Source organism: Myxococcales bacterium (assembly GCA_016720545.1).
In the GTDB taxonomy this organism is placed as follows: domain Bacteria; phylum Myxococcota_A; class Polyangia; order Polyangiales; family Polyangiaceae; genus JAAFHV01.
The window spans coordinates 114,454-169,527 of sequence record JADKKK010000011.1 but is presented as its reverse complement, the minus strand read 5'-3'; the positions used below and the strand labels follow the sequence as shown (position 1 = coordinate 169,527).

The 55,074-nt window shown below is 70.6% G+C and carries 54 protein-coding genes and 1 pseudogene (2 of these 55 cut by a window edge); 34 read left to right on the top strand and 21 right to left on the bottom strand.

What is annotated here, in order from left to right:
- The 3 genes from IPQ09_20255 to IPQ09_20245 form a co-directional block, all read right to left on the bottom strand.
- On the bottom strand, window positions 1-1,345 hold the 5' portion of the coding sequence (locus tag IPQ09_20255) for a hypothetical protein (protein ID MBL0196514.1). Its footprint begins 872 nt before the window's first position; only the first 1,345 of its 2,217 coding nucleotides appear in the window; its start codon is at window positions 1,343-1,345; the stop codon falls past the left edge of the window.
- 109 nt (window positions 1,346-1,454) lie between these two features.
- Complete coding sequence (locus IPQ09_20250; GenBank protein MBL0196513.1) at window positions 1,455-2,525, bottom strand: NAD-binding protein; 1,071 nt, start codon at window positions 2,523-2,525, stop codon at window positions 1,455-1,457.
- Between the two features lie 35 nt (window positions 2,526-2,560).
- A complete protein-coding gene (locus tag IPQ09_20245) occupies window positions 2,561-4,084 on the bottom strand; it encodes an acyl-CoA carboxylase subunit beta (protein MBL0196512.1) in 1,524 nt (507 codons plus the stop codon).
- A 735-nt stretch (window positions 4,085-4,819) separates the two neighbouring features.
- On the opposite strand from IPQ09_20245, the gene rplV reads away from it, so the two are divergent.
- From rplV to rpsK, 21 genes are all read left to right on the top strand, one after another.
- Window positions 4,820-5,164 (top strand): 50S ribosomal protein L22, encoded by a 345-nt coding sequence (gene rplV, locus IPQ09_20240; GenBank protein ID MBL0196511.1) that lies wholly within the window; start codon window positions 4,820-4,822, stop codon window positions 5,162-5,164.
- 55 nt (window positions 5,165-5,219) lie between these two features.
- Entirely contained in the window at window positions 5,220-5,918 is a 699-nt protein-coding gene (gene rpsC / locus IPQ09_20235) for a 30S ribosomal protein S3 (protein ID MBL0196510.1), read from the top strand.
- Between the two features lie 32 nt (window positions 5,919-5,950).
- On the top strand, window positions 5,951-6,367 hold the full coding sequence (gene rplP / locus IPQ09_20230; protein ID MBL0196509.1) for a 50S ribosomal protein L16: 417 nt from the start codon (window positions 5,951-5,953) through the stop codon (window positions 6,365-6,367).
- Window positions 6,364-6,570 (top strand): 50S ribosomal protein L29, encoded by a 207-nt coding sequence (rpmC, locus tag IPQ09_20225; GenBank protein MBL0196508.1) that lies wholly within the window; start codon window positions 6,364-6,366, stop codon window positions 6,568-6,570. The genes rplP and rpmC overlap by 4 nt, the downstream gene beginning before the upstream one ends.
- A gap of 2 nt (window positions 6,571-6,572) precedes the next feature.
- On the top strand, window positions 6,573-6,872 hold the full coding sequence (rpsQ, locus tag IPQ09_20220; protein ID MBL0196507.1) for a 30S ribosomal protein S17: 300 nt from the start codon (window positions 6,573-6,575) through the stop codon (window positions 6,870-6,872).
- A gap of 40 nt (window positions 6,873-6,912) precedes the next feature.
- Window positions 6,913-7,281 carry a 50S ribosomal protein L14 gene (rplN, locus tag IPQ09_20215; protein MBL0196506.1) on the top strand — a complete coding sequence of 123 codons (369 nt, stop codon included), beginning with the start codon at window positions 6,913-6,915 and terminating at the stop codon, window positions 7,279-7,281.
- Window positions 7,281-7,625: a 50S ribosomal protein L24 gene (gene rplX / locus IPQ09_20210; protein MBL0196505.1), complete on the top strand. Its 345-nt coding sequence runs from the start codon at window positions 7,281-7,283 to the stop codon at window positions 7,623-7,625. The genes rplN and rplX overlap by 1 nt, the downstream gene beginning before the upstream one ends.
- Before the next feature lie 3 nt (window positions 7,626-7,628).
- Window positions 7,629-8,267 carry a 50S ribosomal protein L5 gene (gene rplE, locus IPQ09_20205; GenBank protein MBL0196504.1) on the top strand — a complete coding sequence of 213 codons (639 nt, stop codon included), beginning with the start codon at window positions 7,629-7,631 and terminating at the stop codon, window positions 8,265-8,267.
- 91 nt (window positions 8,268-8,358) lie between these two features.
- The gene (locus IPQ09_20200) at window positions 8,359-8,544 is read left to right on the top strand and encodes a type Z 30S ribosomal protein S14 (GenBank protein ID MBL0196503.1); all 186 of its coding nucleotides are present in this window, start codon (window positions 8,359-8,361) and stop codon (window positions 8,542-8,544) included.
- Window positions 8,545-8,548: 4 nt separating this feature from the next.
- The gene (gene rpsH, locus IPQ09_20195; GenBank protein MBL0196502.1) at window positions 8,549-8,944 is read left to right on the top strand and encodes a 30S ribosomal protein S8; all 396 of its coding nucleotides are present in this window, start codon (window positions 8,549-8,551) and stop codon (window positions 8,942-8,944) included.
- A gap of 4 nt (window positions 8,945-8,948) precedes the next feature.
- Window positions 8,949-9,542: a 50S ribosomal protein L6 gene (gene rplF, locus IPQ09_20190; GenBank protein ID MBL0196501.1), complete on the top strand. Its 594-nt coding sequence runs from the start codon at window positions 8,949-8,951 to the stop codon at window positions 9,540-9,542.
- Window positions 9,543-9,630: 88 nt separating this feature from the next.
- Window positions 9,631-9,990: a 50S ribosomal protein L18 gene (locus IPQ09_20185; protein MBL0196500.1), complete on the top strand. Its 360-nt coding sequence runs from the start codon at window positions 9,631-9,633 to the stop codon at window positions 9,988-9,990.
- Between the two features lie 60 nt (window positions 9,991-10,050).
- Complete coding sequence (gene rpsE / locus IPQ09_20180) at window positions 10,051-10,599, top strand: 30S ribosomal protein S5 (GenBank protein MBL0196499.1); 549 nt, start codon at window positions 10,051-10,053, stop codon at window positions 10,597-10,599.
- A complete protein-coding gene (gene rpmD / locus IPQ09_20175; protein ID MBL0196498.1) occupies window positions 10,596-10,784 on the top strand; it encodes a 50S ribosomal protein L30 in 189 nt (62 codons plus the stop codon). The genes rpsE and rpmD overlap by 4 nt, the downstream gene beginning before the upstream one ends.
- The gene (rplO, locus tag IPQ09_20170; protein ID MBL0196497.1) at window positions 10,777-11,241 is read left to right on the top strand and encodes a 50S ribosomal protein L15; all 465 of its coding nucleotides are present in this window, start codon (window positions 10,777-10,779) and stop codon (window positions 11,239-11,241) included. Before rpmD ends, rplO begins: the two co-directional genes overlap by 8 nt.
- On the top strand, window positions 11,241-12,572 hold the full coding sequence (secY, locus tag IPQ09_20165) for a preprotein translocase subunit SecY (GenBank protein MBL0196496.1): 1,332 nt from the start codon (window positions 11,241-11,243) through the stop codon (window positions 12,570-12,572). The genes rplO and secY overlap by 1 nt, the downstream gene beginning before the upstream one ends.
- Window positions 12,572-13,195 carry an adenylate kinase gene (locus tag IPQ09_20160; protein ID MBL0196495.1) on the top strand — a complete coding sequence of 208 codons (624 nt, stop codon included), beginning with the start codon at window positions 12,572-12,574 and terminating at the stop codon, window positions 13,193-13,195. The genes secY and IPQ09_20160 overlap by 1 nt, the downstream gene beginning before the upstream one ends.
- Before the next feature lie 16 nt (window positions 13,196-13,211).
- Window positions 13,212-13,460, top strand: a complete 249-nt coding sequence (gene infA / locus IPQ09_20155) for a translation initiation factor IF-1 (GenBank protein ID MBL0196494.1) — start codon at window positions 13,212-13,214, stop codon at window positions 13,458-13,460.
- Between the two features lie 54 nt (window positions 13,461-13,514).
- Entirely contained in the window at window positions 13,515-13,628 is a 114-nt protein-coding gene (gene rpmJ, locus IPQ09_20150; GenBank protein MBL0196493.1) for a 50S ribosomal protein L36, read from the top strand.
- A 114-nt stretch (window positions 13,629-13,742) separates the two neighbouring features.
- Window positions 13,743-14,123 (top strand): 30S ribosomal protein S13, encoded by a 381-nt coding sequence (gene rpsM, locus IPQ09_20145; protein MBL0196492.1) that lies wholly within the window; start codon window positions 13,743-13,745, stop codon window positions 14,121-14,123.
- Window positions 14,124-14,224: 101 nt separating this feature from the next.
- Window positions 14,225-14,632, top strand: a complete 408-nt coding sequence (gene rpsK / locus IPQ09_20140; GenBank protein MBL0196491.1) for a 30S ribosomal protein S11 — start codon at window positions 14,225-14,227, stop codon at window positions 14,630-14,632.
- 87 nt (window positions 14,633-14,719) lie between these two features.
- Here rpsK and IPQ09_20135 read toward each other — a convergent pair whose 3' ends face one another.
- Window positions 14,720-15,019 carry a hypothetical protein gene (locus IPQ09_20135; GenBank protein ID MBL0196490.1) on the bottom strand — a complete coding sequence of 100 codons (300 nt, stop codon included), beginning with the start codon at window positions 15,017-15,019 and terminating at the stop codon, window positions 14,720-14,722.
- 1 nt (window position 15,020) lies between these two features.
- Here IPQ09_20135 and IPQ09_20130 point away from each other — a divergent pair, with 1 nt between their 5' ends.
- A complete protein-coding gene (locus IPQ09_20130; protein ID MBL0196489.1) occupies window positions 15,021-15,194 on the top strand; it encodes a hypothetical protein in 174 nt (57 codons plus the stop codon).
- 140 nt (window positions 15,195-15,334) lie between these two features.
- Here IPQ09_20130 and IPQ09_20125 read toward each other — a convergent pair whose 3' ends face one another.
- The 6 genes from IPQ09_20125 to acnA form a co-directional block, all read right to left on the bottom strand.
- Entirely contained in the window at window positions 15,335-16,297 is a 963-nt protein-coding gene (locus IPQ09_20125; GenBank protein MBL0196488.1) for a hypothetical protein, read from the bottom strand.
- Window positions 16,298-16,306: 9 nt separating this feature from the next.
- On the bottom strand, window positions 16,307-17,257 hold the full coding sequence (locus IPQ09_20120; protein ID MBL0196487.1) for a hypothetical protein: 951 nt from the start codon (window positions 17,255-17,257) through the stop codon (window positions 16,307-16,309).
- Between the two features lie 76 nt (window positions 17,258-17,333).
- On the bottom strand, window positions 17,334-19,154 hold the full coding sequence (locus IPQ09_20115) for a serine/threonine protein kinase (protein MBL0196486.1): 1,821 nt from the start codon (window positions 19,152-19,154) through the stop codon (window positions 17,334-17,336).
- A 218-nt stretch (window positions 19,155-19,372) separates the two neighbouring features.
- Window positions 19,373-20,437: a DUF3829 domain-containing protein gene (locus IPQ09_20110; protein ID MBL0196485.1), complete on the bottom strand. Its 1,065-nt coding sequence runs from the start codon at window positions 20,435-20,437 to the stop codon at window positions 19,373-19,375.
- Between the two features lie 136 nt (window positions 20,438-20,573).
- Window positions 20,574-20,900: an FKBP-type peptidyl-prolyl cis-trans isomerase gene (locus tag IPQ09_20105; GenBank protein ID MBL0196484.1), complete on the bottom strand. Its 327-nt coding sequence runs from the start codon at window positions 20,898-20,900 to the stop codon at window positions 20,574-20,576.
- 104 nt (window positions 20,901-21,004) lie between these two features.
- Window positions 21,005-23,698 carry an aconitate hydratase AcnA gene (gene acnA, locus IPQ09_20100; GenBank protein ID MBL0196483.1) on the bottom strand — a complete coding sequence of 898 codons (2,694 nt, stop codon included), beginning with the start codon at window positions 23,696-23,698 and terminating at the stop codon, window positions 21,005-21,007.
- Window positions 23,699-24,113: 415 nt separating this feature from the next.
- Here acnA and IPQ09_20095 point away from each other — a divergent pair, with 415 nt between their 5' ends.
- On the top strand, window positions 24,114-24,515 hold the full coding sequence (locus IPQ09_20095) for a c-type cytochrome (GenBank protein ID MBL0196482.1): 402 nt from the start codon (window positions 24,114-24,116) through the stop codon (window positions 24,513-24,515).
- 69 nt (window positions 24,516-24,584) lie between these two features.
- On the opposite strand, the gene IPQ09_20090 is transcribed toward IPQ09_20095, so the two are convergent.
- From IPQ09_20090 to IPQ09_20080, 3 genes are all read right to left on the bottom strand, one after another.
- Complete coding sequence (locus tag IPQ09_20090) at window positions 24,585-25,628, bottom strand: D-alanine--D-alanine ligase (protein MBL0196481.1); 1,044 nt, start codon at window positions 25,626-25,628, stop codon at window positions 24,585-24,587.
- Entirely contained in the window at window positions 25,625-26,068 is a 444-nt protein-coding gene (locus IPQ09_20085; GenBank protein ID MBL0196480.1) for a dCMP deaminase family protein, read from the bottom strand. Before IPQ09_20085 ends, IPQ09_20090 begins: the two co-directional genes overlap by 4 nt.
- A 123-nt stretch (window positions 26,069-26,191) precedes the next feature.
- On the bottom strand, window positions 26,192-28,249 hold the full coding sequence (locus IPQ09_20080) for a sel1 repeat family protein (protein MBL0196479.1): 2,058 nt from the start codon (window positions 28,247-28,249) through the stop codon (window positions 26,192-26,194).
- Between the two features lie 105 nt (window positions 28,250-28,354).
- On the opposite strand from IPQ09_20080, the gene IPQ09_20075 reads away from it, so the two are divergent.
- Together IPQ09_20075 and IPQ09_20070 are read left to right on the top strand one after the other, a co-directional pair.
- Window positions 28,355-28,693, top strand: coding sequence for a hypothetical protein (locus tag IPQ09_20075; protein ID MBL0196478.1), 339 nt, complete (start codon window positions 28,355-28,357; stop codon window positions 28,691-28,693).
- On the top strand, window positions 28,690-29,118 hold the full coding sequence (locus IPQ09_20070; protein MBL0196477.1) for a DUF2809 domain-containing protein: 429 nt from the start codon (window positions 28,690-28,692) through the stop codon (window positions 29,116-29,118). The genes IPQ09_20075 and IPQ09_20070 overlap by 4 nt, the downstream gene beginning before the upstream one ends.
- A gap of 8 nt (window positions 29,119-29,126) precedes the next feature.
- On the opposite strand, the gene IPQ09_20065 is transcribed toward IPQ09_20070, so the two are convergent.
- Complete coding sequence (locus IPQ09_20065) at window positions 29,127-29,606, bottom strand: hypothetical protein (protein ID MBL0196476.1); 480 nt, start codon at window positions 29,604-29,606, stop codon at window positions 29,127-29,129.
- 83 nt (window positions 29,607-29,689) lie between these two features.
- Here IPQ09_20065 and tal point away from each other — a divergent pair, with 83 nt between their 5' ends.
- Window positions 29,690-30,661: a transaldolase gene (gene tal / locus IPQ09_20060; protein ID MBL0196475.1), complete on the top strand. Its 972-nt coding sequence runs from the start codon at window positions 29,690-29,692 to the stop codon at window positions 30,659-30,661.
- Between the two features lie 427 nt (window positions 30,662-31,088).
- Here tal and uraH read toward each other — a convergent pair whose 3' ends face one another.
- The 3 genes from uraH to allB all read right to left on the bottom strand — a co-directional run bounded on the left by uraH (window position 31,089) and on the right by allB (window position 33,414).
- Complete coding sequence (uraH, locus tag IPQ09_20055; protein MBL0196474.1) at window positions 31,089-31,427, bottom strand: hydroxyisourate hydrolase; 339 nt, start codon at window positions 31,425-31,427, stop codon at window positions 31,089-31,091.
- Between the two features lie 66 nt (window positions 31,428-31,493).
- The gene (gene uraD / locus IPQ09_20050; GenBank protein ID MBL0196473.1) at window positions 31,494-32,033 is read right to left on the bottom strand and encodes a 2-oxo-4-hydroxy-4-carboxy-5-ureidoimidazoline decarboxylase; all 540 of its coding nucleotides are present in this window, start codon (window positions 32,031-32,033) and stop codon (window positions 31,494-31,496) included.
- Between the two features lie 4 nt (window positions 32,034-32,037).
- Window positions 32,038-33,414: an allantoinase AllB gene (gene allB / locus IPQ09_20045; GenBank protein MBL0196472.1), complete on the bottom strand. Its 1,377-nt coding sequence runs from the start codon at window positions 33,412-33,414 to the stop codon at window positions 32,038-32,040.
- A 203-nt stretch (window positions 33,415-33,617) separates the two neighbouring features.
- Here allB and IPQ09_20040 point away from each other — a divergent pair, with 203 nt between their 5' ends.
- Complete coding sequence (locus tag IPQ09_20040; GenBank protein ID MBL0196471.1) at window positions 33,618-34,112, top strand: DUF4442 domain-containing protein; 495 nt, start codon at window positions 33,618-33,620, stop codon at window positions 34,110-34,112.
- Between the two features lie 21 nt (window positions 34,113-34,133).
- Here IPQ09_20040 and IPQ09_20035 read toward each other — a convergent pair whose 3' ends face one another.
- Both IPQ09_20035 and xdhB read right to left on the bottom strand, forming a co-directional pair.
- Window positions 34,134-34,433, bottom strand: coding sequence for a hypothetical protein (locus IPQ09_20035; GenBank protein MBL0196470.1), 300 nt, complete (start codon window positions 34,431-34,433; stop codon window positions 34,134-34,136).
- A gap of 177 nt (window positions 34,434-34,610) precedes the next feature.
- A complete protein-coding gene (gene xdhB, locus IPQ09_20030) occupies window positions 34,611-38,501 on the bottom strand; it encodes a xanthine dehydrogenase molybdopterin binding subunit (protein MBL0196469.1) in 3,891 nt (1,296 codons plus the stop codon).
- A 103-nt stretch (window positions 38,502-38,604) separates the two neighbouring features.
- On the opposite strand from xdhB, the gene IPQ09_20025 reads away from it, so the two are divergent.
- Entirely contained in the window at window positions 38,605-39,489 is an 885-nt protein-coding gene (locus IPQ09_20025; protein ID MBL0196468.1) for an extensin family protein, read from the top strand.
- Window positions 39,490-39,514: 25 nt separating this feature from the next.
- On the opposite strand, the gene IPQ09_20020 is transcribed toward IPQ09_20025, so the two are convergent.
- Complete coding sequence (locus IPQ09_20020) at window positions 39,515-40,345, bottom strand: XdhC family protein (protein ID MBL0196467.1); 831 nt, start codon at window positions 40,343-40,345, stop codon at window positions 39,515-39,517.
- Window positions 40,346-40,483: 138 nt separating this feature from the next.
- Here IPQ09_20020 and glgC point away from each other — a divergent pair.
- Together glgC and IPQ09_20010 are read left to right on the top strand one after the other, a co-directional pair.
- Window positions 40,484-41,729, top strand: a pseudogene (gene glgC / locus IPQ09_20015) (glucose-1-phosphate adenylyltransferase).
- A gap of 8 nt (window positions 41,730-41,737) precedes the next feature.
- Window positions 41,738-42,574, top strand: coding sequence for a serine/threonine protein phosphatase (locus IPQ09_20010; protein ID MBL0196466.1), 837 nt, complete (start codon window positions 41,738-41,740; stop codon window positions 42,572-42,574).
- A 495-nt stretch (window positions 42,575-43,069) separates the two neighbouring features.
- On the opposite strand, the gene IPQ09_20005 is transcribed toward IPQ09_20010, so the two are convergent.
- Complete coding sequence (locus IPQ09_20005) at window positions 43,070-44,590, bottom strand: putative DNA binding domain-containing protein (protein ID MBL0196465.1); 1,521 nt, start codon at window positions 44,588-44,590, stop codon at window positions 43,070-43,072.
- Between the two features lie 117 nt (window positions 44,591-44,707).
- Between IPQ09_20005 and IPQ09_20000 the strand changes: the two genes are divergently transcribed.
- The 4 genes from IPQ09_20000 to IPQ09_19985 all read left to right on the top strand — a co-directional run.
- Window positions 44,708-46,483 (top strand): M18 family aminopeptidase, encoded by a 1,776-nt coding sequence (locus tag IPQ09_20000; GenBank protein ID MBL0196464.1) that lies wholly within the window; start codon window positions 44,708-44,710, stop codon window positions 46,481-46,483.
- On the top strand, window positions 46,455-47,243 hold the full coding sequence (locus tag IPQ09_19995) for a hypothetical protein (GenBank protein ID MBL0196463.1): 789 nt from the start codon (window positions 46,455-46,457) through the stop codon (window positions 47,241-47,243). Before IPQ09_20000 ends, IPQ09_19995 begins: the two co-directional genes overlap by 29 nt.
- A gap of 3 nt (window positions 47,244-47,246) precedes the next feature.
- Entirely contained in the window at window positions 47,247-49,760 is a 2,514-nt protein-coding gene (gene pbpC, locus IPQ09_19990; GenBank protein MBL0196462.1) for a penicillin-binding protein 1C, read from the top strand.
- Between the two features lie 181 nt (window positions 49,761-49,941).
- Window positions 49,942-55,074 carry the 5' portion of a hypothetical protein gene (locus IPQ09_19985; protein ID MBL0196461.1) on the top strand. The gene runs 1,047 nt beyond the window's last position, so 5,133 of the gene's 6,180 nt are visible here — the first part of the coding sequence; it begins with the start codon at window positions 49,942-49,944; its stop codon lies off the right edge, out of view.

Here is a 55,074-nt window from a genome sequence, read left to right as displayed (position 1 = left end):
CGGTGAAGAGCTCCTCGGCCTCCTTCAGGTGCCCGTCGCGGACCTCCAGCTCGCCCATCATCGCGCGGGCGCGCGCGGCGTTCGGGCTCGCCTGCCGCGCGAGCTTCGGGTCGTCGGCGATCGCCAGCAAGGGGACCGCGGCCTGGAACGTGTGGCGCGCGAGCGTGAGGTCTTCCAGCTCGGCCGCGCGCAGCATCGCGAGCAGCGTGATGGAGATGGCGCCGCTCAGGATCGAGGGCTCGGGGTGGGCACGCACGGCCGCCGTGAGCGCGGCCGGGGCCGCGTCGGGCATGCCAAGCTCGACGAGCCCCTCGGCCACGACACCCGCGACCTCGGGGACCGACGGATCGAGGCGGTACGCCTCGCGGGCGACGCAGAAGGTCACCGTGCGCAGGAGATCGGCGTCCTGCGGGGCGTCTTCGGCGTCGCGCGGCGGGGCTCGCAGGGCGCGAAGGAGCCCGAGCCAGGCGGCGGGCTCGGCGCGCTCGGCGACGCGCTCCAGCGAGCCGAGGAGGTCCTGCCGCGCGATGCCCCGCGCCTCCGCCTTGTCGATCGCGCCGAGCGCGCCGACCGCGTCCCCGTCGCGGAGGTGGATCGCCGCGAGCACGGTGGGGCCCGTGCCGAGCGCGCGGAGCGCCTCGATCGCCTCCTCGCGCTCCGGCTGCACGCGCCTCTCGCGGAACACCCGACGCACCTCGTACGACTGCGCGAGCCACGCGGTCGCGTAGGACGTGGCCTCGCTCCGCGCCTGCGCCGTGGGCTCCAACATGCGCCGCGCGACGGCGGCGCTCTCGAGCGAGCCCGCGGCCTGCATCGGTCCCCCCGAGGTCGTGCCCTGGAGCCAAGCTTTCAGCGCGTCGAGGTGCCCGCGCGTGTCGCCGCGCTGGGCCTCTGGGAGCACCTGGTGGAGCAGCTCGTACACGGCGCGCGCGCGGCCCTCGTCGCCTCGTCGCGAGTACTCGAGCGCGGCGCCCGTGAGCGCCTTCGCCGCGTCGGGCCCGAGCGCCTCGGCGGTGAGCTCGCCGGTCTGGGCGAGCGTGAGGCCCCCGCGCACGGCGGCCGTGCCCGCCTCGGGGCGGCGCTGGTCGAACCGTGAGGCCGCGCGCGCGAGCTGCCGGCTGAGCACGCCGCCGAGCCGCGCCTTGCGCTCCGGTGTGTTCGGCGGAGACATCAGCAGATCGTTGACCGCCGTCGCGAAGCGCGCATCGGTCACGGGCTCGGAGGCGAGCGCCAGCCGGTCGACCGGCGTGGGCACCTTCGTGGGCGGCGTGCCGCACGCGGCGACCGCGAGGGCGAAGGCCGCGGCGAGCGCCGTGGTGACGCCGGAGAGACGGGAGACTCGCATGGCGAGGAAGAGTACACCCCGCGCCGCCGAAACCACGACGGCCATTTCCTCGCTCGCGTGCCGCGGCGAGCGTTCTTCGGGATATGCGTGCCCCGGCGCGAGGCCGCCTCTACACGGCGCGGGAGAGCTCGTCCGCGTCAGCGTCCACCACCACGCGGTCGCCCGCCCGAAGCACGTGGTCTTGGCGCGCGGCCTCGTAGGCGCCCCCGCGCGCGAGCCGCACGACGCGGAGATCGGTCGTGCCCTCGAGCGCGGCCACCGTCTTCCCCGTCCACGCCCGCGGCACGTCGAGCTCGCACACGACGCGCGCCCCATCTCCCAGGCGGTAGGCGCTCTTTACGCCCTCGAGGCGCGCGGAGAGCGCGATCACGAGGGCCGAGAGCGCGCTCGTGGAGAAGCTCTGGTCGAGCTCGAGCGCCCCGCCCACCTTCGCCGCGAGGCGCTGATCGAACATGCGCATGACGACCCGGATCGCGGGGTTCATCCGCTTCGCGTCGAGCGCGATCTCGAGGTTGGCGAGGTCGTCGTTCGTGGCGCAGACCACCGCCTTCGCCCGCGCGATGCCGGTGTGGAGCAACAGATCGTCTCTCCTCGCGTCGCCCACGTGCACCGGGACGCCCGCGTCGCGGAGGACGGCGACGAACTCCGAGCCCTCGCGCTCGATGCCGACCACGTCGTGGCCGAGCGCCCGCAGCTCCTCGACCACGCGAAACCCCACATGGCCCAGCCCGCACACGACCACGTGGTCCTTGAATGTCTCGGTCATGATCCTCACCCACAGCGCGCGCCTGCGGTCCTCCTCGAGCACCTCGCTCCCCACCTTCACGATGCCCTCCGCCACGAGGAGGGCCCCCAGCGCCGGGGTCACCCAGAAGACCGCCCGCGCGAGCGCCGTTGACGGGAGGGGATCGGTGGGCTCGAAGAACAGCTGTGTGTAGATCGCATACATCGTCGCGCCCCAGTCGGGGAGGGCGGCGCCGTGGCGGGCGCCGTCCCATCGCACGAGGGCGGCCGCGAGCGCCGTGTACGCGGCCATCGCGACGACCGCGGGGCCGAGGCGGCGCCCGAGGTAGAGCGCCACCCGAGCGCGCACGAGCGCCGCGCGGCGCAGTCGCCCCGCGCGCCGCGCACGAGGCGGCGCACCGCGGAGGGGCGCCGAAGGGCCCTCCTCAGCGGTCACGGGCGACCCTGCGGAGCGCTACGAAGGGCACCGGGCTAGACCGGCGGGACCATGTGCTTCTTCGGGAGCCGAAGCTCGTCTTTCGCCTCCGCCCGCTCGAAGCGCCGCGCGATCTCCGCGCGGAGCCGCTCGCCCGGGACGATCGCGTCGACGATGAGGTCGCTCGCGAGCTTCATGAGGTCGATGTCCGCGCGGTACTCGGCCTGCTTCTCGGCCACGAAGGCCTCCCGCTCCGACCCCGCCGGGATCTCTTGGATTTTATTGTAATATACAGCGTTTACGGCCGGCGCGGGGCCCATCACCGCGATCGAGGCGCCGGGCAGCGCGATGGTCGCCTCCGGGTCGAACGCGGGACCGCACATCGCGTAGAGGCCCGCGCCGTACGCCTTGCGCACCACGACGCAGAGCTTCGGGACCGTCGCCTCGCTCACGGCGGCGATCATCTTCGCGCCTGCGCGGATGATGCCCTGGCGCTCGACCTTCGTGCCGATCATGAAGCCGGGCACGTCGGCCAGGTAGAGGAGCGGGATGTTGAAGGCGTCGCACAGCCAGATGAAGCGCGCGGCCTTGTCCGCCGAGTCGACGAGCAGCATGCCGCCCAGCCACTTCGGCTGGTTCGCGACGATGCCCACCACGCGCCCCTCGATGCGCGCGAAGCCCGTCAGCACCTCACGCGCGAAGAGCTTCTTCAGCTCGAGGAACGAGCCCTCGTCGACGAGCGCCTCGATGACGTGGCGCATGTCGAACGACTTGCCCTCGTCGGCGGGCACGATCTCGTGGATCGCCTTGCCCTCCTTGGCGGGCTTGGGGAGGCTCTCCTCGGGATCGCTGTCGCAGTTCTGGGGCAGGTAGCTCAGATACTGCTGGCAGAAGGCGATCGCCTCCTCCTCGGTCTTGCAGAGCACGTCGCCGCAGCCGGACACGGAGCAGTGCATCTTGGCGCCGCCGAGCTCCTCGAGGGTGACCTTCTCGCCGATGACCATCTCGGCCATCCGCGGGCTGCCGAGGTACATGCTCGCGTTGCCCTCGACCATGACGACGACATCGCAGAACGCCGGGATGTACGCGCCGCCGGCCGCGCTCGGCCCAAAGAGCAGACACACCTGCGGGACCGCTCCGCTCAGGTTCACCTGGTTGAAGAAGATGCGCCCCGCGCCGCGTCGGCCCGGGAACATTTCGAGCTGGTCGGTGATGCGCGCGCCCGCGGAGTCCACCAGATAGAGCATCGGCACGCGGAGCTTGGTGGCCATCTCCTGGATGCGGAGGATCTTCTCGACCGTGCGCTTGCCCCAGGAGCCGGCCTTCACCGTCGAGTCGTTGGCCATCAGCGCGACGGGCCGCCCGTTCACGGTGGCGGTGCCGGTGATCACGCCGTCCGCGGGGAGCTCGTGATCGGAGACGTTCGCGAGGGCGCCGTCCTCCTGGAACGAGTCGGGATCGCAGAGCCGGGCGATGCGGTCGCGCGCGAAGAGCTTGCCCGCCTCCGTGTTCTTCGCGTGGTACTTGTGGGCGCCGCCCTTCTGGATGCGCGCGAGGGTCTCGTCGAGCTTTCGGGACATGGCCCGCTTCTAACGCCGAACGCGGGCTCCAGCCACGCGTTTCGCGCCGCGCAGCCCGCTCCGGCCGCCCTCGGCCGGCCCTCGGGGCGGTCGCGCCCGAAACAAAAAGAAAAACCCCGCACGGAGGAGGGGAGGTTCCGTGCGGGGCGGCCCTCGCTTTCGCGAGAGAGTAGGCGGCAGACGCCGAACAGTTGGGGGGGGATTGACCGCCCAGCGCGTGCCTGACTCCCACCTTCGCAAGCCTCGTGCCAAGGCCGCTCCCCGAGACGTCGTGTACTTACGGGATCCCGCAGGGCGAGGCGCTTCCGAAATCGCAATCGACCGTGCGGACATGAACGATCGGCGCTGCGCAAACGTCAAGTAGGCGCCCGCCGCCGCCCTGCTGAGCGTGCTCCGCGCTCCCCTCGGCCTCCTCTCCCGCGGACCCCTTGCCTTCCGAACCGAGGCCGGCGTCACGTCGATTGCGCGCCGCGGAGCTTTTCTTTCCTCAGCGCAGCGACTACTGACTCCCGGGCCTCGCCGACGCGCTCACACGCCAACCGACGCACCAAGAAAAGCACCCCACAGACGTTTCTAGCTTGCCAAGCTCGGCGTTCTGCGTAAAGTGCGCGCTCCCGTCCCCCGGAAGGGTGACTGGGGCGTCTCTCCTCTAAAGCTATGGGCAGCCGTAACGGCTCGCGCGATCGATACCCACCGGGTTCGAGCGCGGGAACGACGGGGCCAGAAGGTTCCGAAATGGTCAGCAAGGCGATTGCCCGCTTCGCGCGGATCAGCCCGCGAAAGGCCCGGGTCGTGGTGGATCTCGTTCGCGGTCGTCAGGCCGGAGAAGCCCTTCAGCTCCTCGAGTTCACTGCGAAGTCGGGCGCTCCGGTGCTCAAGAAGGTCATCGAGAGCGCGGTCGCCAACGCCCGCACTCAGAGCCCGGACGTCGACCTCGACGCCCTCTTCGTTCAGACCGCCTTCGTCGACAAGGCGCCGAACAACCACATGCGCCGCTGGCGGCCGCGGGCCATGGGCCGCGCGACCCGCATCCAGAAGGGCATGAGCCACATCACCGTGGAGCTCGGCGTCCGCGACTGAGCCGCAAGGCAGCCCGGCTAAGAGCTTAGAAGCAAGCGAGCAAGCGAGAAACACCATGGGTCAAAAAGTTCATCCGTACGGATTTCGCCTCGGCGTCATCAAGACCTGGAACTCGAAGTGGTTCGAGGACAAGGCCTACGCCAAGTGGCTGCACGAGGACATCCGCATCCGGAGGGCCGTGAAGGACTACCTGATGAACGCGAACATCGCGTCCATCGAGGTCGAGCGCGCCGCCAACAAGGCGAAGGTCATCGTCTACACGGCGCGCCCCGGCATGGTGATCGGCAAGGGCGGCAAGGGCATCGAGATCCTCAAGTCCGGCAACGTCGGCACCGCGGCGAAGGGCGAGACCGTCTTCCCGGGCGTCCAGTCGTTCACCGACAACGAGGTGTTCATCGACGTCCAGGAAATCCGCAAGGCCGAGACCGCCGCGCAGCTCGTGGCCGAGAACATCGCCACCCAGCTCGAGCGCCGCGTCGCCTTCCGCCGCGCCATGAAGAAGGCCCTGTCCACGGCCATGAAGTTCGGCGCCAAGGGCATCCGCGTTCGCTGCTCGGGTCGCCTCGGCGGCAGCGAGATGAGCCGCGTCGAGACCTACCGCGAGGGGCGCGTTCCGCTGCACACGCTCCGCGCCGACATCGAGTTCGGCACCGCCGAGGCGAAGACCAAGTACGGCATCATCGGTGTCAAGTGCTGGATCTTCAAGGGCGAAGTCCTCCCCCGCCGCGTCCGCCGGCCCATCACGGGCGCCTGAGCGCGCGCCCCAAGAAAGACTAGGAGAAACCCATGCTCTCCCCCAAGCGCACCAAGTTCCGCAAGATGCAGAAGGGCTCGAACCGCGGCCTCGCCCAGCGCGGCAGCGACGTCTCCTTCGGCGACTTCGGCATGCAGGCCGTCGACCCCGGTCGCATCACCGCTCGCCAGATCGAGGCGGCTCGTATGGCGATCACCCGCCACGTCAAGCGCAGCGGCAAGCTCTGGATCCGGGTGTTCCCGCACCGCCCCGTCACCGCCAAGCCCCTCGAGGTCCGCATGGGCGGAGGCAAGGGCGGCGTCGAGGAGTGGGCGGCCGACATCCTCCCCGGTCGCGTCATGTACGAGATCTCGGGGATCGACGAGAAGACGGCGCGTGAAGCGTTCCGCCTCGCCGGTCACAAGCTGCCCATCGGCTACAAGTTCCTCGTTCGCGGAGTGATTCAATGAAGGCCAAGGATTTGCTCGAGCGCACCCCGGAGGAGCTCGTGGAGCTCGAGAAGAGCCTCACCCGTGAGCGCTTCGAGAACCGCTTCAAGAACTTCACGAACAGGCTCGACAACACCGCGGCCCTGAAGAAGGCCCGCCGCGACATCGCCCGCGTGAAGACGGTGCTCACCCAGCAGGCCACGAAGAACAGCGAGGCGAAGTAGTCATGTCCTCAGAAGCTCAGTCGCAGACGCCGGCGGCGAACGAAGCCCACGGCTTCCGCCGGAAGATCGTCGGCAAGGTCGTCAAAGACAAGATGAACAAGACCGTGGTCGTCGAGTGCATCTCGGCCCGCCGCGACCCGCTCTACGGAAAGTACGTCCGCACTCGCGAGCGCTACAAGGCGCACGACGAGAACAACACGTACAAGGTCGGCGATCACGTCGAGATCCAAGAGCACCGTCCCATCTCCAAGGACAAGCGCTTCGTCGTCGTCCGCCTCGTCAAGAAGTTCGTCGAGGAATGAGGGCTTCGGCCACTCATCTCCTGTCTGAAAGGACCCTGTCATGATCCAGATGCGCACCAACCTCGACGTCGCGGACAACTCCGGCGCGAAGCGCGTTCAATGCATCAAGGTGCTCGGCGGCTCCCGCCGGCGCTACGCGAGCGTCGGCGACGTGATCGTCGTCGCCGTCCAAGAGGCCGCTGCCAACGCCAAGGTGAAGAAGGGTGACACCGCGAAGGCCGTCATCGTCCGCACCCGCCGCGAGCAGTCCCGCCCCGACGGCAGCTACATCAAGTTCGACGCGAACAGCGCCGTCCTCATCAACGCGCAGCTCGAGCCCATCGGGACGCGCATCTTCGGGCCGGTCGCGCGCGAGCTCCGCGGCAAGAAGTTCATGAAGATCATTTCGCTCGCGCCCGAGGTGCTGTGATGGCTGCGCGTCTTCGTACCGGCGACCAGGTCGTCGTGATCAGCGGAAAAGACAAGGGCAAGCAGGGCAAGGTCGTGAAGCTCATCGCCGACACCGACAAGGTCGTCGTCGAGGGCGTCAACATGATCAAGCGCCACACCCGCCCGAACCCCAAGAACCAGCAGGGCGGGATCATCGAGCGCGAGGCGCCGATCTTCGCGTGCAAGGTGCAGCCGCTGGACCCGACCTCGGGGAAGGCGACCCGCGTCCGCTTCAAGACGGACGAAAAAGGCAACAAGGTGCGCGTCTCTGCCCGTAGCGGCGAGACGATCCCCAACGCGCAAGTCGCAGCGAAGGCGGAGTAGGTCATGGCTGACGAGAAGAAGCAGAAGAAGGGCAAGCCCGGCGCTGGCGACGGCGACAAGGGCACCACGGCGAAGGTCGTCTCCACGGCCACCGCGGTCGAGCCTCGCTTCATCAAGAAGTACGCCGAAGAGGTCATCCCCGCCCTCAAGAAGGAGTTCGGCTACACGAACCCCAACCAGGTCCCCAAGCTCGAGAAGATCGTGCTGAACATGGGCCTCGGCGCGGCCGTGACGAACCCCAAGATCATCGACACCGCCGTCGAAGAGCTCCGCGCCATCACGGGCCAGAAGCCCGTCGTCACGCGGTCGCGCAAGGCGATCGCGAGCTTCAAGCTCCGCGCGAACCTCCCGATCGGCGCGATGGTCACGCTGCGCAAGGCGCGCATGTGGGAGTTCCTCGATCGCCTCATCACGCTCGCGCTCCCGCGCACCCGTGACTTCCGTGGCGTCTCGCGGCGCGCCTTCGACGGCAAGGGCAACTACACCCTCGGCCTCAAAGAGCAGATCATCTTTCCGGAAATCAACTACGACCGGATCGACGTCATCAAGGGGCTCAACATCAGCTTCGTGACCTCGGCCAAGACGGACGACGAGGGGCGAGCGCTGCTCAAGAACCTCGGAATGCCCTTCCGCGCGCCCTAAGCGACGATCTGCGCGACAGACCAGGCGCGCGGCGTGAGCCGCCGCGAACAACCAAGATTCATCGATTCGAGTAGCGAGACAGAGGAACCCGATGGCGCGTGCATCTCAGTTTGCGAAGCTTAACCGCCCCCCGAAGTTCGAGGTACGGCACCGAAACCGCTGCAAGGTCTGCGGCCGGGCACGCAGCTACTACCGCAAGTTCGAACTCTGCAGAATCTGTCTGCGCTTGTTCTCCCTCCGCGGCGAAATCCCCGGCGTAATCAAGGCGAGCTGGTGAAGCCATGATGACCGATCCCATTTCCGACATGCTCACGCGCATCCGCAACGCCGGTCTGGCCCGCCACGACCGCACCGAGATGCCCCACTCGAACCTCAAGGAGCACGTGGCCCACGTGCTGAAGCGCGAGGGCTTCATCGACGACGTCCGCGTCGCCGAGTCCGAGGGCCCGAAGAAGCTCGTCCTGGTCCTCCGCTACGGCAAGGCCCGCGAGAGCGCCATCGACGGCATTCGTCGCGTCTCGACCCCCGGTCGTCGCGTGTACGTTCGCTATGACCGCATTCCGCGCGTTCGCTCGGGGATGGGAATTTCCATCCTCTCGACGAGCCGCGGCGTGATGACCGACAAAGATGCACGGACTCAGCGCGTTGGCGGTGAGCTCCTTTGCGAGGTTTGGTGAGATCATGACCGCTCCCGCTGCAACGCAGGAACCGCAACGCCTCTCTCGCGTGGGCAAGCGCCCCGTCGTCCTCCCGAAGGGCGTCACGCTCACCCTCACGCCCGAGACCATCTCGGTGAAGGGCCCCAAAGGCGAGCTCTCGCGCGCCACGACCCCGAACGTGGACCTGAAGCTCGACAACGGCAGCCTCACCGTGACCCCCACGGTGCCCGGCCGCGACGGCGCGCGCTTCCAGGGCCTCGCCCGGGCGCTCATCCAGAGCATGGTCACCGGCGCCGCCGAGGGCTACACCACCACCCTCGAGCTTCACGGAACGGGTTACCGCGCCGAGCTCAAGGGGGCGGTGCTCAACCTGAGCCTCGGCCTCTCCCACCCGGTGAATTTCCCCATCCCCAAGGGCCTCACGATCGTCATCCCCGGCGACTCCAAGGGCACCGTCGTGATCCTGAGCGGCGCCGACAAGTCGGCTATTGGTCAAGCGGCGGCGACCATCCGCGGCTACCGACCCCCGAGCCCCTACGGCGGCAAGGGCGTCCGCTACCGTGGCGAAAAGATCCGCGAGAAGGCGGGCAAAGCCGGTGGCAAGGGCGGCAAGTAAGGGTTAAAGGGTTTCGACCCTCGAACGCGAGTCCTCGGGAGAGCGCTGGGCGCGCCCGTGAAACGCTAAAGAAGAAGAAGGATCTGTCATGGCGATGCAGCTGGTTGGTCGGGAGCGCCGCAAGCTCCGTATCCGTAGGAAGCTCAGCGGAACCGCGGCCCGCCCGCGGGTCACCGTGTTCCGCAGCCTCAAGCACATCTACGCGCAGGCGATCGACGACGTCGGCGGGGTCACCCTCGCCCACACGTCGACCGTGGCCGCCGACGTGCGCGGCGATCTGGCCGAGGCCGACAAGACCGCCGCAGCGAAGAAGGTGGGCGTCGCGCTCGCCAAGGCGCTCCTCGCGAAGGGCGTCACCGAGGTCGTGTTCGATCGCAACGGCTACCTCTACCACGGTCGCGTCGCCGCTCTCGCGGACGGCGCGCGCGAGGGTGGCCTCAAGTTCTGAGTTTGACTTTCGGGCGCCGCACAGTCGCGGGCCCATCTACGTAAGAAGCGAGATTTGGACATGGCATTCGAGCAGGTCGACGACGAGAAGCTCAAGGAGCGCATCATCCACATCAACCGCGTCGCCAAGGTGGTGAAGGGCGGTCGTCGGTTCTCGTTCGCGGCGCTGATCGTCGTCGGCGACGAGGCCGGTCACGTGGGTGTCGGCCTCGGCAAGGCCAACGAGGTCCCCGAGGCCATCCGCAAGGGCAACGACCAGGCGCGCAAGAACCTGTTCAAGGTGCCGCTCGCCGGCGCCACCGTCCCGCACGAGGCCCTCGGGCACTTCGGCGCTGGGCGAGTGTTCCTTCGCCCGGCCTCGGCGGGTACCGGCGTCATCGCCGGCGGCGCGGTCCGCGCCGTCGTCGAGTGCTGCGGTATCCACGACATCCTCACGAAGTGCATCGGCAGCGCGAACCCGCACAACGTCGTGCGCGCCACGGTCGACGCGCTCCGCCAGATGCGCAGCATCGACATGATCGCGCAGAAGCGGGGCAAGCAGGTCCAAGACGTCGCGCCGAGCGACGGCAAGAAGAGGGCCTCGAAGAAGGCCGCGGAGGCGACGCCGTGAAGAAGCTGATTGTTGTCCAGGAGAAGAGCGTCATCGGGCGCCAGTTCGCGCAGCGCGAGGTCGTGAAGGGCCTCGGGCTCCGCGGCCCCGGCACCAAGGTCGAGGTCGAGAACACGCCCTCGTTCCGCGGCGCCATCAAGAAGGTTTTGCACCTCGTTTCGGTCGAGGAGGTGGATCGTGGCTGATACCCTTTCGAATCTCGTCAAGCCGATCGGCGCCACGCGCACCAAGCTCCGCAAGGGGCGCGGTCCCGGCTCGGGCCTCGGCAAGACCGCGGGTCGTGGCCAGAAGGGCCAGTACGCGCGCACCGGCGGCTTCAAGCCGTACTTTGAGGGCGGCCAGACCCCCTTGCAGCGTCGTCTGCCGAAGCGCGGCTTCAACAACGCGTTCGCCGCGAAGATCGTCGCGCTGAACGTGGGCGACCTCGAGGTCTTCGAGGCGGGCGCCAACGTCGACGAGAAGGCGCTCCGCGAGCGCCGCATCGTCAAGGGGGCCTTCGACGGCATCAAGATCCTCGGCGACGGCGAGCTCACGAAGGCCATCGTCGTGACGGCGACCTCCTTCTCGAAGAGCGCTCAGGAGAAGATCCAGAAGGCGGGCGGCAAGACGCTCCTCGCGGGCGCGGCCAAGGCCGGCGAGTAATGTCTCTCCTCCCGGGCCTCGCGAACGTCGGAAAGGTACCGGAGCTCCGGAAGCGTGTGCTTTACACGCTGATGATGCTCGCGGTGTACCGCGTCGGCGTCTTCGTGACCATCCCCGGGGTGGACCGGAACGCCATGCGTGCTCTCGTGAGCAAGCAGGGCGGCCTCCTCGGCTTCGTGAACATGTTCAGCGGAGGAGCGCTCGGGAACCTGAGCGTCTTCGCCCTCGGCATCATGCCGTATGTCAGCGCGAGCATCGTCTTTCAGCTCCTGACGATGGTGTACAAGCCGCTCGACGAGATGCGCAAAGAGGGCGAGCAGGGCACGCGGAAGATCAACCAGTACACGCGGTACGCCACGCTCGGGCTCGCGCTGGTCCAGTCGTTCAGCATCGCGATGACCCTCGAGGGCGCGAGCAACAACGACCTCGACAGCTCCGGGGGCGTCGTCGCCCACGCGGGCTGGGGCTTCCGGCTCATGACCATGCTCACGCTCACCACCGGCACCCTCTTCATCATGTGGGTCGGCGAGCAGATCACCGAGCGCGGCATCGGCAACGGCACGTCACTCATCATCTTCGCGGGCATCGTCACCGACATCCCGAGCGGCGTGGTCGGCTACTTCGAGACCCACAAGGGCTCGATCCAGCCGCTGAACCTCGCGGCGGTGTTCACCATCGTGCTCGCGACCGTCGCCACGATCGTCTTCTTCGAGCGCGGACAGCGCCGCATCCCCATCTACTACGCGCGCCGCAGCGTCGGCCGCCGCGTGTACGGCGGGCAGACCGCGCACTTGCCGCTCCGCGTGAACACAGCGGGCACCATCCCGCCGATCTTCGCGTCGTCCCTCTTGATGTTCCCGGCCACGCTGGCGAACTTCAAGATCCCGGGCATGGCGGCCCTGCAGGGCTCGCTCGACCGCGGCGACTGGGTCTTCAACTTCGTCTACGTCGCGCTGATCATCTTCTTCACCTTCTTCTACACTGCGGTCACCTTCCAGGCGGTCGACGTAGCGGACAACCTGAAGAAGCAGCAAGCGTTCATTCCCAGCATTCGTCAGGGCCGGCAGACCGCCGAGTACATCGACAAGGTGCTTACCCGCATCACGCTCGGCGGCGCGCTCTACATGGCGGTCGTGTGCGTCGTGCCGACCCTCATCAGCGAGGCCTTCAAGGTGCCGTTCCGCTGGGGAGGCACCTCGATGATGATCGTGGTGGGCGTCGCGCTCGACACGGTGGCGCAGATCGAGGCGCACCTCATCACGCGCAACTACGAGGGGCTGTCGGGCGGTGGCGGTCGAGCCACGCGCATCCGCGGTCGGAGGGACGTCTGATGCGGCTCGTGTTCGTCGGCCCGCCTGGCGCGGGGAAGGGCACCCAGGCCAAGGTCATCTGCGAGCGCTGGAAGATCCCACAGATCTCCACCGGCGACATGCTGCGCGCCGCGAAGGCCGAGGGGCGCCTGCCCGCGGACCTCGTCGCCAAGATGGGCGCCGGCGGCCTCGTCCCCGACGAGGTGGTGATCGACCTCATCGCGAAGCGCACCCTCGCCGACGACGCGCAGGCGGGCTTTCTCCTCGACGGCTTCCCGCGCACCGTGCCGCAGGCCGAGGCGCTCGAGGCGCTGCTCGCCCGCCGGGACCAGGCCCTCGACCACGTCGTCGCCCTCACCGTGCCCCAGGAGCTCCTCTTGGAACGTGCCGTCCTCCGCCGCACCGACAAACGGACTGGACAGATTTACCATTTGAAGTATAAGCCACCCCCCCCCGACGCGGAGCTCGAGCACCGCGCCGACGACCACGAAGAGGTCGTCAAGAATCGCCTCGTCACCTACGACGCGATGACCAGCGAGCTCCTCCCGCACTACGCCGCGAAGGGGCTCCTGCGGACGGTGGAGGGGGTCGGAGAGGTCACGGAAGTCACCGCGAGGGTCCTCGGAGTCCTCGGTACGAAGTGAGGAGAGAACGAGGAACATGGCGGTGAGTGAACGTCGAGAGCGGAAAGAGCCCAAGGGTGACAAACTTGAGTTCGACGGGGTCGTCCAAGAGGCGCTCCCGAACGCCATGTTTCGGGTCAAGTGCGACAACGGCCTCGTCGTGCTCGCGACCATCAGCGGCCGCATGCGGCAGTACTACATCCGCATCCTCCCGGGCGACCGGGTCACCGTCGAGGTGAGCCCCTACGACCCCAGCCGGGGCCGCATCACTTACCGCCACAAGTAAGCTTTCGGTTCGGCGGTCGATCGCCGATCACCGCGTCATCATCTGGAGCGAGTCATGAAGGTCCGTCCGTCCGTCAAGAAGATCTGCGACAAGTGCAAGGTCGTCCGCCGCCGCGGCGTCGTGCGCATCATCTGCGACAACCAGCGCCACAAGCAGCGCCAAGGCTGAGCGCCGCGCGCACCTCCAAAGGGTGTGCCCGGACTCGCCGTCCCGAAATGAAGTTGCGGGGGATCCCTCCGCGACGATTGATTCCCTGAACCAACCGAGTAGAGAGCATCTGTCATGGCTCGTATCGCAGGCGTCGACCTCCCCCGTCACAAGCAAATCGCGTACTCGCTCCCGTACCTCTACGGTATCGGTCGCACGCTCGCTCGGCAGATTTGCCAGCGCGCGGGCATTCCGGAGACCAAGAAGACCGAGGAGCTCACGGACAGCGACGTCCGCAAGATCCGCGAGCTGCTCGAGTCGGACTACACCGTCGAGGGCGACCTCCGCCGCGAGGTGCAGATGAACATCAAGCGCCTCATGGACCTCGGCTGCTACCGCGGGCTTCGCCACCGCCGCGGCCTGCCCGTCAACGGGCAGCGCACGCACACGAACTCCCGCACCCGCAAGGGCCCGCGCAAGGGCATCGTGTCGCGCCAGGGCTCCGGCAAGAAGTGAGTTGACCTCCGCGAGGCGGCCCCGCCTCGCCCAGTTTGCGCCACGCGAAAGCGCCGTGGCGGATGACCTCCTACCAGCATGCGTGTTTTGGAGTAGAGACCATGGCCACGGCGAAGACAGCGGCGAAGGCGAAGCAGCAGACGAAGAAGAAGGCGAAGAAGAACGTCGCGACGGGGATCGCGCACATTCAGTCGACCTTCAACAACACCGTCGTGACCATCACCGACATCAACGGCAACGCCGTGTCGTGGTCGAGCGCAGGCTCGCGCGGCTTCAAGGGCTCGCGCAAGAGCACGCCGTTCGCGGCGCAGCTCGCGGCGGAAGAGGCGGCGCGCAAGGCGATGGACCACGGCATGCGCTCGATCGCGGTGTTCGTGAAGGGGCCCGGCGCCGGCCGCGAGAGCGCGCTCCGCGCTCTGCAGACCGCGGGCTTCAAGGTCACGCTGATCCGCGACGTGACGCCAGTGCCGCACAACGGTTGCCGGCCGCCGAAGCGCCGCCGCGTGTAACGGGCGAGCGTGAACGCCTCGCGCGCCGGGCCAAGGGCTCGGCGCGCGATCCCATTTTGTGCCTCGAGCGCGCGACGGGCGGGTCGATCAGCGCGACGGGAACTTGATCGGAAAGGTCAGACTTTTCCCCACGCAGCGCTTGCCCCCAGGGAAGGGGGTCGTCGCGATGACGTGGGTCATGCAGGTGGCGACGGCCTTGGGTAGCGTGATGTCCTCGGTCTTCACGGTGCGCTTGCCGCGCGCGTCGAACGTGAGGAGGATCTTGATCGTACCCTCGAGGTTGGGGTCCTCCTTCTTGCCCTCGCGGTAGCACGCGCGCAGCTTCGGGTGCGTCTCGTGCTCGAAGGCGGTGGCCTCGGGGGTGCAGCCGCTGGGATCGTCCATCACGATGGCGCCGCCCGCAGGCGCGCTCGGGGGCGGCGTGGACGTCGTCGGGGCCGCCGTGGGTTCGCTGCTCGACGGGCTCGCGCTGGCGAGCGGCGCCGCCGAGGCGGCGGAGGGCGCGGGCCGCGGGGTGTCCGCGGAGCTGGCGGACGGGGCGGGCGTGGTCACGGGGGCCTGAGGGCTTCCGCAAGCCGTCGAAGTGAGGCAAGCGAGCAGGCATGCGAGCAGAGGGGACAGGCGCGACGGCGTCATGAGCCGACCATCGCACACGGAGCGCGCGGCGAAAACCCCGTCGCCGTCCCTGGCGCCAGCCTCGCTCTACAGCGGGGGCGTCTCAGGGGCGACCGTCGTGGAGCCTGCCCCGTAGAACACCTCCGCCGCGTCCGGACCGGCGTCGACCCGCTTCACGAGCGTGGTCGCCGCGTTGGTGGGGCTCACCTTCAGGATTTCGCCCGGCGTGGTGAACGCGAAGATGCTCCCGCCCCAGTAGCCGAGCCCGTAGAGCTGTTGGTAGCCGCCGGTCGTGCCCACGATCGCGAGGCGCCGGCCGGTCTTTGGATCGAAGCGAATGAACGTGTCGCCCGCGTCGGGGGCGCCCGCGAAGTCGGGTGTTGCCGTGAGGAACATCCCGTTCTTGCCCGCGAAGACGAGATCGCCGCTCGCGTAGTACGGGTTCGCCACGCCCGGCGGGTTCAGCTCGCCGATGGTGGTGACGGCTCCTGTTCGAAGGTCGAGGCGCAGATAGAGATTATCGTCGAACCCCACGAGCGCGTCGTTCGCGGGATCGAGCGAGCCGCGCGGCACGAACGCGATGAGCACGGGGTACTCGTAGCCGGTGCCCTTGCGGATGACGCTGCACGCGCCGGAGAGGGGATCCACCTTCAGGAAGCGGTCCTTTCGGGTGACGCCGTACACGTTGTTGTCGCGGTCGACGGCGATGTCGATCACGAAGTCGTCGTCAGGCAGGCAGGTATATTTGCCAATGTTCTTGAGGGTTTTAGAGTACGGCTCGTACACCTGCAGCGAGACGCCCGTCTGCACGTAGATGGTGCCCGTGGGGCCGCCGCTGTCCGGCGGGGGAGGCAGCGCCGTGTCGGGCGGATCCGGCAGCTTGACGTCGCGCTTGGCGGCGTCCTCGTCGGTGAGCACGAGGGGCGGCGGCCCGTTCGGCTTCGTGTCGCTCGAGCAAGCCGCGAACGCTGCGAGCGCGGCCAGCGGCGCGGCGAACGCGGAGACGGCGACCCCGAACACCTGCACACGAGACCTCGCGCTCGCCCTCATGCGGCTCCTTCACCGGACCGGCGCGACGGTCGTCGAGCCGGCCCCGTAGAACACACCCTGGTTGGATCGGGCGCCGCCCGCGTCGACGGGGACGACCGTCGTGACGCCGGTGGCGGGATCGATCGCCAAGGCCTCGCCGGCCGCCGTGAACCCGTAGGCGGTGCCGGCCCAGTACCCCATGCCGTAAATGGCGCTCTTCCGGGTGCTCGACGCGGCCACGGCCAGTCGAGCGCCGGTCTTCGGGTCGAAGCGCACGAGCACGTCGCCGCCGTCTTGGACGACGCCGTTGCGGAGCGTCTTGGCGCTGAGGTAGGTGCGGTCCTGCGCGACCGAGACGATGTCACCCGACGACTCGTACACGGTCGAGGCGTCTGGGGGGTTCAGCTTGCCGATCACCGTGATTTTGCCGGTGCTCACGTCGATCCGCACGTACTCGTCGTCGAAGTATCCGACGAGCGCGTCGTTCGCGGGGTCTAGGGTGCCGCGCGGCACGAACGAGAGCGAGTTCGGGTAGCCCGAGACGTCGGAGGACGTCGCGATCTGGGTGCAGCTCGCGGTGAGGGGGTCGATCTTGATGAAGCGATCGTCGAGCGTCGTGCCGTAGATTTCGCCGTCGCGGTTCACCGCGATGTCGCCGACCTCGTCGTAGAACGCGTCGGTCGTCAGGCAGCTGAAGTTGCCGATCGTTTTGAACGACCTGCCCACCGGGTCGAACAGGAACAGGGTGCGCCCGGTGTGCACGTAGATCGTGCCTCGCGCGGGGCCCGCGTCGGTGATGAGGGGCGGCGCGGCGTCGAGCTCCACGGGGGGCGGTGCGCTGTCGCGGCGCGCGGCGTCCTCCTCGGAGAGCACAAGCGGTGGGGGCTTCGTCGTCGTGTCCCCCGTGGAGCAAGCGACGAAGGCCGCCGGCGCGGCAGCCGCGACCAGCGAAGACCACAAGAATGCGAAGCGAAATCGCATGGCGTTACATTACCCTAGGGCCACCCGTCGCGCACGCGAGCGCTTCCGGCGGGGCCGCGACGACGCGCGACGCAAGTCATTGAGGCACGAGCGTGAGCTGCACGTCGGCGGTCGAGGTGGAGTCCACGCGCCCGATGTTGCGGTTCGCGAGGGCCCCCTGGAAGCAGCCCGGGAGTCCGGTAAGCGCCCGCGTGGCCGGCGTCGGCACCGCCGCGGCGTAGAGGATGTTGCCCTTCTCGTCGATCGACAGCGCGACGGTGAGCGGTCCGCCGGTCGCCTTGTTCGCCGCCTTCAGCGCGTTCCGGTAGCACCCCGACAGGCTCGGCAGAGCGCGCGTCATGAACGCGACCACGAGCGGTTGAACGGTCGCGCCCGCCGACACGCTCCCGAGTCGCACGAACGCGTGGTCGGTGTTGATGGGTGCCTCAGGCACCTCGGGGGGGGGCGCGGAGGCGCTCGCGCGCGGGGCCCCGCTGGGGGCCGAGGCGGGCGGCGCGGGCGGCGCCGAAGGGAGGGAGGCCACGTGGCTGGGCGTCGGCCTCGTAGGGCCGGTCGTCGGCCCCGGTCCGGTCGTCGGCCCGGGCCCCGAGGGCGCGGTGGACCCGGTGGGCGCGGTGGCCGCGTGCGGGGTCGTGGGCGCGCTCGGCGGCGTGGCGACGGAGGTGAGCGGCGCCGACACCGTACCGGGCGTCGAGGTCGACCCTGCCGTGACAGGCGTCGGGCCCTGACCAAGCAGCTTGGGCACCACGAACAACGCGCTGCCCAGCAGCAGGCCCCCGAAGAGCACGAGCAAGAGCACCAGCGCGCTGCTCCGCGACCTGCGCTTGGGGAGAGGCGCTTCGGTCGGGGGGACGACGTGGCCCGCGTGGACCGTCGCGCGTGTGCCCAGGTCGGAGTCGGCGGTGTGCGCGGCGGGGAGGGCGCCGGACGCGGCGGGGAGCGCGCCGGACGAGAGCGCACGGGACGAGTCGGTGGCCGCGCGGACGAGCGGCAGCGACTGCGAGGGATCGACGATGCCGAGCAGCGCGGCGCGCATCTCCGCCGCCGACTGGAAGCGGTCTTCGGGCCGCTTCTCGAGCGCTCGCAGACAGATCTGCTCGAGGCGCGGGTCGACCTCCGGGCGGAGGGACGAGGGCTTCGGGGGCGCATCGGTGACCTGCTTGACGACGATCCCGAGCGGCGAGTCGCCAGTGAAGGGGACGCGGCCGGTGAGCATCTGGAAGAGCACGATGCCCATCGAGTAGAGGTCGCTGCGCGCGTCGAGCGGCTCACCTCGCGACTGCTCCGGCGACATGTACTCCGGCGTGCCCATGAGCGTGCCCGTGCCGGTGAGCGCGCGGCCGGGCTCGGTCTGCGCGCCCTCGCGCTCGGTGATCTTGGCGATGCCAAAATCGCAGACCTTGACCACCTCGCGGAGCTCGGCGCCGTCGTCGTCGTGGGTCTCCACGACCATGATGTTCTCGGGTTTGATGTCGCGGTGGATGATCCCGAGCCGATGCGCCGCCTTCATGGCCGAGAGCGCCTGCCCGAGGAGCGACACGATCCGCTCGTCGGGGAGGGGGTGCTCCGCCTTGATGAGCTGGAACAGGTCCATCCCGTCGAGGAACTCCATCGCGATGTACGCGAGGCCCGACGCCTCCGTCCCGAAGTCGAGCACGCGCACCGTGTTCGGGTGATCGAGCAGGCTCGCGGCCTTGGCTTCGCGCTGAAACCGCATCGCGAAGGTCGCGTCGGAGAGATCGCTCCGCATCACCTTGAGCGCGACGGTTCGCCCCAAATCGACGTGGGTGGCCCGGTACACCTCGCCCATCGCGCCGCCGCCAACGTAGGCGTCGACCAGGAACTTGCCCCCGATCGTCTGCCCGACGAGCGAGCCGGAGTCGAGCGCGGCGGTCATCGCCCGCCCACCGGACGAGGTGCCTTGTCTTTGCGAAGCACGAGGCTCCTAGCTGACGTAGAGGCGGGGCTCATGACGGCGTTCCGAGGGCGCGTACGAACAGCGCTCGGCCATGTTCCCAGGCGTCGCGCCATGTGTCCACTCGCCGCCAGCGACGGGGACCAGGAGACGCGAGGGGGTCGGGCAGGGTCACGAGCGTCGACGCGTCCGAGGCGACCTCAGAAGGGGAACGAGTTGCTGTTCGAGGTGACGATGAACGCGTCGTATTTGTCGCCGAAGTCGCGGCGGCCGCTGTCCTTGCAGCGCGGCAGCTTGTCGAGGTCGACCTTGCCGTCCTTGGTCTTGGCGAAGGCCGGCGCGTCACGGAGGCAGCGCCCGTAGTCGCGCGCGCGCCTCACGTATTCCTCGCAGGCGCGCACGAAGTTATCGTACGCCGTGGTGGCGCCGATCTTCGCCTTTTTGGTGTTCATGAGGTCCGACCGGCGGAGGACCCCGTAGTCTTTCAGCGCGGTGAGCGCCTTGTCGAGGTCCTGGAACGAGGCGTCGTAGATGGCGTACGACACCTCGTCGTCCTCGCCGTTCGGATCACCGATCTCCACGAGGTCGCGCGCGATGTTGAGCACGTTGCGGCGGTGGAAGCGAAACTTCTTGCCCTCCTCGCGCTCGATGCGCGCGAGCTGCCGCTGCGAGAGCGGCTTCGTGACCGCCCCGACCGCCTGGTGGATCTCGTGGTCGGCCTTGATGAACTCGTCGAACGCCGCCGTGAGCTGGGCGTGGAGCGCCTTGCCCTGGGCGAACTTGTCGTCGCGGTAGTTCTTCTGATCGTAGTACGTGTACGCGCTGTTCATGATGGGCTCGAGCACCATCACCGACTTCGCGTAGCGCTGGCCTGCCGTCTCGATCCCGGGCTCGGAGGGCAGCATGCCCTTCGCCTTGGTGGCCGCCGCGTTGCATTTCGCCGCGCCGCTCATCTGGTAGAGCCCGTAGACGCGGGTCTCGCGCCCGGTGGGACCGGTCTTCGGCACCCACGACATGTAGCGGCGTCGCGACTGGTACACGCGCGAGGAGATCGCGTTCATGCAGTTGCGGATGTACTCGCCCACCTTGTTGCCGAGGGCCTCGTCTTCCCTGTCCTGCGGCTCCTCGGTGTTCTCCGGGGCGTCCACGATGGCGACCCCCGCGTCGATCGGCGTCTTCTTTTTGAAGAGCTTCTTGCAGCCGGTAACCCCGGGGAGGAGCAGAAGGAGGGCGAGGAGCAGGCCGTGGCGGAGGAAGCGGTTCATGCGAAGGATGAGGCTAACCGTCCGCGCTGAGCCGAGGCAAAGAAAAGAAAGGAGAGGGGCACGGCCGGCCCCTCTCCTTGTTTTCGGCACGTCGGCGCCGTGAGCGCGCCGCTGCGGCCCTCCGAACGCGCCCGCTTCAGCGGACGCCGAGCAGCTCGACCTCGAATACGAGCGTGGCGTTCGCCGGTATGACCGGTGGGAACCCGCGCTCGCCGTACGCCATGCTCGAGGGGATCGTGAGCTTGCGGAGCTCACCGACCTTCATGCCGGCGACGCCCTGGTCCCACCCCTTGATGACCTGCCCGGCGCCGAGCTTGAACACGAAGCCCTCGTTGCGATCGCGCGAGCTGTCGAACTTCTTGCCGTCGGTGAGCGTGCCGACGTAGTGCACCGTCACGGTGTGCCCGGCCTTCGCCTCTGCGCCCGCACCCGGTTTCAGAATCTCTGACTGGAATTCGGTCATGGTCCTTGCTTCGCTTCCACGCGGACGGCGCCGTGAGGGCCGTCCATGTACTCGAGACTATTGATGTAACGCGCTTGTGGCCGCGCCCTTTCCTTTTGGGAGGCTCAGCTGCAGAGCTGCCGCAGCACGAACTGGAGGATCCCGCCGTGCTGGTAGTACTGGATCTCGCCCTCGGTATCGATACGCACGGTCGCCTTGAAGCTCCGCGCGGCGCCGTCCGGGGCGGTGGCCTCCACCTCGATCTCGCGGCCTGCCGCGAAGTTCGACGCGAGGAGCGGGGCGAGGCCCTTCACCGCGAAGACCTCCTCGCCCGTGAGGCCGAGGGACGCGGCGCTCTCGCCCGCGCGGAACTGGAGCGGGAGGATGCCCATGCCGATGAGGTTCGACCGGTGGATGCGCTCGTAGCTCTCCGCCACGACGAAGCGAATGCCGAGGAGCTTCGGGCCCTTGGCGGCCCAGTCGCGCGACGAGCCGGAGCCGTACTCCTTGCCGGCGAGCACGCAGAGCGGCACGCCCTCGGAGGCGTAGCGGACCGAAGCGTCGAAAATGCTCATCCCGTCACCGCTCGGCAGGTGGCGCGTGACGCCGCCCTCCGTGCCGGGGGCGAGCTGGTTGCGCAGGCGCACGTTGGCGAACGTGCCGCGCACCATGACCTCGTGGTTGCCGCGGCGTGAGCCGAGCGAGTTGAAGTCCTTGGGGTCGACGCCGTGCTCGATGAGGTACTTGCCCGCGGGGCTGTCCTTCTTGATCGATCCCGCCGGCGAGATGTGGTCGGTGGTGATGCTGTCACCCAGGACCGCGAGCGCGCGCGCGCCGGTGATGTCGCTCACGGGCGCGGGCGTGCGGGTCATGCCCTCGAAGTAGGGTGGGTGCTTCACGTAGGTGGAGCCCGGCTCCCACGCGTAGAGGTCGCCCTCCGGCACCTCGAGCGAGCGCCAGGCCTCGTCGCCCTTGAAGACGTCGGCGTAGACGGCGGTGAACATCTTCGCGTCGAGCGAGCGCGCCAGCGTGTCGGCGACCTCGCGCTGCGTGGGCCAGATGTCCTTCAGGAACACGTCGGCGCCGTCTGCGCCCTTGCCGAGCGGCTCGGTCGTGAGGTCGATCGTGACGGAGCCCGCGAGCGCGTACGCGACGACGAGCGGGGGCGACGCGAGGTAGTTCGCGCGCACCTCCGCGTGGACGCGGCCCTCGAAGTTGCGGTTGCCGCTGATGACGGCGCCCACCATGAGGTCGTTCTCGTCGATCGCGCGGGAGACCGAGCCCGGGAGCGGCCCGGAGTTGCCGATGCAGGTCGTGCAGCCGTAGCCCGTCACGTGGAAGCGGAGCTGCTCCAGCGGCTCGAGCAGGCCCGCCGACCTGAGGTACTCGGTGACCACGAGCGAGCCCGGCGCGAGGCTGGTCTTGACCCACGGCTTCGTGGTGAGCCCGCGCTCCGCCGCCTTCTTCGCCACGAGGCCCGCGGCGATGAGCACCGACGGGTTCGAGGTGTTCGTGCAGCTCGTGATGGCGGCGATGACGACGCTCCCGTGGGCCACGTCTTTGTCCGCGGGCTCGGAGGGCGCCGCCGCGACGACGCTCTTCTTCTTCGCCGCCGCGGCGCGGTCCTTGTAGACTGCAAGCGCCGCTTCGAACGACGCCTTCACGCCGCCGAGGACGACGCGGTCCTGGGGCCGCGCGGGGCCGGCGAGGCTGGGCTCCACCGAGGCGAGGTCGAAGGGGAGCACGTCGGTGTAGCGGGCCTCGGGCGTGTCCTTCGTGTAGAAGAGGCCGAGCTCCTTCGCGTACGCCTCCACCAGCGCGACCTGCTCGTCGCTGCGGCCGGTGAACCGCAGGAACTTCAGGGTCTCCTCGTCGATGGGGAAGATGCCGCAGGTCGCGCCGTACTCGGGCGCCATGTTCGCGATGGTGGCGCGGTCGGCGAGCGGCAGCTCGGCGAGGCCCGGCCCGAAGAACTCGACGAACTTCCCGACCACGCCGTACTTGCGCAGCATCTGCGTGACGGTGAGCACGAGATCGGTGGCCGTGGCGCCCTCGGTGAGCTTGCCGGTGAGGCGCACGCCGATGACGTGAGGGATGAGCATGCTGACCGGCTGGCCGAGCATCGCCGCCTCGGCCTCGATGCCGCCCACGCCCCAGCCGAGCACGCCGAGGCCGTTGATCATGGTGGTGTGGGAGTCGGTGCCCACGACGGTGTCGGGGTAGGCGACGCCGGCGTCGTTCACCATCACCGCCCGCGCCAGGTACTCGAGGTTGACCTGGTGCACGATGCCGGTGTCGGGCGGGACCGCCTTGAAGTTGCGGAAGCCGATCTGGCCCCACTTGAGGAAGCGGTAGCGCTCTTGGTTGCGCTCGAACTCGACGGCCGCGTTCTTCTCGGCGGCGTCCTTGCTGCCGAAGTGGTCGACCTGCACGGAGTGGTCGATGACGAGCTCGACCGGCTGGAGGGGGTTTATCTTCTTGGGATCGCCGCCGAGCGCCTTCATCGCGTCGCGCATGGCCGCGAGGTCGACGACGGCCGGCACGCCCGTGAAGTCTTGCAGGAGCACGCGGCCCGGCGTGAAGGCGATCTCCTTCGTGGGGGTCGCCTTCGGCTCCCAGGCGGCGAGGGCCTCGATGTCGGCCTTCTTGACGTTCACGCCGTCTTCGGTGCGCAGCAGGTTCTCGAGGAGGATCTTGAGCGAGTAAGGGAGGGTCTTCGCCGCCGGGAACGCGCCCTCGACGGCCGCGAGCCGGTAGACGGTAAACGACTTGGCGCCGACGGAAAGAGCGGCCTCTGCGCCGAAAGAATTCTTGGCCATGACTAGTCCTCGGGGGGTCTCGACTCGGGGGGTCTCGAAGCGCGCGGTCTCGCGGAGCGTTCTGCGAAGCCGCGCGCGGGCTTCTTTAGCAGGCCGCGCGGGTGTCGCATCCCCGTTCTCGACGGACGACTAGCCCAATTTCGCTCGCTCGAGGGCGCCGTTCTGCGTGGGCCGAAAATCCTGCGCGGTCCGCGCCGCGTGGGGTTGCGGGCACCGCCGAACCTTGGGGCGCGTGGGCGGGCGCGCCAAGGGCCGGGGTCGCGAGCCTTGTAGGACCTCGATGTCCAAAATTCAACCGAGGGTGCCTGCGTGCGCTTGGAGTGCGCGCATCGACCGATGTAAGGTGCCGCAAGTCGCCAGGCCGGCGCAGCCGCCCTTGTCTGACCCGAACCGCACCCCACGCTCCGGAGAACCCATGAAGACTAACCTGCTCATCGCGACCGCTCTCCTCTCCGTCGGTGCCTCGCTCGCTGTGATCGGCTGCAGCAAGACCGAGGCGCCCGCCGACAAAGGCTCCTCGGCCGTGAAGGCCGGCCCCGGCGACGAGGAGGCCAAGAAGCTCTTCGAGACGACCTGCTCGCCATGCCACGGCACCACGGGCAAGGGCGACGGCCCGGCGGCCGCCGCGCTCAACCCTAAGCCCCGCGCCTACAGCGACAAGGCCTGGCAGGCGTCGGTCACCGACGAGCAGCTCAAGAAGGTCATCAAGGAGGGCGGCGCCGCGGTCGGCAAGAGCGCGTCGATGCCCCCGCTCCCGCCCGACACGAAGCCCGAAGTGGTCGACGGCCTCGTGAAGATTGTCCGCGGCTTCAAGTGAGCCGGCGCCCGGCCTGATCACGGGGGGCGCGGCGCCGCCTCGCCCCTCCGTCGCGGGTCGACCTCAATGCTATTTAGGTAGTGGTTTCGCGATGTTGCGTGGCCGCGCGCCGCGCGCGTGGGCGCTCCTGACGAGCAGATCGCAGAGCGTGGGGAGGGCGAGCCCGAGCACGCCCGCGGCCTCCGGGTAGAGGCTCGTGGGCGTGAAGCCCGGCAGGGTGTTCACCTCGAGCAGCGTGACCGCGTCGGGATCGTGCGTGTCGCCGACTACGAAGTCGACCCGCGAGAGATCGCGCACCCCGAGCGCGCGGTGCGCGCCCACCGCCACCCGCTGCACTCGCTCGGCGACCGCCGGGGGGAGCGGGGCAGGGCACGCGTGCTGGCTGCGCCCCGGCGCATACCGGGCCTCGTACGTGTAGAAGGCGTCCGCGGGGGCGAGCACCTCGGTGGGCGGCAGCGCCATGGCCGCGCCCGGCCGAGCAGCGAGGGCGAGGACGCCGCTCGCGCGCGCGACGTCGGCGTGGAGATCGAGCACGCCGCACGTCACCTCTCGGCCCTTGGCGAAGTGCTCCACGAGCACGGCCTCGTCGACCTCGAAGGCCGCCTCGATGGCGGCGGCGACGTCGGCCACGGTGGACCCCTCCTCGAGCCGCGCGACGCCAATGGCCGAGCCGTTCGCGGCCGGCTTGACGACCAAGCGCCTGCCGATCTCCGTGAGCGCGCGCTCGGCGAGGGCGCGAGGGGGGGCCTCTCCGCGGGCCGACGCGAGGCCGCGCGCGAGCGGGAGCCCCGCGGCGGCGAACGCAAGCTTGGCCATCGGCTTGCTCATCGCGAGCGCGCTCGCAAGCACGTTGGCGCCCACGTAGGGGAGCGCCAGGAGCTCGAACACTCCCTGGAGACACCCATCCTCTCCGAAGGCGCCGTGGGTGAGCGGGAAGGCGACGTCGAACCGCCCGTCGCGCAGCGCGCTCGGTGCGTCCGCGTCGAGCTCGACGCGCGCCACGCGGTGGCCTGCGCGCTCCAGCGCCGCCGCCACGCCCTCCGCCGAGGCGCGGCTGACGCACGCCTCGCTCGAGGGGCCGCCCTGCACCACCGCGACAGACAGCGCACTCATGCCCCCACCTCTCCGAGCGCCGTGGGCGTCGTGTCTGGGCCAGGGGAGCTTGGGGACAGGTCCACGAGATCGATGCCTAGCGCCTTGGAGAACTCGAAGATCTTCGGATCGCGATAGAACTCGCCGAACACGATCCTCGTGATCCCGGCGTTCGCGACCAGGCGAAAGCAGGCCCAGCACGGCGAGGCGGTCACGTAGAGCGTTGCGCCGTCGATGCGAGAGCCGTTGCGCGCGGCTTGCGCTACCGCGTTGGCCTCCGCATGCACCGTGCGGACGCAGTGGCCGTCTTCCATCAGGTGGCCCTCCTCGTCGCAGTGCGCGAGGCCGCGGATCGATCCGTTGTAGCCAGTCGCGAGGATGCTCCGGTCGCGAACGACCACCGCCCCCACGTGCTTACGGTCGCAGGTGGCCCGGCTGGACACCTCCCGCGCGATGTTCATGAAGTACTCGTCCCAGGTGGCGCGCGCTCTCTCGGTCACGGGAAGCCCATACGGCGCGACGGCGTCGCTGGCAACCGCGCAGGAGGCCCGGGCGCGCGCCCGGGCCCTCCGCGGGCCACGAGGTCACTTCTTGGGCGCGGGCTTCGCGGGAGCCGGCTTGGCGGGGCCCTTGGCCGGGGCGGGCGCCAGGCCAGGCTTCGCGCCGGGCTTCGCGCCGCCGAGGGCCTTGCAGGCCTTCGCGTACTCCTCTTCCTTGCAGAGCTTCTCGAGGATCGTCTTGGCCCTAGCCGCGTCCTTCTTCACGCCGTCGCCGGCCTGGATGGCCAGCGCCGCCTTCATCATGGCGTCGTCGTCTTTCGACGCGAGGAGGGCCTCGTAGCCCTTCGCCTTGTCGACCGGCCCGCCCTTGCCCTCGAGGTACGAGCGCCCGAGGAAGACGCAAGTGTCACCCTTCGCCGTGGGGCAGCGCTCGGCGAGGAGGGCGCGCCCCTTCGGGTCGTTGTCGGCGACGAGCACACGGCCGAGGGTGGCGCAGTTGCCCTCCGAGTGCCCCACGTTGGCGCGGCAGACCTTGTCGAGGAGCCCGCGGCCGCGGATCTTGGCGTTCGCGATGTCGGCGAGGGGCGCCTCGGGCTTGTCGGAGTCGTCGAAGAGCCCGAGCAGGTGGTGCCCGAGATCGTCGCACGCGCGGAGATCGCCCTGGTTGCAGAACGCGGTGAGGAGCTTGTCGGCGAGCGCGGGGTTCTTCGGTACGCCGTACTTGCCGGCGAAGAGGTACTCGCCCATCTCCCGGCAGCCGAGGCTGTCGCCGAGCTTGCACGAGCGCGAGAGCAGCGTGAAGCCGGCGGCCGGGTCCTTCGTCTCGCCCTCTCGCCCGCGGAGCGTGTTGTCGCCGAGCGTGTAGCAGGCGTCGGAGTTGCCGCCGTCGCACGCCTTCGTGTAGGCGGCGTGCGCGGCCGCGAGGTCCTTCGGCTGGCTGCCGGTGCGCGAGGTCCGGTTGTCCGCGTAGCTGTTGCAGGCCGCGAAGACGCCGCCGTCGCAGGCCTTCTTCCAGAGATCGAGCGCGCGGTCCTCGTCCTTCACGTTCTGCGCGTCGGGCACGTCTTTGCCGTAGTTGCGGTACGCGAGGTTCGCGAGGTTGTGGCAGCTCCCGAAGTTCCCGGCGGTGCACTGCGTCTCGCAGTCGGCGGTGTCCTTCGGCGCGCACAGGTGAGAGGCGGGGGCCGCGTTCGCGGCGCTCGCGACGGCGTTGGAGCACTTGCCGGCGATGAGCTTGAACCCCTCGGGGCACGGATCGTCAACCGCCTTTCCTTCTTCCTTCGACGGGGCCGCGGGCTTCGCGGGCGCCTTCGGATCGACCTTCGCCTCGGCCTTCGGAGCCGGCGGCTTGTCGGCGACCGGCACGAGCTCGAAGCGGATCGCCGAGCGGCACTCGCCGGGCGGGGCGTCGGAGCCGGGCTTGGACTCCTCGCAGGACTTCGGGTTGCCGTCCTTCTTCGCGCTGTTCTTGCCGCTCTGGCTGGAACCGCTCGTGCTCGAGCCGAACACCTCGGCGGCCGCGGCGACGCGCCCCTTCGTGGCGGTCTGCACGGCGAACGCCCCGACCGTGGCGGCGCGGATGTAGTGCGTGGCCTCCCCGCACTGGCTCCCCTCGAGGTATTGGCGGCTCACGATCGCCGGCGTCGAGCGCTTGCCGACCAGGACGTACGCGATGTCGAGCGCCGACGCGCGCTCCATCTCGGCGCTGCCCTTCGCGACGGGGGCGAGCGGGAGGTTCGCCTTGATCTCGTCGCGGTTGTCGAGGTGGATGACCTCCTCCTTGCGGCTCACGCCCGCGAACCGGTACTCGCCGGCGATGCGGCAGTCCTTCAGCAGGCGCACGGACTTGCAGTCGTAGTGAACCACCGCGACGCCGCTGTCCATCGCGGCCTCGAAGTCGGCGCGGGCGTTGGCCGAGAGATCGACCGCCAGCGGCTCGGCGTAGGATCCGGGTCGACAGGTGATGATCGCGTCGGCGGTCTCCGCTTGAATAGCGGTCGCGGCGGACGGGGCCTGCGGGCGCACGGCCTCGCCGGCGCCGCCGGGGCCGCACGCGACCACCGGCACGCCGAGCCCAGCGGCGACGAGCGGGAAGAGGGGAAGGACGAAGAGGCGGCCAGAAAGGGGGCGGGGGAAACTCATGGGTGTGAGCAGCGTATCCGGGTTTCGCGCCGCCTTCACTCCCGTTTTTCGGGGCCGCTTGGGCCGCGCGAGGACATTTGGCCCGGGGTGTGCGACGCTTCCTTGATGCGTTTCGTCTTCGCGTTGATTCCGGTGGTCGTCGCCGCCTCCTCGTTCGCTGCGTGCAGCTCCTCCACGCCCACCGCAGACGCGGGCGCTCCCGGGCGCGACGGCGGCCTCGGGAACCTGCCCGACGGGTACGTCGATCCCAACGACCCGGTCGCTCAATGCCAGTCGGTCGGCGGGGCCATCGTTCAGCTGTCGTGCTGCAAGACCGCCTCCGAGTTTCCAGACATGTGCAAGCCGGGCGCCTGCGGCTGCGACCCGGCCGACTCCAAGGAGACGCGGGTCTGCACGTGCCCCGGCGCCGACATCTGCTGGAACGGGAAGCGCTGCACGCGGTGACGCCTGCGCGGCGGGCGCGCCTCTTCGCCGCCGCGGCCGCCTTGGTGACGGTGCCGCTCGGCCTCGGGAGCCGGTGCTACGGGGCGGCGCTCCCGCGCTTCGTCGCGGAGTACGCGGGGGACGCGCTCTACGCGACGCTCGTGTTCTTTCTGCTGCTCTTCGCGGCGCCGCGTGCGCCTCGCGCGCGCCTCGCGGCGGTCGCGTTCGGGCTCTCGGCGCTCGTCGAGCTGAGCCAAGCCTGGCACGTGGCGCCGCTCGACGCCGCGCGCACCACTCGGCTCGGGCGGCTCGTGCTCGGCACGACGTTCGTGTGGTCCGATTTCCCTTGCTACGCCGTGGGCGCGGCCCTCGGTTTCGGCGTGGCGTGGCTCGCGCTCCCGGCGCCGGTGGGGAACACGTCGATCAGCGACCCGCGAGGAGCGTAACGACGCGGCTACCGCGGGAGCGCCGCGGGGACCTGCCGCGCGGCACCGGCGGCAGCGCTCCTGAGGAGCGCCTCGCGGGCCGCGGGCGACGGGCTCCGGGCGCTCCCGCGCAGCACGGCGAGCACGCCGCCCCGCGTCGCGTCCCGCACCACCGCCGAGACGCCGCACCTGTGGTCGTCGCAGTCGAGCACGGCCACCGAGACGATCGCGCGCGCGCCTCGGACTCCGGGCTTCGGCGCTGGGAACGTCTGCGCCCGCAGCGCCGACTCGAACGACGCGCGGAGCACCGGCGCGTCGCTCGGGCTCGCGGAGATCTCGCCGAGGCGTACCGGCACGTCCGTGGTCACGTCAGCGCGCGCGCCACCGGTCGTCACGAGGGTCGCGCCCACGATGAGCGCGAGCGCCACTGCGCCTGCGCGCCCAAAGCTCCCGAACCTCGTGACCCTCGCGAGCTCAACCACCCACGCTCGAGGTGCCGCGTCGTGCATGGCCCGACCGCACCACGCCTCGCGCGAACGGGCCAAGTTCGCGCCTCTTCCCGTCGCGCCCCGTGGAGGTTACCGTGTCGCGCATGGCGAATTTTCTCGAGCAGCTCAAGCAAATGACCGTGGTGGTCGCCGACACGGGCGACTTCAACTCCATCGAGAAGTTTCGCCCGAGAGACGCGACGACGAACCCGTCGCTCATCACCGCCGCGGCCAAGATGCCCGAGTACGCGGCGCTCATCGACGACGCGCTCGCCTTCTGCAAGGCGCACGGCGGCGGCTCGCCCGAGGCGATCGCCACGCGCGCCATCGACCGCTTGGCGGTGGTGTTCGGCCTCAAGATCTTGGGCGTCATCCCCGGCCGCGTGTCGACCGAGGTCGACGCCAGGCTCTCGTTCGACACCGAGAAGACCGTCGAGAAGGCCCGCTTCCTCATTGGCCAGTACGCCGAGGCGGGCGTGGGCAAGGAGCGCGTGCTCATCAAAATCGCCGCCACGTGGGAGGGTATCCGCGCGGCCGAGGTGCTCGAGCGCGAGGGCATCCACTGCAACCTCACGCTGCTCTTCGGCATGCACCAGGCGATCGCCTGCGCCGAGGCGAAGGTGACGCTGATCTCGCCGTTCGTCGGCCGCATCCTCGACTGGCACAAGAAGGCGTCGGGGCGCGCCTCGTACCCGCCCGCGGAGGACCCCGGCGTGCTCAGCGTCACGCGCATCTATGAGTACTACAAGCGTCACGGCCACGCGACCGAGGTCATGGGCGCGAGCTTCCGCAACATGGGCGAGATCACCGAGCTGGCCGGCTGCGATCTGCTCACGATCTCGCCTCAGCTGCTCGGCGAGCTCGAGGCGGCCGAGGGCTCGCTCCCGCGCAAGCTCGACGCCGCGCACGCCAAGACCCTCGACATCCCCGCGGTCGTCATGACCGAGGCCCTCTTCCGCGAGCAGCACGCCCAAGACAAGATGGCCGAGGACAAGCTCGCCGAGGGCATCGCCGGCTTCTCCAAGGCCCTCGTGGAGCTCGAGGGGCTCCTCACGGCGCGCGCCGCGGCGCTGTAGCGCTGACGCGTGTAGAGTGCAGGTTCTCGGTCCAGCGGGGGCATCGGTGCGCGGTGCGCGTGGATAGGGTGGGGCGCGCGGTGCGCGGCGCGGGGCGGGGGCACGGGGGCGGAACGCGCGGGGGCCACCGCGTGGGTGGGGCTTTCGTCCGCGGGCGGGCCCCTCCGAAACTCGGCGTCGTTCCGCGCGGTGTGTGGGGCCGGATGACGGCCTGTGAGGGCGTGGCGCTTGGGAGCGCGCGGGAACGACGACCTCGGACAGTCGGATCCTCCCACCCGCGGCCGAAAGCCCCAGCCACGCTCTGGGCTCGCGCGCGGGGGAGAGGGGAAGAGAGGGAGGAGGGGAAGAGAGGGGAGGAGGGGGAAGAGAGGGGAAGAGAGGGAGGGAGAGGGAGAGGGAGAGGGAGAGGGAGAGGGAGAGCCTCGCTTCAGCTCCCTCGGTACGTGGAATACGCGTACGGACTCACCAGGAGCGGTACGTGGTAGTGCGCCTCCGGATCGCGTATCTGGAAAGACACCGACACCTCGGGGTAGAAGCACTCCAGGCCTTGAAGGTGGTAGTAGGCCGTGGTGTCGAACGTGATGCGGTAAATGCCGACTTCAAGCTGCCCCTCGGGCACGAGGTCGCGAATGCGTCCGTCGGTGTCGGTCATTCCCCCGCCCACGCGGGAGAACACGTCGTTCGCCTTCTTTTCCAGTGAGACGGGCACACCCGCCGCGGGCTTGCCCAGCGAGGTGTCGAGGATGTGGGTCGAGACGGAGCGCATGAAGAGTCCTGTTCTCGCCGCGCGCGGGGCGGCGTGGCGTGAGTCGAGTGGAGCGAGTGGCGTGGGCTATTGGCCGCGGACGAGCTTCTCGAGGCGGAGCTCTGTGATCTTGCGCTGCTCCTCGGCCGCAGCTCGCAGCTCGACCTCCGGCGTGTTCGCCATGCGCGCGAGGGCGATGGCGAGCAGCTCTTCGGCGGTCTTGCCCGTGGCGCACACGATGTAGATGCGACCGAACCGCTCGCGGTAGCGGACGTTCACCTCGGCGAGCGCGAGCCGCGTCGCCTCGGCGGCCTCCGGCACTTGCGCTTGCTCGCCGCTGCTCCACGAGGCCGAGCGCTGGGTCTGCGGTCCCTCGGCCTTCTTGCCGCCGATCTCGGGGTGCGCGCGGAACGCCTCGTCCCAGTCGCCTTCGCCGAGCGCGCCCCACGCAGCCGCGGCCTTCGCCTTCATGGCCTCGAGGCTCGCGAACGGGCGCGCGGCGGCCATCTGGGTGGCGAAGGCGGTCGCGCCGCAGCAGCTGCGGAAGGTGGCCTCCGCGTCGATCGTGGAGAGCGCGTTCACGCGGGCCAGGCCGTCGGCGTCGCGTAACTGTTCTGAATCGTTCATGATGTCAGGACCTCTGGGTGCGCGTGAGCCAGGCGCCGTGGGGGCGCCCGAGCAGCGCGCCTTCTTCGTAGATCGTCTCGCCGCGCAGGAGCGTGCGTACCACGCGGCCGGTGAGCGAGCGCCCCTCGTAGGGTGTGAGCTTGTTCTTGTGCTCGAGCTCGGCGGCGGCCACCGAGAACGCGCCCTCGGGGTCGAAGAAGCACAGATCGGCGTCGCAGCCGACCGCGATGGCGCCCTTCCGACCGGTGAGGCCCACGAGCGCGGCCGGCGCGGCGGACAGCAGGTGCGACACCTGCGCGAGCGAGAACCCGCGCGCCCGCGCCTCGGTCCACACCGCCGCGAGCCCGAGCTGGAGCGACGAGATGCCGCCCCACGCGCGCATGAAGTCGCCCGAGCCCGAGCACTTGAGGTCGACGGTGGACGGCGAGTGATCGGTCACGACCTGATCGAGCACGCCCGAGCGCAGGGCCTCCCACAGCTTGTCGCCGTTCTCGCGCTCGCGCACCGGCGGGCAGCATTTGAAGGCCGTCGCGCCGTCGGGCACGTCCTCGGCGGCGAACGTGAGGTAGTGCGGGCAGGTCTCGGCGGTGAGGGGCACGCCGGACTCCTTGGCGCGAAGCACGAGGGCGAGCGCGTCGGACGAAGAGAGGTGCACGATGTGCGCCCGCGCGCGGGTCTCGCGGCTCACGCGCACGACGAGCTCGACCGCGGCGTCCTCCGCGGTGCGCGGGCGCGAGGCGAGGAACGTGGTGTACGCGCGCGGGTCGAGGCCCGCGATAGCGCGCGCGGCCTCGTCGAGCGGGCCCGGCAGCTCGGCGTGCACGAAGAGCGGCGCGCCGACCTCCGCCAGGATGCGCATGCCCACGCGGAGCTCGGCCTCGTTCACGTGGGAGAACTCTTCGACCCCCGACTCGGCGAGGAAGCACTTGAACGCGAGCACGCCCTCGGCGAAGAGATCTTTCAGCGCGCCGGGGTTCTGCGGCACCACGCCGCCCGTGAGGCCCACGTCGACGTGCGCGCGCCCCTCGAGCGCGCGGGCCTTCGCGTGGAGGGCTTCGAGCGAGATCGTGGACGGCACGCTGTTCAGCGGCATGTCGCACAGCGTGGTGACGCCGCCCTTCGCGGCCGCGCGCGTGGCGGTCTCGAAGCCCTCCCACGACTCGCGCCCGGGGTCGTTGATGTGCACGTGCGTGTCGACCACGCCGGGGAGCACGACGAGCGACCCCGCGTCGAGCCTGGGCGCGCCTGTCGGTACGGCGGCGGGCTCGGTGAGCGCGCGTATCTGGCCGCCGACGATGTGGATCGCGCGGGGGCGGAGCTCGCCGTCGCAGAGGACACGATCACCCACGACGTAGAGCTCGCGCGATTCAGTTACGGTCAAGGCCACCTCACCGGCTGCGTAGTGTCGACGGCCAGGCCGCGCAGGGTCAAGGGTCAAGGGCTGCGAGAACCCCCGCGCCCGCTTCGCGCCTGGCCTCGCGCCGCCTCGCGCCGCCTCGCGCTACGCACGGCTCGATTTCTCGCGCGGAGCGGCTCGAGTTCTGCCAGAACAGCGAGGTGCCTCTCCCGCAGCCTCTCGCCTTCCTGTCGCCTGCCAAGGCGCTCCAGGGAAACCGCAACGCCGTCCGCGATCTCTGGGACCTCGTGTCCAGGGTGCCGGGCGGAAAACGCATCTTCGCGCGTGTCCTCGGGAAGGCTGCACCCTACACGGGAACGATCCCGTTCGACGTCGTGTCGCTCCGCCCGGGGCGATCGGAGCTCACGCTCCGCGACCGGCCCGGCGTTCGCAACCACCTCGACTGCATCCACGCCGTCGCCCTCGTGAACTTCGCGGAGGTGACGGGCAACATCGCGCTCGCCTACGGCCTCCCCGACGACGCGCGGTTCATCGTCTCGGGGCTCTCGATCGAGTACCTGAAGAAGGCGCGCGGCACCCTGCGCGGCACGTGCGAGCTGCCGCCGATCCCTTCGAGCGAGAAGCGCGAGTACGACGTGCCCGTGGTCATGCAGAACGCGGCCGGCGAGACCGTCGCGACGGCCGTGCTCCGCACGCTCGTGGGCCCGAAGAAGCGGCCGTGACGGTGTGCGTCTGCGCGGCCTTCAGTGCGCCGCGATGGCGACGAACACACCGAGCAGGCCCAGCATCGTGGCGCCGAACGACGCGAAGAAGACGTAGGCGAGCGTCGGCGGCTCGTTCCGAACCTTCTTGTTCGCGATGAACTGATTTGCCGTGCCAATGTCCGTGAAGACACCAAAGAAGTAGCGCAGTACGCGCTGCCCCGCGGAGTCCATCCAGCCCGCGTTCGTCGCGAGCCAGCTGCGCATCATCCACCCGGTGAGGCGCGCGGTGATCGCGCCCGCGACGAGGATCACGAAGAAGAAGGTCAAGATTGCGTCCATGGTCGAGCCCTCGCTTTGGGGATCCTACGCGGATTCTGCGCGAAGCTTCCCTGGTGGCGAAGACTTGCGGCTTCCGTCGTCGCCGTCCTTGCCGTGTGCTTGGAGGTCTACGGGGCCCGCTGAGCCTCATGACCTGGCGAGACCTGGATCGCGGGCTACTCGGCGGCGCGCGGCCAGCTATTCGGCGGCGCGCGCGCCGGCCCCCTCGGCCCGCTCCCGCTCGCGCTTCACCGCGTGGAAGAGGGCCTCGTGGGTGGCGGGGCACCCGAGCGCCACGGGGCCCTTCTCGCCCCCGCCGAACGCCGCCACGGCGTCGCGCAGCGCCTCGCGCACCGCGATGGCCAACATGAGCGGCGGCTCGCCCACGGCCTTGCTGCCGTGGATGGTGCCCTTCTGGCCGGCGTCGGGGAGCAGCGTGACGTGAAACTCCACCGGCGCGTCGCCGATCGACGGGATTTGGTAGGTGCTTGCGGAGTGCGCGAGGAGGCGCCCCTTCGCGTCCCACTTGAGCTCCTCGCCGGTGAGCCACCCCATGCCCTGCACGAACGCCCCCTCGACCTGGCCGCGGTCGATCTGGGGGTTCAGGCTGTCGCCCACGTCGTGGAGGATGTCGACCCGCCGCACGAGCTTCATGCCCGAGTAGCCGTCGACCTCCACCTCACACACCGCGGCGCCATAGGCAAAATAGTAAAACGGTTTCCCGCGGCCCTTGGCGCGATCGTAGCCAATCCCCGGAGTGCGGTAGAAGCCCTGCGCGGACAAGTTGACCTGCGCCAGATAGGCCCTCTCGGCCACCTCGCCGAAGGGGACGGCGTGCTCGCGCTGGTCCTCGGCGAACACGAGCCCCTCGGCGAACACCATCGCCGCGGCGGGGACGGGCATCGGGCGGCCGGCGCGCTTCTCGATCATCTGGGCGGCCACCTCGGCGAGGCGCTCGCGGAGGGTGACGCACGCGGCCTTTACCGCCGCGCCGTTCAGGTCGGCGCCGCTCGAAGCCGCCGTGGCCGAGGTGTTCGGAACCTTGTCGGTCTGGGTCTTCATGACGCGCACGCTCTCGGCCGACACGCCGAGCTCGCGCATCGCGACGCCGCGGAGCTTCGTGTAGAGGCCCTGACCCATCTCGGTGCCGCCGTGGTTCACGTGCACCGTGCCGTCGCGGTACACGAGCACGAGCGCGCCGGCCTGGTTCAGGAACGTGGCCGTGAACGAGATCCCGAACTTCACCGGCGTCACCGCGAGGCCGCGCTTCACGCGCGGGCTCTCCGCGTTCCACGCGTCGACCGCGGCGCGCCGGTCGGCGAACCCCGCCGAGCGGAGCAGCTCGGGCCAGATGCGCCCGATGCGGTTGTCGTCGAGGTGCTGGCCGTAGTGGGTGGTGTTGGTCTCGCCCTCCCCTCGGTAGAGGTTGCGCTCGCGCACGACCTCGGGCCGGAGGCCGAGCGTGCGCGCCACGCGGTCGAGGATGTCCTCGATCACCACCATGCCCTGCGGCCCGCCGAAGCCTCGGAACGCGGTGTGCGACACGACGTTGGTCTTGGCGACGCGCCCCGAGAACGCCACGGCCGGGAGGTAATACGCGTTGTCGAGGTGGAAGAGCGCGCGGTCGCAGATCGACTCCGAGAGGTCGAGCGCCCACCCCCCGTCGGAGACGAGGTCGACCACCGCGGCGAGCACGCGGCCGTCGGCGTCGAAGCCCACGCGGAACCTCCCGAGGAACGGGTGCCGCTTGCCCGTCAGCGCCATGTCGACGTCGCGATCGAGCTGCACCCTCACCGGGCGCTGCGTGACCTTCGCGGCGAGCGCGACGAGCGCCGCGAAGCCGTTGCCTTGGGTCTCCTTGCCACCGAACCCGCCGCCCATCCGCGGCGCCCTCACGACGACCTTGCTCCGCGGCAGGTGGAGCACGTGGGACACCACCGCCTGCACCTCCGAGGGGTGCTGGGTCGACGAGGTGACGACCACGTCGCCGTCGTCGCCCCACTCGGCCCACGCCGCGTGCGACTCGAGGTAGAAGTGCTCCTGGCCGCCGATCTCGAGCTCGCCCGCGAGCGCGTGGGGCGCGCTCGCGAGCGCCGCTTGGGCGTCGGCGCGGCGGATCACGTGCGGTGTGTTGTGGAAGCTGTCGGCGGCGATCGCGGCGCGGAGATCGAGCACCGCCGGAAGGGGTTCGTAAACGACGTTGACCTTCTTCGTGGCGAGCTTCGCCGCGTCGCGAGACTCGGCCACCACGAGGGCGACCATGTGCCCGACGAAGCTCACCTCGCCGCCCTCGGGCGCGAGGAGGGTCTCGTCGTGGCGCACCGCGCCCACGTCGTTCATGCCGGGGATGTCGCGCGCCGTGAGCACGGCCACGACCCCAGGGTGGGCCAGGGCCGCCGAGGCGTCGATCGCCACCACCTTCGCGCGCGCGTGCGGTGACGACACGGGCCACACCTCCAGCATGCCGCGGCGCGCGGCCTCGTCGTCGACGTAGAGCGCGGTGCCGGTGACGTGCCCGGTGGCGCTCTCGTGGAGCAGCTCGAAGCTCGACGCCTTGCAGCTCGGCGCCCGCGCAGCGTCGGCGTCCGCCGACCTCGCGAAGGTGAGCACCTCGTCTTGTGCGGCGCTCGACACGCCCGCGTGGAGCTTCTCGAACAGGCTCGCGACGAGCTCGGCGCGGAAGGCCTTCCCCGAACGCACGTCGTCGAGGGGCGTGAACTCCTCCCGCAGCACAGCGGCCACGTCACGCACGGTCTCCGCGTTCCACGGCCTTCCGACGAGCGCGGCGGACGCCTTCGTCGCGAGGACGGGGGTCGCGGCCACGCCACCGTACGCGAGGCGCGCCGAGGTGACGAGCCCGGCCTCGTCGAGCTCGATCGCGAAGCCCGCGGCGACGATGCTGATGTCCATCTCGCGGCGCTTCGACACCTTGAACGAGTCGGCCACCCGGCGGCCGTTGACCCCGGCGCCCGCGGCGGGGCGTGCGGGACGAGGGATGGTCACCGCGCGCACGAGCTCGTCTGGCGCGAGCACGGTCTTGCGGTAGCCCACGAAGAAGCCCTCGAGCGGGAGCGTGCGCTCGCCGCGCGGCGAGGCCAGCGTGATGGTGGCGCCGAGCGCGAGGAGCACGGGCGCCATGTCGCCGATGGGCGAGGCGGTCACGAGGTTCCCGGCGAGGCTCGCGCGGTTGCGCACCTGCCGCGAGGCGAACGCGAGCAGCATCTTCTTCAGCTCGGGCAGCTCGGCGCCGATCGCGTCCTCGAGCTCGGTGAGCGTCGCGGCCCCGCCGACCACGAAGGCCTCGTCTGTGCGCGTCACTCGCCGGAGCTCGGTGACGCCCTCGGTCGAGACCAACATCGCGTAGCGGCGATCGTGCTTGTTCACGTAGACGCCGATCTCGGTCGCGCCGCACACGAGCTCGGCCTCGGGGTGGGCCGCGCGCACCGCCAAGAGCTCGGCGAGCGACGTCGGGCGCAGGAAGCGCTGCGCGTTCGCCTCGTAGTCGAGGGCGGGCGGGTCGACGCTGGCGGTCGAGCCCGCGCCCGCGCCCGCGCTCTTCAGGCGCAGCTGGAAGAGATCGTCACCCGGCGAGGCGGCGCGGTGCGCGCGCGCGGCCACCATCGCGTCGCGGATGGGCCGGTAGCCGGTGCAGCGGCAGAGGTTGCCGTTCAGCTGATCGAGCAGCTGCGCGTCGCTCTGGATGTCGTCGCGGTAGTACGCCTCGAACATCGAGCCGATGAAGCCCGGCGTGCAGTAGCCGCACTGCGAGCCGTAGCGCTCCACCATGGCCGCCTGCACGGGGTGCAGCGCCTCCGGAGTGCCGATGCCCTCCACGGTGACGACCTCGCGGCCCGCGACCATGGGCAGCAGGGTGATGCACGCGTTCACCGCGCGGTACGTGGGCCGCTGCGCGTGATCGCGCTCGACGACGAGCACCGTGCAGGCGCCGCAGTCGCCCTCGGCGCAGCCCTCCTTCGTGCCCGTCTTGCCGGTCGCGCGGACGTACTGGAGCAGCGTGGTGTGGGTCGACTCGCCGGAGACGGTGACGAGCCGCCCGTTGAGGGTGAACGTGAAGGACGACGCGGGCATGAGGCCGACTTTACCCGGAATTTGCGGAGCGCCACGCCGGGATCCGACCGGTGGCGCGCGGGCGGCCCGGGCGAAACGGCCGGCGCCGTTGTAGGATGGCCAGATGCGCTCCTCCTCCCGGCCGCTCTCCGCGGCGACGCTTCCGCTTGTGCTCGCGCTCTCCCTGGGCGTCGCGAGCGCCTGCGGCGGTGAGTCGCCCGCGCCGATCACCACCGAGCCGCCCGCGCCGGCGCCGGCGCCCTCCCCGTCCGCCACCACCGAGCCGCCGCCTCCGGAGGAGGACGCGGCCCCGCCGCCGCCGCCCGCGCCCGCGCTCCCTTGCCTCGAGGACCTCACGAAGCGCGGGTTGCGCTTCGCCAAGGCCACGGCCCGCGGCCTCGTCGACGCCGTGACCGTGCCCGCGCCCATCAACGGCATCATCTTCACCACCGACGCCGCCAGCGACAAGCCCACGACGCAGCCCATGGCCTGCGAGTTCGTGCGCACTCTGTGGGCGTTCGCCGACGTGCTGAAGGCCAAGGGCGTCCGCAAGGTGGGCACCCTCGGCTCGTATTGTTACCGCTGCTGCTGCGCGTGGAGCGAGACCAACTTCTGCCGCGGGCCGAGCGATCCCGAGCCCAACTGCGGCACGAACGGCTACTCGAACCACTCGTTCGGGCGCGCGGTCGACGTGCGATACCTCACGATGGACGACGGCCGGGTGTTCGACATCAACAAAGACGCCGACTTCAAGGCGACCTCGGGTGGCACCTGCACGGGCGCCCGGGCCTCCCAAGTGGGGACGAGCAAGCTCCTTTACGATCTCGTGTGCGAGGTCGCCGAGAAGAAGATCTTCAGCACCATCCTGACTCCCAACTACAACTCGGATCACCGCAACCACTGGCACATGGATACGGGCCAGTCGGGCACCCCCAAGGGGACCACTGTGCGGTCGCTCGAGCCGCTGGGCGTCGACGTGGGCGAGCACCCAGACGCCTGCGGCGAGTAGGCACGACTCGCCGGCCCCGTGCCCCTCAAGGGCGCCCCAGCCCGCGGCGAAACGCGACGAGCTCCGCCGCGATCGACACGGCGATCTCGTCGGGGAGGCGCGCCCCGATGGGCAAGCCGACCGGCATGCGCACGCGCGCCGCGTCGGCCTCCGAGAAGCCGCGGTGGAGCAGGCGCTGGCGCGTGCGCTCGGCCTTCGCGCGGCTCCCGACGCCCCCGATGAACACGAAGTCACGGCGCAGGCCCCACTCGATCGCGCGCTGGTCGGCCTGGTGGTCGTGGGTCATCACGAGGAGCACGCCGCGCGAGGGCACCGCCGCGCCGAGCTCGTCGTACGCGCCCACGAGCGAGGTCACGCCGGCCAGGCGCCCGTCTTCGCCCCACGCGTCGCGCTCGTCGACGACGGTGACCGCGAAGCCGAGCCGCGCGAGCAGCGGCGCGGTCGCCGTGGCCACGTGGCCTCCGCCCACCACGAGGCACGACACGAGCCCCGCGATGGGCTCGAGCAGCACCGACACGCGGCCGCCGCAGCACATCCCGAGCTCGGCGCCGAGGCGGAGCTCGCGGACCTCGGGGCGGGGCGGCGGATCCGAGAGGAAGGTCGCGAGGGCCGCCAGCACCTCGCGCTCCACGGCGCCGCCCCCCACGGTGCCCACCGACGTGCCGTCGTCGCACACGTAGAGCTTCTGCCCAGGGGTGGAGGGCGCCGACCCGTGGCGCTCGAGCACCGTGGCCATCGCCCCGGCCCGGCCCGCGCTGGCGCGGCGGGAGGCTACCTCGAGCACCTTGGCGGCGGTCGCGGCCTCGGGCACGAAGTCGACGCTGCCTCGGCGCGGGGGCTCGGACGGTGGGGCCATCGCACCCCACTACGCGATTCCTGGCGCAGCGCAACGACCGGGCGGTTATCCTGGGGCCGTCGCGGCGGGGTGGCCCCAACGCGGCGGTGGAAGGTCGCGATGAATACGAGCCGCTTGGATCCGAGTCAGGTGATGGTGATGATCCTCGCGGGGGGCGAGGGCAAGCGCCTGCACCCGCTCACCTTCGACCGCGCGAAGCCCGCCGTGCCCTTCGGCGGCCGCTACCGCATCATCGACATCGTCCTCTCCAACTTCGTGAACTCGGGGCTCACGCGCATCAAGATCCTGACGCAGTACAAGCGCGTCGCTCGAGGAGCACATCGCGCGCGTCTGGCGGCTCTCGCCCATCCTCGACCAGTACATCGAGGCCATCCCCGCGCAGCAGCGCACCGGCAAATCGTGGTTCCGGGGCTCGGCCGACGCCGTGTACCAGTGCCAGCACGTCATCACCGACGAGCAGCCCGAGAACGTGTGCATCTTCGGCGGCGATCACGTCTACAAGATGAACATCCGCCAGATGCTCGACGCGCACGCCGCGCGCCGCGCAGACGCGACCGTCGCCGCCATCCCCGTGCCGAAAGCAGAGGCCCGGGAGTTCGGTGTGCTCGAGACCGACGCCGACGGGCGCATCGTGGCCTTCCACGAGAAGGTCGCCGATCCGCCGGAGATGCCCGGCCGCCCGGGGTTCTGCCTGGCGTCGATGGGTAACTACGTGTTCCGCACGGAGGCCCTGATGGATGCGCTCTACACGGACACGGGCCTCGAGGACAGCAAGCACGACTTCGGCCACGACATCCTCCCCGCCATGGTGAAGGAGGGGCTCGCGATCTTCGCGTACGACTACAAGACCAACACTGTGCCCGGCGAAGACCCCGAGCAGCCCGCGTACTGGCGCGATATCGGCACGCTCGAGGCGTACTGGGAGGCCCAAATGGACCTCATCAGCATTCACCCGGCGTTCAACCTCTACAACCAGCACTGGCCTATTCGCACGGGCGCCACGCACGATCCACCGGCGAAATTCGTGTTTCGCGACGCCGCCCAGGCGCGTGTGGGCATCGCCACCGACTCGCTCGTGTCGCACGGGTGCATCATCTCGGGCGGGCGTATCCACCGCAGCGTGCTCAGCGTCGGCTGCCGTATCAACTCGTTCAGCGAGGTGGAGGAGTCGGTGCTCTTCGAGAAGGTGCAGATCGGCCGCCACGCGAAGATTCGCCGGTGCATCATCGACAAAGACGTGGAGATCCCCGCCGGCATGGAGATTGGCTACGACACCGAGGCCGACAGGCGCCGGTTCTTTGTCACCGAGACAGGCCTCGTCGTCATCCCGAAGCGCGCGAAGCTCCTCGGCGACGGGTCGATGCGCGTGGTCGAGCCGGGGTAGGCGTGGACTTGAGGACCGGCCGCGACCGCACGGTGATCGTCGGCGACGTGCACGGCTGCCGACGCGAGCTCGAGTGGCTGCTCGAGCTCCTGCGGTTCGGCACGGGCGATCGCCTGGTGTTCGTGGGCGATCTCGTCGCGCGCGGGCCCGACTCGCTCGGCGTGCTCGCCCTCGCGCGTGAGAAGGGCGCGGTGCTCGTGCGCGGCAACCACGAAGAGCGCGTGCTCCGCGAGCGCGCCGCGATCGCGCGCGGCGCGGAGCCCGCGGGGAAGCCGCACCGGGCGCTCGCCGAGGCGCTGCGGCCCGCCGACTGGGTGCTCCTCGAGACCTCGCCGCTCACCCTCGCGCTCCCGGAGCACGGCCTCACGGTGGTCCACGGGGGCGTCGACCCGACCCGCCCGCTCGACGCGCAGGACGCGTCCACGCTGCTGAACGCGCGGCACGCCCGCGACAGCGAGGGCAACAAGGTGCTTTGGGGCGAGGCGTACGGTGGCCCCGAGCAGCTCGTCTTTGGGCACAACGCGATCGAGAAGCTCCAGCTCCACCCGTTCGCCACCGGGCTCGACACCGGGTGTGTCTACGGCGGGCGGCTCACCGCGCTCGTGCTCGAGGCCGGCGAGCGTATTCCCGCCGACCTCGAGGCGCGTCGCGCGCGCCTCGTGTCGGTGCCGGCCGAGCGCGTGTGGTTCGAGCCGGGCGAGGGCAGGGCAGGGGCGAGGGCAGGGGCGAGGCGTGACCGTGTCGGGGGTGAGGGACAGGACATCGGTAACAGAACGAGCGATGGATCTCGGGGTGCTTGTCAAGGAGCGCCTCGAGCGTCTGGCGCTCCCAGTAGTCTGGGGTGAGCCCCTGCTTCGTGAATTGGGGCACCACCTCCGTGTCCCACTTCTGCTTGTCCGTCGTGTTGAAGGCCGCGTTCGTGACGAGTCGCCGGTGCGTCACGCCCTGCCACTGGGCATGTCGAGCGTGCCCGGGTTGACGGTAGCCCTCGATCTGGGCGGCTTCCTTCTTCGCGTCGCGGATCGCGCTCGCGGCCGACCCGCTCTCGTGATGCTTCGCCTGAAAGACGCGCGTGCCGTCGCCGGATCGTGCGTCTTGCCCACCATCCTTGCCTCGTCGGCCAAGGAGCGCGGCCTTGGGATCCTCGAAGTAGACGATAGTCGTCGCGAGCGCCTCGAAGGTCGCACCGCTGGTGATGAAGGCCCACTTGCGCTCAGCCATGATGAGCTCCGGGCGGTTGGTTCGCGCCGAAGAGCAGGGTCAGCGGCGCGAAGTCGATACGCCGGCGAGCCCGGAGGCCCTTGAAGTTCTCGTTCACGACCGAGGTCAGCACGATGCCCTCATCGGCGGCCCCCGCGCTTCGCGGCGAGCTTCGCCTGGCCTTCCGCGGTCAGCCGGTAGCGCTGGAGGCGGCTGTTCGGCTTGTCGGGGATTGTCATCTCGATGAGTCCGCCCGCGAGCGCCGGGTTGATGTAGCGCTCGCGCAGGTGGGTCTTGTCCCGTAGCTTCAGATGCGCGCGTAGCCCGGCCCCATCGAGGTCCCCTCCAGCGAGAGCGACGAGAAGTCGCTCCACGGGATCGCCGAGTGGTGGGGTGAGTGGTGGGGTGAGTGGTGGGGTGAGTGGTGGGGCGACAGGTCGCCCGTCGCTGACTTCACCGCGGGGTCGGATACGGTCGGCGTCAGAGGTCGGGTTCACCCACGCCCACTTGATCCATACGCCGTTGCCGTCCGACTCGACTTTCGGCTCGGGCGTTCCTTGTTCGCGGCACGCCTCGGTGATGCGCTCGTAGCCGCGCCCCCACGCCTCGATGAGCCCGCTTCGAAAGAACGCACTGGCGATGTCGGGGTTGTGGGGTTGCGACGTGTGCCGCTCAAGCAGCGTCTTCGCCGTCCAAGAAGGCGGGAGAGGGCCGGCGTTCCAGATCGATAGGCGGTCGGTCTCTACGCGGATCTGGATCGGGTTGCCCGAGCTGTAGTCCTTGTGAATGAGCGCGTTGAGCAAGGCTTCGCGCATCGCCTCGCGAGGGATGGGGAACGTCTCGGTTCGCGCGATCCCTCGGTAGCCGATCCAGGCCACCATGTACTTCGTGAAGATCAGCTCCAGGGTTTTGTCCATCTGCGAGAACAGGTCCCCATGCACCTCGTCGTGGTAGGCGAGATCGGCACCGCCTCGGAACATTCCGAGCTTCACCCACGCACCGGTCACCCAGCGCTCGGGATCCTCGTCGAAGAGCAGGAGCGCGGCCCGCTTGAGCATCCCATTCTCGGTGAGCCGCAGCTTCTCGATCAGCTCCGCGCGGGACGCCGACAGCGCGCCGGGTGGGAGCCGGGCGCTCCCGCGCGCGTAGCCCTTGAAGCGGTTGAAGGCCTCGGCGCTCAGGTCCTGGACCGCTATGTTGGGAACTGGCGCGCCGTCCCAGTGACGGCCGAACTTGCGCAGGAGGAACGTCGAGAGCGCGTTGCCCGTGAGCTGTTGCTTGGTGCTGCCCGAGCGGAAGTGGTACTCGCCTCTGTAGCTGATGGGCGTCGGCGAGGCCTCGACGACCAACTCGATGAGGTCCTTGCCCTTCTTGGTGACGGCGCGCACCGGCACCACGAGGCCGAGTGTGTCGCGGATCTTGTTGGGCAGATCGACCAGCAGCCGATCCGCATCCTCTGCACCGACAGGCTCTCCCTTGTCGCTCATGCCGATGACGAGCGTGCCGCCGTCGGCGTTCGCGAAGCCGCACAGCCACCTCAGATACTCGTCGCGCCACGACTCCTTCCACTCGACGAGGTGCGTCTCGCCAGATTGTCTCCGCGCCGTGGAGACGTTCTTGGCGGCAGCCGCGCGGGCGCCTTGTGCAAGGGGGACTTTCACAATCGCGGCCTTCGAGGCCGGGTTCTTGCCGCGCGAGGTCGTCACGGTGCGGTCTCCTTGCCGGCGCTCGTGTCAGCTGTGTCAGCGCCCCAGCCAGGGGAGTGCGGCTTCCGGATCATGTCAGTCCCCGACAGCATAGCCTCGACCTCCGCCGTGCGCGCGCTCGCAAACGGAGTGGACGAGGCGTCGGCGGGGCGGTCATCGGGTCACTCCGCGCCAGGAGGAGCCGCAGCCAAGGTCGCCCACCTAGCACGCGCTCACCGCGGAGGAACCCGAGGCGGAACGCCCCGTGTAGAAGACAGACGCGTGCGCCACGTCCGCGAGCTGGGCTCCCGTGGCGAGCCCTTCGCCGAGCCCGAACACACGCGTGGGGCTCGCGGCGGCGAGCACCCCGGCGACCTGGGAGCCTTGCGTGACCTCGGTCATGACGCGGGCGCGGGCACGTCGCGCACGACGACACGCCGTGTCTCGCGTCCACGTGTGCTTGACGTCGCGCGCCTCGGGCGCTTCCCTTGCCGCGTGACCGAAGCCCTTCCTGCCCCCGCCGCCCCCGCCCCCGCCGCCCCCGCCCCCGCCGCCCCCGCCGCCCCCGCCGACACGCTCGCCGACCTGCTCGCGTTCCTCCACGCCTCGCCCACGCCGTACCACGCCGCCCGGGCGGCCGCGGAGCGCCTCACCGCCGCGGGCTTCCGCGAGCTCGACGAGCGGGAGCCTTGGGACGAGGTGCGCGAGGGCGGACGCTTCTTCGTCACCGCCGGCGGCACCACGGTGCTCGCGTTCGTGGTGCCCCGCGGCGGCAAGCTCCGCGGCTACCGGATCGTGGGCGCGCACACCGACAGCCCCAACCTGCGCCTCAAGCCTCGGCCCGACTACATGAAGGAGGGCTACGCGCAGCTCGGGGTCGAGGTGTACGGCGGGGTGCTCCTGAACTCGTGGCTGGACCGCGACCTCGGCCTCGCCGGCCGCCTCACAGTGCGCGAGGCGGGCGGGGGCCTCGGCTCACGGCTCGTCCGCGTCGATCGGCCCATCTGCCGTGTGGCGCAGCTCGCCATCCACCTCGATCGCGAGGCCAACGAGGGGCTGAAGCTGAACCGCCAAGAGCACCTCGCGCCGCTCTTCGGGCTGGGCGAAGGCGAGGGCGCGCTCGCGCTCGCCGCGAGAGAAGCGGGCGTTGCGCCGGGCGACGTGCTCGGGCACGACCTCATGCTCTTCGACGTGACGCCGCCGACGCGCGGCGGTCGGTCCGGGGAGCTGTTCTTCTCGGGGCGGCTCGACAACCTCGCGATGTGTCACGCCGGCATCTCGGCGCTGATCCGCTGCGCGGACGCGGCGCTCGAGGGCGACGTCGCGCCGCTCGCCGCGCTGTTCGATCACGAGGAGATCGGCAGCGAGAGCGCGCTCGGCGCCCACTCGTCCCTGCTCCCCCGCGTGCTCGAGCGCATCGGGCTCGCGCTCGGGCTCAACGGTGGACACACCCGCGAGGCGCACCTCCGCGCGCTCGCGGGCTCGCTCTGCGTCTCGGCCGACATGGCGCACGCCGTGCACCCCAACTACGCCGACCGGCACGAGGCCCGGCACCGCCCCGCGCTGAACGGCGGCCCGGTCGTGAAGACGAACGCGCAGCAGCGCTACGCGACGAGCGGGGCGACGGCGGCCTTGTTCCGCGCGCTGTGCCAGAAGGTCGACGTGCCGGTGCAGGAGTACGCCCACCGCACCGATTTGCCATGCGGCTCCACGATCGGGCCGATCACGTCGACCCTCTTGGGCGTTCCCACCGTCGACGTGGGCAACCCGATGCTCAGCATGCACTCCGCGCGCGAGCTCGGCGGCTCGGAAGACCCGGAGCGCATGACGCGCGTAATGCATGCATTCTACAACTACAACGAGCGATAGCCCGGAGGTTCGCGGGCGGAGGCGAGGCGTCGCGCTCGCGCCCGTCCTCGCCACGGCCCTCGCGGCAGTGCTCGCCGCGGGCGTGGGCTGCAAGAGGAGGCCGCCGGCCGCCGGCGACGCGTGCGTGGGCGCGCAGATCGAGTGCACGTCTCCGAGCCGCGCGCTCCTCTGCGAAGGGAGCGGCCGCTTTCGCGAGAGCCCCTGCCGCGGCCCCAAGGGGTGCGAGGGCGGCGCCGCGCCCGCGTGCGACGTGTCGATCGGGAAAGCGGGGGATCCGTGCGAGGTCGTCCCCGGGCGTCCGCCGCGCGCCGCGTGCACGGAGGACGGGCGCACGGCCCTCGTCTGCCGCGACGGCGCCCTCGCCCCCACCTTCGACTGCACGAAGCTCGACTGCCACCTCGACGGCGCTCAGCCCGCGTGCGGCGCGATGACCGCGGTCGCGGGCTACGTGTGCGGCGTCGAGGGCGGCGCCGTGTGCGGCGAGGATCAGCGCTCGATCCTGCGGTGCGTGAGCGGCCGCTTCGTGCGCTATCTCGGCTGCCACGGCAAGCTCGGGTGCACAGGAGCGGTCGACCCGCCGTGTGACGACACGGTGGCCGCGGTGGGCGATCCGTGCGCGCAGTCGGGCTTCGTCGTGTGCTCCGAGGACGGCCGCGCGGAGCTCATCTGCAAGAACGGCCGGTTCACCGAGTCGCGCGCGTGCCCGCGGTCCGGGTGCGAGGTCACCGACATCGCGCGCAAGCGCATCGAGTGCCACTGAGCCATGGCGAGCTCGTTCGCCGCGCGCGCCCGGAGGCGGCTCGCCCCGCTCGTCCCGCTCGCGCGGAGGCTCGGGACGGCGCGCGCCTGGCTCGTCCGCGAGCGGCGCCGCGTGGTCCGGGCCCTCGCGCTCGTCGCGCTGTCGCCCGTCCTGTTCGTGGTGGTGCTCGCGGCGTTCACCCCGCTGCCCGCCGAGCTCCGTGAGCCGGCGGCCCCCTCCCTCCGCGTCGCGAGCCGCGGCGGGGCGCTGCTCCGCGAGGTGCGCGCCGACGACGGGGCCCGCGCGAGGCCGCTCTCGCGAGGCGACATCCCCGCCCACGTGCGCGACGCCGTGCTCGCCGCGGAGGACCGGAGCTTTTACTGGCATCCGGGCGTAAACCCGCTCGCGGTCGCGCGGGCCGCCGCGAGCAACCTGTGGCATCGGCGCGTCGTGTCGGGCGCCTCGACCCTCACCATGCAGCTCGCGCGCACCCTGCGACCGCGCAAGAAGAGCCTCTGGGGCAAGGTGACCGAGGCGGCCCTCGCGCTGCGCATCGAGGCCTCGCTCTCAAAAGATCAGATCTTGGTCGAGTACATGAACCGGATCGCCTACGGCCCGAACCTCCGCGGGTACGGCGCGGCGAGCCAGGCGTACCTCGGCAAGGCCCCGGCCGAGCTCTCGGTCGCCGAGGCCGCGCTCATCGCGGGGCTGCCGAGGGGCCCCTCGCTGTACGCGGTCTCGAAGCGCCCCGTCCTCGCGAAGCGACGCCGCGATCGGGTGCTCTCGCGCATGGTGGAGGCGGGGACCCTCGACGCCGACGCGCGCGAGCGCGCCGCCGCGGAGCCCATCGTCACGGCGCTCGACAAGCCCGCGTTCGGCGCGCCGCACTTCGTGCGCGGCCTCGTGGCGGGCGCCCTCGCCGCCGAGCAGCCCGGGCTCGCGGAGGCGCTCGGCGACCGCACGAACCTCTCCGATCTCACGACCACGCTCGACCCCGAGCTCCAGCGCGCGGCCGAGGCCGCCGTCACGACGACCCTCGCCGGGCTGCGCGACAAGCGCGTGACCGCCGCGGCCGTGGTGGCGCTCGACAACGCGACCGGCGACGTGCTCGCGTGGGTCGGCTCTCCCGACTTCCACGACGCGGTCGCGCTCGGGCAGAACGACGGCGTGGTGGCGCTCCGCCAGCCGGGCTCGTCGCTCAAGCCGTTCGTGTACGGCGAGGCGATGGAGCACCTCGGCTGGACGGGCGCGACGCTCCTGCCCGACCTCGAGCTCCACGTCCCGTTGCCGGGTGGCGGCGACTACGTGCCGCACGACTACGACACCCGCCAGCGCGGGCCGACGCGCCTCCGCGAGGCGCTCGGCAACTCGCTCAATATACCTGCGGTCTACACGATTCAGCAGCTGGGCACCCAGCGCGTGCTCGACCGGCTCCGCGCCCTCGGGTTCGGCACGCTCACCGAAGACGCGGCGCACTACGGCCCCGCGCTCGCCCTCGGCGACGGCGAGGTCCGCCTGCTCGACCTCGCGCGGGCGTACGCGATCCTGGCTCGCGGCGGCATGGCGAGGCCTACGCGGCTCGTCCGCCAGGTGACGCGCGGCGGGCGCTCCGCCGAGCTTGGGCCGGGCCCGGCCACGCGCGTCCTCGACGAGCGCGTCGCGGCGATGCTCACCGACATCCTCAGCGACAAGGCGGCGCGCATGTCGGCGTTCGGCGACCAGAACGTGCTCGAGCTCGAGTTCGACGTCGCCGCGAAGACCGGCACCTCGAAGGGCTACCGCGACAACGTCGCCGTCGGCTACACGCGCGAGCTCACGGTCGCCGTCTGGGCGGGGAACTTCGACGGTTCGCCCATGGCCGACGTGAGCGGCATCACCGGCGCGGGGCCCATCTTCCGGTCGGTGATGGAAGCCGGCATGGACCTCCGCCGCGCGACGAAGCGCGACGCGCGCTTGTCGCTTGGCGACGACGCGGCGCGGCTCGGGCTCGAGCGCACGGCGGTGTGCGCGGTGTCGGGCGAGATCCCCGGGCCGGGCTGCACCCACCGCGTCCACGACTGGCTGCCGCGGGGCTCGGCCGAGCATGGCGTGCCCTGCTCCATCCACGAGCTCGTCGCGATCGACGTGCGCAACGGCCTGCGCGCCGGCCCGGCGTGCGCTCGCGGTGTCACCGAGGAGCGCGTGTTCGAGCGCTGGCCTACGCCGTACGTCGAGTGGGCGGAGCGCACCCGCCGGCCGCGCGCGCCGAGCGACAGCTCGCCGGCGTGCCCCGTCGAGGCCGCGCCCGACGCCGACGCGCCGCGGGCGCCGCGCGTCACGTACCCGTTCGATGGCGCGCGGTTCGTGGTCGACCCGGACCGCCCGCGCGATCTCCAGGTGCTCGAGGTGCGCGTGGAGCCCGACGCGCGCGACGTCGAGCTCCGCGTGGACGGTGCGCCTCTCAAGGGGCGAGGGTGGCCGCTCGCGGTCGGTGCCCACACGCTCACCGCGCACCGCGGCGCGCTCAGCGGCCCGCCGGTGCACGTCACGGTGCGCTGAGACGATATGTCTCATCTATCGTCGACCATGGGCGCGCCTGTCGCCCCGGCGGGTGACGCCGTCGCCACGCCCGCGCGAAATCGCCCGACGCGGGAAGCGGAACGAGCCGTTGTCGCGTTCAGGGCTTGCCAGTAGCTTGGCGCCGCCAGCTGCGCCTCGCGTCGAGGCGCCCGGAGTCCACATGCTTCACGATCGTCGCCTCGCGCGCCTCGGTGTCCTCGGCCTTCTCGTGCTCGCCTCCTGTCTCCACGGGCCGCGCCCCTCGGCGACGCTCGCGCCGCTCGGACCGGACGCCGCGCCGAGGCGCCAGGGACCGTTCGCCGTCGTCTTCGCGGGGCCGAAGGGCCACATCGCCGACCGCAAGCAGCCGGGGATCACGGTGCTGTTCTCGCGGGCGGTGCGGTCGGTGGAGATGTCCGAGAGCGACCGGCTGCCGGCCATCACCCTCACGACCAAGGCCGGCGCGCAGGTCCCGGGCTCGTGGCGCTGGACGGGCACGCGAGGCCTCCTCTTCACGCCCGACGGCGAGCTCCCTGGCGGCAACGATTTCGTGGTGACGGTGCCGGGCGACGTGCGCGCGCTCGACGGCGCGGTGCTCGGCAAGCCCTACACCCTGACCTTCGAGTCCGACGGGCCCTCGGTCGAGCAGCTTCGTCCGCTCGGTCCCCACGGCGTGAGCGACCGGGCGCTCCCGGCCGACGCCTCGTTCCGCGTCCAGTTCGACCAGAGCGTGGACCCGGCCGCCGTCGCCGCGGCGACGACGCTGCGCGTGTTCAAGGCCGACGGGGAGCGCGGCGAGACGGTTCGCGTGAAGGCCACCCGCGAGCCCGCGCGCGCGCTCCCCCAGGGCCCGATCGCCTCCGCCAAGCCCAGCGGAAACCCCGGCGCGAAGGCTCCCCCGACGCCCCTCCCGGTGCCGGAGTCGCACGTCGTGGTGCTCACGCCCGAGCGGCCGCTCCCGCTCGATCACCAGGTCGAGCTCACCGTCGCGAACCTCAAGGGCACCGGCGGTCCGCGCCCGATGAGCGAGCCTCACACGCGCTCCATGCGCACGCATGGCCCGCTCCGGTTCGTCGACTTCTACTGCCCCCGCATCGAGACCAAGGGCCGCTGCAGGGCCAACGGCGACCTCAAGGTGAGCCTCTCGACCCCCGTGAGCCCCGAAGAGCTCCGCGGCCACCTGCGCCTCGCCAACCTGCCGCCGCGCAAGGCGAAGAGCGGCGCCCCGGCGCGAGGCGTCGACGCGAGCATGGAGCACTGGCTGAACGTCGCGCCGAAGCTCGGCCAGCGGTACAGCGTCACGCTCACGGCCGGCATGCGCGACGTCTTCGGCCAGAAGCTCGAGCGCGACGCCACGTTCGATCTCGAGGTCGAGGCGCCGCTCACCGGCGGCGCCCCGGCGCCCCCGAAGGCCGAGGGAAAGCCCGGCGCGAAGCCGGCCGCGAAGCCCGCGCCGCCTGCGCCGCCGCCCGCGGTCGCGAAGCGCCCCGCCCCAGGTGCGCGCCCCGCCCCGGACGCGACGCGCCCACACCGTGAGCGGCTGCCCTACTCGCTCGAGCTCGCCCTCACGGGCCAGGTGCTGGAGGCGAACGTCCCGCACCGGGTGCCCATCAGCAGCGTGAACATGCCCACGTACGCCTCGCTCGCCGCGGGCCTCACGGACGACCAGGCCACGTCGTACCTGCTCGCGGGCGACAGCGCCGCCCACTTCGTCGAGAGGAACGGCCTCCGGGCGACCTGGAGGAGCCCGCAGGCGCCGGCGAACCAGCGCGCGGTCGAGTTCATCGACCTCGACGCCGCGCTCTCGGGCCGCAAGGGACGCGGCCCCGCGCTCCTCGTGCTGAGCCCGCCGGGCTCCGTCAGCGGGGGTAGCGGCCGCTCGGAGGCCTTCGTCACCGTCACCGACCTCGGCGTGACCGCGAAGCTGAGCCCCTTCGGCGGCCTCGTGTGGGTCACGCAGCTCTCTACGGGCCGGCCGGTGGCGGGTGCGTCGGTCGCCGTTCGCACGGCGAAGGGCGGCGAGGTGTTCGCCGCGGCGACCGACGCGCAGGGCCTCGCGGTCGTGCCGCTCGAGAAGTTCGATCCGGTCGCCAAGCACACGCGCGCCCAGCGCAACGAGGACGGTGACGAGGAGCCCTCCAGCGACCAGGACGCCATCCGCAAGGACGCCGCCATCGTCGTCCGCGCCGGCGACGACTGGACCGCCACGCGCGTCGAGCCGTCGGCCGTCGACCAGCGCCTCGCCTCGAGCTTCCAGCTCCTGTCACGCGAGGGTCGCTGGGCGGGAATGCTCTTCGCGGATCGTGGCGTGTTCCGACCCGGCGAGACCGCCAAGGTCTCGGGCATCGTGCGCGTGGTCGAGGGCGGGGGACTCCGCACGATCCCGGGCCGCGAGCTGCGCATTCAGCTGAAGGACCGCAACAGCGAGCAGATCTTCGACGGCCGCGCGAAGTGCGACGACTTTGGCACCTTCGCGCTCGACGTGAAGATCCCCGCGACCGCCGAGATAGGCTCCGCCACGCTGGTCGCCACGGCGCCGCCCGGCGGCCGCACCAACACGACCATAGAGGGCGATTTTCGACATGAAATCCGCATCTTGGCGTACAAGCCCAACGAGTTTAAGGTCGCCGTGGAGCCCGGCAAAGCGGCCTACGTGCGCGGCGACACGGCGGTGTTCACCACGCAGGGCGACTACCTCTACGGCGCGCCGATGGCGGGCGCCAAGGTGACCTCCACCGTGACGCGGCAAGAGGTGCCCTTCACGCCGCCGGGCATGGAGGGGTACACCGTCACCGACGACGTGTTCACGGGCGACTACCCCGACGACACGAAGGGCGCGGAGGAGGTCGACAGCCAAGAGGGCAACCTCGACGGCAAGGGCTCCTGGCAGCGCTCGGTGTCGCTCGCGTTCAGCGATCAGCGGCGGCCCGAGCGCGTGATGTTCGACGCCGAGGTGCAAGACCTCTCGCGGGCGACGGTCTCGTCGCGCTCGAGCGTCGTCGTGCACCCGGGCGAGTTCTACGTGGCGCTCCACACACCCAAAGATCGGTTCGTCGCGGCGGGCACGGCCCTGAAGACCGACGTCGCCGCGGTGGAGCCGAACGGCGCGCGCAGGGCCAACGTGAAGGTGAAGCTCGAGCTCGTGGAGCGTCGCTGGAACGCGGTCGCCGGGGAGCAGCCGGACGGCAGGCAAACGCGATCGAGCTCCGCCCGCGACACGGTCGTCTCCACCTGCGAGGCGCTCACCACCGCGGCCGCCGCGGGCTGCGATCTCCGCGTGGCGCACGCCGGCTACTACATCGTCCGCGCCACCGCCTCTGATCCGCGTGGCAACGCGGTGCGCGCCAGCACGTCGATCTACGGCACCGAGGAGAGCCCCAGCGCGCCGGCGGCGTGGGCCTCGGACGACCGCCACGAGATCAAGCTCGAGACCAACAAGCCCTCGTACGAGGTGGGCGACACCGCGAAGGTGGTGCTCCGCAATCCCTTCAAGGAGGGGCAGGCGCTCGTCACCGTCGAGCGCGACGGGGTCCTCTGGCGCAAGGTCGTCCCCATCAAGGGGCCGCTCCCCGTCGTCGACGTGCCGATCGACCCCCGGTTTTACCCGAACGCGTTCGTGAGCGTCGTGGCGCTCCGCGGGCGCGTGTCGGCCCCGCCCGCCGCGCTGCCGGCCGCCGACCTCGGCGCGCCCGACTACCGCTTCGGGTACGCCGAGCTCCACGTCAACGAGGAGGCGCATCGCCTCCAGGTGAAGGTGACGGAGCCCAAGCAGGAGTACCAGCCCGGCGCGACGGTCGAGGCCGACGTGGTCGTGCAAGACCGGGCCGGCAAGCCGGTGGAGAGCGCGCTCACGTTCTACGTGGTCGACGAGGGGGTCTTGGCCCTGACAAGCTATGTCACCCCCGATCCGCTGCCCGCCTTCGTGAAGCGGCGGAAGCTGCGCGTGTTCACCCTCGACAACCGGGAGGGGCTCGCGCGCATTCTCCCCGTGCGCGCCGGCGAGCAGCTCTCCCCGCTCGGGTACGAGTACGCGCTCGCGCGGAACGCCGGCGACTACGACAAGGGCGACGACGGCGGCGACGGCGGGCAGAAGCGCGCCGATTTCCGCACGACAGCCTTCTTCCAGGCCGGAAAGAAGACCGACAAGGCGGGGCGCGCACACTTCTCTTTCAAGCTCCCCGACAACCTCACCACCTTCCGCGTCATGGCCGTGGCCGCCGGCGCCGACGACCACTTCGGCTCGGGCGACTCGAAGATCACGACGTACCGCAGCCTGATGGCGCGCCCGGCGCTGCCCCGCATCCTCCGGGTCGGCGACGCGCTCGAGGCCAGCGTGATCGTGTCGTCGAAGGCGGGCGACAAGGCGAGCAAGGGAGGCGGCGACGACATGACGGTGGACGTGCGCATGATGGCCCGCGGACTCTCGACCACCGGCGCCACCACGCGGCGGGTCACGATGAAGCGCGGCGGCCAGACCGAGGTGCGCTTCCCGGTGAAGGCCACGGCGCCCGGCGAGGTCACGCTCGCGTTCGAGGTGCGCTCCGGCGCCGAGGTCGACCAGGTCGAGCTGAAGCGAAAGGTGGACGTGCCCATGCACGTCGAGTCTCAGGTGGTGTACGGCGAGACGGCCGACGAGGTGGCGATCGCCCTCGGCGATCTTGGGGCGATGCGCCCGGACTACGGCGGGCTCGAGGTGCGCCTCGGCTCGAGCGCGCTCGTCGGCCTCGGCGCCACGGCGGCTCACCTCGCCGACTACCCGTACGGCTGCACCGAGCAGGTCGCGAGCCGCGTGCTCCCGCTGCTCTCGACGCTCGACCTCGGCCCCGCGGGGCGGTCCGCGGGCGACAAGACCGCCGCGATCGACGCCGCGATCGCCACGCTGGTGAAGCGCCAGAACTCCGACGGCGGCTTCGGCTTCTGGGACGGCGCGCCCTCCGAGCCGTGGCTCAGCGCTTACACGCTGCTCGCGGTCTCCGGCGCGAACGACAAGAAGCGCTTCGTCCCGCGCGACGTGATCGAGCAGGCGCGCTCGTACCTCACGTTCCGCCTCGCCGCCGCGACGCGCCGCTTCGCGAAGGTGGGCGCGGGTGAGCCCGACGAGGCCGCCGACACGGGCGGCGACGCCGGCGCAGGGAGCGCCGAGGCCAAGCGCGAGAAGGCCGAGAAGGAGGCCGTGAGCCGCGCGGCCGAGTACGCGAGCGCCGCCATGATCGGCGACGCGCTCTCCACCGTGGGCTCGCCGAACCCCGGCGCGCTCAACATCCTCTTCGACGCGCGCGCAGGTCAGCGGCTCTCGGCGAAGGCCGCGCTGCTG

Excerpts from the sequence above, each read along its gene's own strand:
- IPQ09_20245 (MBL0196512.1), bottom strand. The coding sequence starts at position 4,084 with ATGTCCCGAAAGCTCGACGAGACCCTCGCGCGCATCCAGAAGGGCGGC.
- rplV (MBL0196511.1), top strand. The coding sequence starts at position 4,820 with ATGGTCAGCAAGGCGATTGCCCGCTTCGCGCGGATCAGCCCGCGAAAG.
- rpsC (MBL0196510.1), top strand. The coding sequence starts at position 5,220 with ATGGGTCAAAAAGTTCATCCGTACGGATTTCGCCTCGGCGTCATCAAG.
- rplP (MBL0196509.1), top strand. The coding sequence starts at position 5,951 with ATGCTCTCCCCCAAGCGCACCAAGTTCCGCAAGATGCAGAAGGGCTCG.
- rpmC (MBL0196508.1), top strand. The coding sequence starts at position 6,364 with ATGAAGGCCAAGGATTTGCTCGAGCGCACCCCGGAGGAGCTCGTGGAG.
- rpsQ (MBL0196507.1), top strand. The coding sequence starts at position 6,573 with ATGTCCTCAGAAGCTCAGTCGCAGACGCCGGCGGCGAACGAAGCCCAC.
- rplN (MBL0196506.1), top strand. The coding sequence starts at position 6,913 with ATGATCCAGATGCGCACCAACCTCGACGTCGCGGACAACTCCGGCGCG.
- rplX (MBL0196505.1), top strand. The coding sequence starts at position 7,281 with ATGGCTGCGCGTCTTCGTACCGGCGACCAGGTCGTCGTGATCAGCGGA.
- rplE (MBL0196504.1), top strand. The coding sequence starts at position 7,629 with ATGGCTGACGAGAAGAAGCAGAAGAAGGGCAAGCCCGGCGCTGGCGAC.
- IPQ09_20200 (MBL0196503.1), top strand. The coding sequence starts at position 8,359 with ATGGCGCGTGCATCTCAGTTTGCGAAGCTTAACCGCCCCCCGAAGTTC.
- rpsH (MBL0196502.1), top strand. The coding sequence starts at position 8,549 with ATGATGACCGATCCCATTTCCGACATGCTCACGCGCATCCGCAACGCC.
- rplF (MBL0196501.1), top strand. The coding sequence starts at position 8,949 with ATGACCGCTCCCGCTGCAACGCAGGAACCGCAACGCCTCTCTCGCGTG.
- IPQ09_20185 (MBL0196500.1), top strand. The coding sequence starts at position 9,631 with ATGGCGATGCAGCTGGTTGGTCGGGAGCGCCGCAAGCTCCGTATCCGT.
- rpsE (MBL0196499.1), top strand. The coding sequence starts at position 10,051 with ATGGCATTCGAGCAGGTCGACGACGAGAAGCTCAAGGAGCGCATCATC.
- secY (MBL0196496.1), top strand. The coding sequence starts at position 11,241 with ATGTCTCTCCTCCCGGGCCTCGCGAACGTCGGAAAGGTACCGGAGCTC.
- IPQ09_20160 (MBL0196495.1), top strand. The coding sequence starts at position 12,572 with ATGCGGCTCGTGTTCGTCGGCCCGCCTGGCGCGGGGAAGGGCACCCAG.
- infA (MBL0196494.1), top strand. The coding sequence starts at position 13,212 with ATGGCGGTGAGTGAACGTCGAGAGCGGAAAGAGCCCAAGGGTGACAAA.
- rpmJ (MBL0196493.1), top strand. The coding sequence starts at position 13,515 with ATGAAGGTCCGTCCGTCCGTCAAGAAGATCTGCGACAAGTGCAAGGTC.
- rpsM (MBL0196492.1), top strand. The coding sequence starts at position 13,743 with ATGGCTCGTATCGCAGGCGTCGACCTCCCCCGTCACAAGCAAATCGCG.
- rpsK (MBL0196491.1), top strand. The coding sequence starts at position 14,225 with ATGGCCACGGCGAAGACAGCGGCGAAGGCGAAGCAGCAGACGAAGAAG.
- IPQ09_20130 (MBL0196489.1), top strand. The coding sequence starts at position 15,021 with ATGGCGCCGCCCGCAGGCGCGCTCGGGGGCGGCGTGGACGTCGTCGGG.
- IPQ09_20125 (MBL0196488.1), bottom strand. The coding sequence starts at position 16,297 with ATGAGGGCGAGCGCGAGGTCTCGTGTGCAGGTGTTCGGGGTCGCCGTC.
- IPQ09_20120 (MBL0196487.1), bottom strand. The coding sequence starts at position 17,257 with ATGCGATTTCGCTTCGCATTCTTGTGGTCTTCGCTGGTCGCGGCTGCC.
- IPQ09_20115 (MBL0196486.1), bottom strand. The coding sequence starts at position 19,154 with ATGACCGCCGCGCTCGACTCCGGCTCGCTCGTCGGGCAGACGATCGGG.
- IPQ09_20110 (MBL0196485.1), bottom strand. The coding sequence starts at position 20,437 with ATGAACCGCTTCCTCCGCCACGGCCTGCTCCTCGCCCTCCTTCTGCTC.
- IPQ09_20105 (MBL0196484.1), bottom strand. The coding sequence starts at position 20,900 with ATGACCGAATTCCAGTCAGAGATTCTGAAACCGGGTGCGGGCGCAGAG.
- acnA (MBL0196483.1), bottom strand. The coding sequence starts at position 23,698 with ATGGCCAAGAATTCTTTCGGCGCAGAGGCCGCTCTTTCCGTCGGCGCC.
- IPQ09_20095 (MBL0196482.1), top strand. The coding sequence starts at position 24,114 with ATGAAGACTAACCTGCTCATCGCGACCGCTCTCCTCTCCGTCGGTGCC.
- IPQ09_20090 (MBL0196481.1), bottom strand. The coding sequence starts at position 25,628 with ATGAGTGCGCTGTCTGTCGCGGTGGTGCAGGGCGGCCCCTCGAGCGAG.
- IPQ09_20085 (MBL0196480.1), bottom strand. The coding sequence starts at position 26,068 with ATGAACATCGCGCGGGAGGTGTCCAGCCGGGCCACCTGCGACCGTAAG.
- IPQ09_20080 (MBL0196479.1), bottom strand. The coding sequence starts at position 28,249 with ATGAGTTTCCCCCGCCCCCTTTCTGGCCGCCTCTTCGTCCTTCCCCTC.
- IPQ09_20075 (MBL0196478.1), top strand. The coding sequence starts at position 28,355 with ATGCGTTTCGTCTTCGCGTTGATTCCGGTGGTCGTCGCCGCCTCCTCG.
- IPQ09_20065 (MBL0196476.1), bottom strand. The coding sequence starts at position 29,606 with ATGCACGACGCGGCACCTCGAGCGTGGGTGGTTGAGCTCGCGAGGGTC.
- tal (MBL0196475.1), top strand. The coding sequence starts at position 29,690 with ATGGCGAATTTTCTCGAGCAGCTCAAGCAAATGACCGTGGTGGTCGCC.
- uraH (MBL0196474.1), bottom strand. The coding sequence starts at position 31,427 with ATGCGCTCCGTCTCGACCCACATCCTCGACACCTCGCTGGGCAAGCCC.
- uraD (MBL0196473.1), bottom strand. The coding sequence starts at position 32,033 with ATGAACGATTCAGAACAGTTACGCGACGCCGACGGCCTGGCCCGCGTG.
- IPQ09_20035 (MBL0196470.1), bottom strand. The coding sequence starts at position 34,433 with ATGGACGCAATCTTGACCTTCTTCTTCGTGATCCTCGTCGCGGGCGCG.
- xdhB (MBL0196469.1), bottom strand. The coding sequence starts at position 38,501 with ATGCCCGCGTCGTCCTTCACGTTCACCCTCAACGGGCGGCTCGTCACC.
- IPQ09_20025 (MBL0196468.1), top strand. The coding sequence starts at position 38,605 with ATGCGCTCCTCCTCCCGGCCGCTCTCCGCGGCGACGCTTCCGCTTGTG.
- IPQ09_20020 (MBL0196467.1), bottom strand. The coding sequence starts at position 40,345 with ATGGCCCCACCGTCCGAGCCCCCGCGCCGAGGCAGCGTCGACTTCGTG.
- IPQ09_20000 (MBL0196464.1), top strand. The coding sequence starts at position 44,708 with ATGTCAGTCCCCGACAGCATAGCCTCGACCTCCGCCGTGCGCGCGCTC.
- IPQ09_19995 (MBL0196463.1), top strand. The coding sequence starts at position 46,455 with ATGCATTCTACAACTACAACGAGCGATAGCCCGGAGGTTCGCGGGCGG.
- pbpC (MBL0196462.1), top strand. The coding sequence starts at position 47,247 with ATGGCGAGCTCGTTCGCCGCGCGCGCCCGGAGGCGGCTCGCCCCGCTC.